General features: G+C 69.6%; 50 protein-coding genes and 2 pseudogenes. 22 read left to right on the top strand and 30 right to left on the bottom strand.

Features of this window, described 5'->3' with window-relative positions:
• Positions 1-634 precede the first annotated feature (634 nt).
• Both ABZ208_RS28225 and ABZ208_RS28220 read right to left on the bottom strand, forming a co-directional pair.
• Positions 635-3,058: an ATP-binding protein gene (locus ABZ208_RS28225; RefSeq protein ID WP_356912265.1), complete on the bottom strand. Its 2,424-nt coding sequence runs from the start codon at positions 3,056-3,058 to the stop codon at positions 635-637.
• Between the two features lie 553 nt (positions 3,059-3,611).
• On the bottom strand, positions 3,612-3,893 hold the full coding sequence (locus ABZ208_RS28220) for a Scr1 family TA system antitoxin-like transcriptional regulator (protein ID WP_356912264.1): 282 nt from the start codon (positions 3,891-3,893) through the stop codon (positions 3,612-3,614).
• Positions 3,894-4,035: 142 nt separating this feature from the next.
• Between ABZ208_RS28220 and ABZ208_RS28215 the strand changes: the two genes are divergently transcribed.
• Positions 4,036-4,593: a methyltransferase dimerization domain-containing protein gene (locus tag ABZ208_RS28215; protein ID WP_356912263.1), complete on the top strand. Its 558-nt coding sequence runs from the start codon at positions 4,036-4,038 to the stop codon at positions 4,591-4,593.
• Here ABZ208_RS28215 and ABZ208_RS28210 read toward each other — a convergent pair.
• Positions 4,500-4,877, bottom strand: a pseudogene (locus ABZ208_RS28210) (VOC family protein); the annotation flags it as partial. The gene ABZ208_RS28215 and the pseudogene ABZ208_RS28210 overlap by 94 nt on opposite strands.
• A gap of 154 nt (positions 4,878-5,031) precedes the next feature.
• On the opposite strand from ABZ208_RS28210, the gene ABZ208_RS28205 reads away from it, so the two are divergent.
• From ABZ208_RS28205 to ABZ208_RS28190, 4 genes are all read left to right on the top strand, one after another.
• A complete protein-coding gene (locus ABZ208_RS28205; RefSeq protein WP_356912262.1) occupies positions 5,032-5,496 on the top strand; it encodes a hypothetical protein in 465 nt (154 codons plus the stop codon).
• Between the two features lie 165 nt (positions 5,497-5,661).
• Positions 5,662-6,678: a methyltransferase gene (locus ABZ208_RS28200; protein WP_356912261.1), complete on the top strand. Its 1,017-nt coding sequence runs from the start codon at positions 5,662-5,664 to the stop codon at positions 6,676-6,678.
• Between the two features lie 102 nt (positions 6,679-6,780).
• The gene (locus ABZ208_RS28195) at positions 6,781-8,376 is read left to right on the top strand and encodes an FAD-dependent monooxygenase (RefSeq protein ID WP_356912260.1); all 1,596 of its coding nucleotides are present in this window, start codon (positions 6,781-6,783) and stop codon (positions 8,374-8,376) included.
• A 68-nt stretch (positions 8,377-8,444) separates the two neighbouring features.
• The gene (locus ABZ208_RS28190; protein WP_356912259.1) at positions 8,445-9,131 is read left to right on the top strand and encodes an SDR family oxidoreductase; all 687 of its coding nucleotides are present in this window, start codon (positions 8,445-8,447) and stop codon (positions 9,129-9,131) included.
• 84 nt (positions 9,132-9,215) lie between these two features.
• On the opposite strand, the gene ABZ208_RS28185 is transcribed toward ABZ208_RS28190, so the two are convergent.
• Positions 9,216-10,124: an oxidoreductase gene (locus tag ABZ208_RS28185; protein WP_356912258.1), complete on the bottom strand. Its 909-nt coding sequence runs from the start codon at positions 10,122-10,124 to the stop codon at positions 9,216-9,218.
• A 47-nt stretch (positions 10,125-10,171) separates the two neighbouring features.
• Here ABZ208_RS28185 and ABZ208_RS28180 point away from each other — a divergent pair, with 47 nt between their 5' ends.
• Both ABZ208_RS28180 and ABZ208_RS28175 read left to right on the top strand, forming a co-directional pair.
• Entirely contained in the window at positions 10,172-10,873 is a 702-nt protein-coding gene (locus ABZ208_RS28180) for a hypothetical protein (RefSeq protein WP_356912257.1), read from the top strand.
• Positions 10,870-11,178: a winged helix-turn-helix domain-containing protein gene (locus ABZ208_RS28175; RefSeq protein WP_356912256.1), complete on the top strand. Its 309-nt coding sequence runs from the start codon at positions 10,870-10,872 to the stop codon at positions 11,176-11,178. Before ABZ208_RS28180 ends, ABZ208_RS28175 begins: the two co-directional genes overlap by 4 nt.
• Before the next feature lie 75 nt (positions 11,179-11,253).
• Here the strand turns inward: ABZ208_RS28175 and accC are convergent, their stop codons facing one another.
• From accC to ABZ208_RS28120, 11 genes are all read right to left on the bottom strand, one after another.
• The gene (accC, locus tag ABZ208_RS28170; RefSeq protein ID WP_356912255.1) at positions 11,254-12,597 is read right to left on the bottom strand and encodes an acetyl-CoA carboxylase biotin carboxylase subunit; all 1,344 of its coding nucleotides are present in this window, start codon (positions 12,595-12,597) and stop codon (positions 11,254-11,256) included.
• Positions 12,598-12,599: 2 nt separating this feature from the next.
• The gene (locus ABZ208_RS28165) at positions 12,600-13,187 is read right to left on the bottom strand and encodes a biotin/lipoyl-containing protein (RefSeq protein WP_328393724.1); all 588 of its coding nucleotides are present in this window, start codon (positions 13,185-13,187) and stop codon (positions 12,600-12,602) included.
• On the bottom strand, positions 13,184-14,878 hold the full coding sequence (gene accD, locus ABZ208_RS28160) for an acetyl-CoA carboxylase, carboxyltransferase subunit beta (protein WP_356912254.1): 1,695 nt from the start codon (positions 14,876-14,878) through the stop codon (positions 13,184-13,186). The genes ABZ208_RS28165 and accD overlap by 4 nt, the downstream gene beginning before the upstream one ends.
• Before the next feature lie 295 nt (positions 14,879-15,173).
• The gene (locus tag ABZ208_RS28155; RefSeq protein WP_356912253.1) at positions 15,174-15,485 is read right to left on the bottom strand and encodes an antibiotic biosynthesis monooxygenase family protein; all 312 of its coding nucleotides are present in this window, start codon (positions 15,483-15,485) and stop codon (positions 15,174-15,176) included.
• The gene (locus tag ABZ208_RS28150; RefSeq protein ID WP_356912252.1) at positions 15,475-15,825 is read right to left on the bottom strand and encodes an antibiotic biosynthesis monooxygenase family protein; all 351 of its coding nucleotides are present in this window, start codon (positions 15,823-15,825) and stop codon (positions 15,475-15,477) included. Before ABZ208_RS28150 ends, ABZ208_RS28155 begins: the two co-directional genes overlap by 11 nt.
• Positions 15,825-16,577, bottom strand: coding sequence for an SDR family oxidoreductase (locus ABZ208_RS28145; RefSeq protein ID WP_356912251.1), 753 nt, complete (start codon positions 16,575-16,577; stop codon positions 15,825-15,827). Before ABZ208_RS28145 ends, ABZ208_RS28150 begins: the two co-directional genes overlap by 1 nt.
• 23 nt (positions 16,578-16,600) lie before the next feature.
• Entirely contained in the window at positions 16,601-17,062 is a 462-nt protein-coding gene (locus tag ABZ208_RS28140) for a DUF1772 domain-containing protein (protein WP_356912250.1), read from the bottom strand.
• A 14-nt stretch (positions 17,063-17,076) separates the two neighbouring features.
• Positions 17,077-17,544, bottom strand: a complete 468-nt coding sequence (locus ABZ208_RS28135) for an SRPBCC family protein (protein WP_356912249.1) — start codon at positions 17,542-17,544, stop codon at positions 17,077-17,079.
• Positions 17,545-17,594: 50 nt separating this feature from the next.
• Positions 17,595-18,854 (bottom strand): ketosynthase chain-length factor, encoded by a 1,260-nt coding sequence (locus tag ABZ208_RS28130; RefSeq protein WP_356912248.1) that lies wholly within the window; start codon positions 18,852-18,854, stop codon positions 17,595-17,597.
• A gap of 2 nt (positions 18,855-18,856) precedes the next feature.
• A complete protein-coding gene (locus ABZ208_RS28125; protein ID WP_356912247.1) occupies positions 18,857-20,134 on the bottom strand; it encodes a beta-ketoacyl-[acyl-carrier-protein] synthase family protein in 1,278 nt (425 codons plus the stop codon).
• Positions 20,131-20,565 carry a cupin domain-containing protein gene (locus ABZ208_RS28120; protein WP_356912246.1) on the bottom strand — a complete coding sequence of 145 codons (435 nt, stop codon included), beginning with the start codon at positions 20,563-20,565 and terminating at the stop codon, positions 20,131-20,133. The genes ABZ208_RS28125 and ABZ208_RS28120 overlap by 4 nt, the downstream gene beginning before the upstream one ends.
• A 183-nt stretch (positions 20,566-20,748) precedes the next feature.
• Between ABZ208_RS28120 and ABZ208_RS28115 the strand changes: the two genes are divergently transcribed.
• On the top strand, positions 20,749-21,135 hold the full coding sequence (locus ABZ208_RS28115; protein ID WP_328393744.1) for a SchA/CurD-like domain-containing protein: 387 nt from the start codon (positions 20,749-20,751) through the stop codon (positions 21,133-21,135).
• A gap of 11 nt (positions 21,136-21,146) precedes the next feature.
• Positions 21,147-22,565 carry a multicopper oxidase domain-containing protein gene (locus tag ABZ208_RS28110; RefSeq protein WP_356912245.1) on the top strand — a complete coding sequence of 473 codons (1,419 nt, stop codon included), beginning with the start codon at positions 21,147-21,149 and terminating at the stop codon, positions 22,563-22,565.
• 54 nt (positions 22,566-22,619) lie between these two features.
• Here ABZ208_RS28110 and ABZ208_RS28105 read toward each other — a convergent pair whose 3' ends face one another.
• From ABZ208_RS28105 to ABZ208_RS28060, 10 genes and pseudogenes are all read right to left on the bottom strand, one after another.
• A complete protein-coding gene (locus ABZ208_RS28105) occupies positions 22,620-23,075 on the bottom strand; it encodes a DUF1772 domain-containing protein (protein ID WP_356912244.1) in 456 nt (151 codons plus the stop codon).
• A 5-nt stretch (positions 23,076-23,080) separates the two neighbouring features.
• A complete protein-coding gene (locus ABZ208_RS28100) occupies positions 23,081-23,461 on the bottom strand; it encodes a SchA/CurD-like domain-containing protein (RefSeq protein ID WP_356912243.1) in 381 nt (126 codons plus the stop codon).
• The gene (locus ABZ208_RS28095) at positions 23,461-24,216 is read right to left on the bottom strand and encodes an SDR family oxidoreductase (RefSeq protein WP_356912242.1); all 756 of its coding nucleotides are present in this window, start codon (positions 24,214-24,216) and stop codon (positions 23,461-23,463) included. The genes ABZ208_RS28100 and ABZ208_RS28095 overlap by 1 nt, the downstream gene beginning before the upstream one ends.
• The gene (locus tag ABZ208_RS28090; protein WP_328405397.1) at positions 24,213-24,500 is read right to left on the bottom strand and encodes an acyl carrier protein; all 288 of its coding nucleotides are present in this window, start codon (positions 24,498-24,500) and stop codon (positions 24,213-24,215) included. The genes ABZ208_RS28095 and ABZ208_RS28090 overlap by 4 nt, the downstream gene beginning before the upstream one ends.
• Positions 24,470-24,808, bottom strand: coding sequence for a TcmI family type II polyketide cyclase (locus ABZ208_RS28085; protein ID WP_328405399.1), 339 nt, complete (start codon positions 24,806-24,808; stop codon positions 24,470-24,472). Before ABZ208_RS28085 ends, ABZ208_RS28090 begins: the two co-directional genes overlap by 31 nt.
• Positions 24,809-25,130: 322 nt before the next feature.
• Positions 25,131-25,751 (bottom strand): annotated as a pseudogene (locus tag ABZ208_RS28080) (beta-ketoacyl synthase N-terminal-like domain-containing protein); the annotation flags it as partial.
• A gap of 413 nt (positions 25,752-26,164) precedes the next feature.
• Positions 26,165-27,553 carry an AMP-binding protein gene (locus ABZ208_RS28075; RefSeq protein ID WP_356912241.1) on the bottom strand — a complete coding sequence of 463 codons (1,389 nt, stop codon included), beginning with the start codon at positions 27,551-27,553 and terminating at the stop codon, positions 26,165-26,167.
• Positions 27,550-29,253: a thiamine pyrophosphate-binding protein gene (locus ABZ208_RS28070; protein WP_356912240.1), complete on the bottom strand. Its 1,704-nt coding sequence runs from the start codon at positions 29,251-29,253 to the stop codon at positions 27,550-27,552. Before ABZ208_RS28070 ends, ABZ208_RS28075 begins: the two co-directional genes overlap by 4 nt.
• Positions 29,250-29,849 carry a hypothetical protein gene (locus ABZ208_RS28065; protein WP_356912239.1) on the bottom strand — a complete coding sequence of 200 codons (600 nt, stop codon included), beginning with the start codon at positions 29,847-29,849 and terminating at the stop codon, positions 29,250-29,252. Before ABZ208_RS28065 ends, ABZ208_RS28070 begins: the two co-directional genes overlap by 4 nt.
• Positions 29,846-31,099: an aldehyde dehydrogenase family protein gene (locus tag ABZ208_RS28060; RefSeq protein WP_356912238.1), complete on the bottom strand. Its 1,254-nt coding sequence runs from the start codon at positions 31,097-31,099 to the stop codon at positions 29,846-29,848. The genes ABZ208_RS28065 and ABZ208_RS28060 overlap by 4 nt, the downstream gene beginning before the upstream one ends.
• Positions 31,100-31,455: 356 nt before the next feature.
• Here ABZ208_RS28060 and ABZ208_RS28055 point away from each other — a divergent pair, with 356 nt between their 5' ends.
• The gene (locus ABZ208_RS28055; RefSeq protein ID WP_356912237.1) at positions 31,456-32,823 is read left to right on the top strand and encodes a hypothetical protein; all 1,368 of its coding nucleotides are present in this window, start codon (positions 31,456-31,458) and stop codon (positions 32,821-32,823) included.
• Positions 32,824-33,138: 315 nt separating this feature from the next.
• Here ABZ208_RS28055 and ABZ208_RS28050 read toward each other — a convergent pair whose 3' ends face one another.
• The 3 genes from ABZ208_RS28050 to ABZ208_RS28040 form a co-directional block, all read right to left on the bottom strand.
• Positions 33,139-33,993 carry an AfsR/SARP family transcriptional regulator gene (locus ABZ208_RS28050; protein WP_328393764.1) on the bottom strand — a complete coding sequence of 285 codons (855 nt, stop codon included), beginning with the start codon at positions 33,991-33,993 and terminating at the stop codon, positions 33,139-33,141.
• Between the two features lie 23 nt (positions 33,994-34,016).
• Positions 34,017-34,784, bottom strand: a complete 768-nt coding sequence (locus ABZ208_RS28045; RefSeq protein WP_356912236.1) for a thioesterase domain-containing protein — start codon at positions 34,782-34,784, stop codon at positions 34,017-34,019.
• Between the two features lie 118 nt (positions 34,785-34,902).
• Positions 34,903-35,745 (bottom strand): AfsR/SARP family transcriptional regulator, encoded by an 843-nt coding sequence (locus ABZ208_RS28040; protein WP_328393768.1) that lies wholly within the window; start codon positions 35,743-35,745, stop codon positions 34,903-34,905.
• 276 nt (positions 35,746-36,021) lie between these two features.
• On the opposite strand from ABZ208_RS28040, the gene ABZ208_RS28035 reads away from it, so the two are divergent.
• The 3 genes from ABZ208_RS28035 (at position 36,022) to ABZ208_RS28025 (ending at position 40,019) form a co-directional block, all read left to right on the top strand.
• A complete protein-coding gene (locus tag ABZ208_RS28035) occupies positions 36,022-36,378 on the top strand; it encodes a hypothetical protein (RefSeq protein ID WP_356912235.1) in 357 nt (118 codons plus the stop codon).
• 7 nt (positions 36,379-36,385) lie between these two features.
• Positions 36,386-38,647 (top strand): TOMM precursor leader peptide-binding protein, encoded by a 2,262-nt coding sequence (locus tag ABZ208_RS28030; RefSeq protein ID WP_356912234.1) that lies wholly within the window; start codon positions 36,386-36,388, stop codon positions 38,645-38,647.
• A 91-nt stretch (positions 38,648-38,738) separates the two neighbouring features.
• Positions 38,739-40,019 carry a histidine kinase gene (locus tag ABZ208_RS28025; protein WP_356912233.1) on the top strand — a complete coding sequence of 427 codons (1,281 nt, stop codon included), beginning with the start codon at positions 38,739-38,741 and terminating at the stop codon, positions 40,017-40,019.
• A gap of 66 nt (positions 40,020-40,085) precedes the next feature.
• Here the strand turns inward: ABZ208_RS28025 and ABZ208_RS28020 are convergent, their stop codons facing one another.
• Complete coding sequence (locus tag ABZ208_RS28020) at positions 40,086-40,691, bottom strand: response regulator transcription factor (RefSeq protein ID WP_328393776.1); 606 nt, start codon at positions 40,689-40,691, stop codon at positions 40,086-40,088.
• Positions 40,692-40,817: 126 nt separating this feature from the next.
• Here ABZ208_RS28020 and ABZ208_RS28015 point away from each other — a divergent pair, with 126 nt between their 5' ends.
• The 8 genes from ABZ208_RS28015 to ABZ208_RS27980 all read left to right on the top strand — a co-directional run bounded on the left by ABZ208_RS28015 (position 40,818) and on the right by ABZ208_RS27980 (position 53,195).
• Positions 40,818-42,017, top strand: a complete 1,200-nt coding sequence (locus tag ABZ208_RS28015) for a cytochrome P450 (RefSeq protein WP_356912232.1) — start codon at positions 40,818-40,820, stop codon at positions 42,015-42,017.
• A 113-nt stretch (positions 42,018-42,130) separates the two neighbouring features.
• Positions 42,131-42,562, top strand: a complete 432-nt coding sequence (locus ABZ208_RS28010; protein ID WP_356912231.1) for a hypothetical protein — start codon at positions 42,131-42,133, stop codon at positions 42,560-42,562.
• On the top strand, positions 42,562-43,212 hold the full coding sequence (locus ABZ208_RS28005; protein WP_356912230.1) for a hypothetical protein: 651 nt from the start codon (positions 42,562-42,564) through the stop codon (positions 43,210-43,212). Before ABZ208_RS28010 ends, ABZ208_RS28005 begins: the two co-directional genes overlap by 1 nt.
• Positions 43,213-43,215: 3 nt before the next feature.
• Positions 43,216-47,922 carry a putative T7SS-secreted protein gene (locus tag ABZ208_RS28000; RefSeq protein ID WP_356912229.1) on the top strand — a complete coding sequence of 1,569 codons (4,707 nt, stop codon included), beginning with the start codon at positions 43,216-43,218 and terminating at the stop codon, positions 47,920-47,922.
• Positions 47,923-47,927: 5 nt separating this feature from the next.
• Positions 47,928-48,323 carry an Imm7 family immunity protein gene (locus ABZ208_RS27995; protein WP_356912228.1) on the top strand — a complete coding sequence of 132 codons (396 nt, stop codon included), beginning with the start codon at positions 47,928-47,930 and terminating at the stop codon, positions 48,321-48,323.
• A gap of 353 nt (positions 48,324-48,676) precedes the next feature.
• Positions 48,677-49,504 (top strand): FAD binding domain-containing protein, encoded by an 828-nt coding sequence (locus ABZ208_RS27990; protein WP_356912227.1) that lies wholly within the window; start codon positions 48,677-48,679, stop codon positions 49,502-49,504.
• Positions 49,501-52,218 carry a molybdopterin cofactor-binding domain-containing protein gene (locus tag ABZ208_RS27985; protein WP_356912226.1) on the top strand — a complete coding sequence of 906 codons (2,718 nt, stop codon included), beginning with the start codon at positions 49,501-49,503 and terminating at the stop codon, positions 52,216-52,218. The genes ABZ208_RS27990 and ABZ208_RS27985 overlap by 4 nt, the downstream gene beginning before the upstream one ends.
• 5 nt (positions 52,219-52,223) lie before the next feature.
• On the top strand, positions 52,224-53,195 hold the full coding sequence (locus tag ABZ208_RS27980) for an antibiotic biosynthesis monooxygenase (RefSeq protein WP_356912225.1): 972 nt from the start codon (positions 52,224-52,226) through the stop codon (positions 53,193-53,195).
• A gap of 322 nt (positions 53,196-53,517) precedes the next feature.
• On the opposite strand, the gene ABZ208_RS27975 is transcribed toward ABZ208_RS27980, so the two are convergent.
• Positions 53,518-53,997 carry a hypothetical protein gene (locus tag ABZ208_RS27975; protein ID WP_356912224.1) on the bottom strand — a complete coding sequence of 160 codons (480 nt, stop codon included), beginning with the start codon at positions 53,995-53,997 and terminating at the stop codon, positions 53,518-53,520.
• A gap of 697 nt (positions 53,998-54,694) precedes the next feature.
• Between ABZ208_RS27975 and ABZ208_RS27970 the strand changes: the two genes are divergently transcribed.
• Positions 54,695-56,389, top strand: a complete 1,695-nt coding sequence (locus ABZ208_RS27970; protein ID WP_356912223.1) for a lysyl oxidase family protein — start codon at positions 54,695-54,697, stop codon at positions 56,387-56,389.
• The last annotated feature ends 174 nt before the right edge of the window (positions 56,390-56,563 follow it).

Here is a 56,563-nt window from a genome sequence, read left to right as displayed (position 1 = left end):
CCGCCGGGATCCCTCCACGGCACCCCTGATGAGTAGCCACTTCGACTTGAGAGGCAGTGGAGATGCGGCGGTGGCCACCGGTGCCACCGAGGGCCCGGGGCCTTCTCCGGCCGCTCCGGTACGGCGGTCCGGACGGACGCTGTACGTCCACTGCTGCCAGGTCAGGGCCACTGACCGCAGTTTCGTGAACGCTCTTCCGGGTGTTGGGGCCGCCGAGTTGGCAGGGCCCCCGATTCCTGACCGGCCAAGCAGCCGGCGCGTGCCTCAAGGGCCGTAGCCGTCTGCTCGCGCCAGTCCGCGTACGCGGCCCAGTCGGCTTCGCTCGGCTTCAGTTCAGGATGGGCCCGCAGGCCATCGACCGGCCTCTCAGCTTGGGCGGCTGCGACGGGTCGGGGCCGATTCCCGTGATGACCTGCATGCATGGCTGCTTCGAGGTCTCGGTGGGCGTCGGCGCTTTCACCGCGGGTCCCCGGCCTCATTGACATAGTCCTATGAATTCTCGTGCTCGTCAGTCCTGAATACGCATCTCTCGTGGGTCGTACACGGCGTTCACCACGAGGGCGACTGCGACAACTCATCGGCGGCCTCGTCGTCAAGGCCAGGCGCGTGCACGCCCTTCTGCAGCCGGAGTGATTCAATCGTGATTCGGCGTCTGACGCAGAGTCTCCACGATCATATTGGTCGCCCTGCGAAAGGCATCGACCCAGTCTGCGGGTTGATCCCCGACTGCAATTCGGACGTTGTCGCCTTCCAAGTTACCGTAGAATTGTTGGGCTACGCCCTTGTCGACGATGAGCAGGACAGGGATTCCGCATGCGCGCGCAGCTCCTTTCTCTTCGATTACCCAAGTGGAAGCGATTGACCCCCCATCGCCCGCTATCTTGTCGCGAGGCGTCAGGACTCCGACGAACATGGAAGAAGACCTGATCCGGCGAAGTATCTGCTCAGACAGCGATCCGGCGGCGTCCACCTGCCCATCGATGACCGATATCCCTCGGTCCTGAAGCAGATGCTTGAACGTTTGGACAAGTTGAGCTGTCGGCTCATCGTACCCATAGGCGAGAAATACCGTTCCGTCTTCCCTCTTCAATATCCCACTCCTGAGAAGTTCCGCTTCCTTTTCCCCTACTCGCTTCTGGGCCTCGGAGACCATTTGACGCAGTCGAGCCAACTCTGAATCCAGATCCGTCGAGCGCCGCAGGAAACTGAGCATCAGGCTGGACAGACTGGGCGCCATTTCAGCGATGACACGAGTGTTCGCGTCACCGAACACCAGGACCGACATGAAGTAGATTTGCTTGAGCGCCAATTTTATGTGCGAGTCAACACCGTGTTCTCTGGCATAGCGCAGGATTTCCTGCACCAGGATATTGTTGGCATTGATGCACAGGGTGTAAGGGCGATAGTTTCCCGGACTGGCTGCGCCCACGAGTAGCTGTATGACTTCCTCCCGCCCCTCGGGCGTGGACCAGTCCAACTCTCTGTCATGGCCGTCCTGCTCGCCAACCGGTACGATCACCCCAGCCAGCTCCGAGGGCTCGAATTTACTCAACCGAGCGTTGTAACCGAGTGCGCGGTAGGTCTCTGAGATGATCCTGGCGTCGTCAGCGTCGCACTCGAAGTTCAGGACATACTCAAGTCCTTCCTCTATGGGGACCAGCGCAAGAGACGAGTTGTCAGCCCCGTATTGCTGGAGAAAATCGCGCTCATAGAAGTTTCGCGCGTCGATGAAGTGGAGCCCGCGTTCATCGAAGAGCAGGCTTTCCTGCACCCCTGCACTTTCATGGCGTCGGAATCCCTGTGCGAAGTAGAAGAGAACCTTCTTGCCGCCCTCTTCGATACATTTCCCTTGCGTAATTGCAGTTGCAAGGGACATCCGTTCCCCGCCGATGCGGAATGGGATGATGTCTCGCACTGCCCGGTAGAAATCTCCCTCGCCATAGCGCGCATCCTCCACTGCGGATCGCATGATGTCTTCTGCGTGGATATCAAAAACACTGTTCCAGCGCTGCCGTATCCGGGATCTACGGTCTGATAGGTCACGTACCATGGCTTCAGTCAGCTTTCCCGCTACAACCTTCTTGACCGCCCTCCATGTCGTGTTCTTCATCACGTCGTCGCGGCCAAGCGTCAAATCAAGATCTGGGCACTCGATACCCCCGAGAACGAAGCGCGCCCATGAGGGAAGGCCATCCCTGATCTCGCCGACGTAGAGACCTGACGTATAAACCCGAGGCTCTTCACTCCAAAACTGCTGATCAGGGATGGCGAGGTATCCGGAGATACTCAGGTGCGGTACGGATTCTGAGCCGATGATAACCGGGCCATCGTGATCGATGTAGAAGTTCACCAGCGGCCTTCTGTTGAAATTCGAACGCAGATAGGCGTCGGCAAGACCTTGATTGTCTGTATCGCTCCAGGGTGGCAGTTCATGGTTTGCCGGTAGAGCCGAGCTGTTGATGTAGTAGGGCGTTCGAATGAACGGGCAATATTTCGCAAGCGCCTCGGTGATGGTCATGGTGTTGATCTTGTTGCGGAACTCCTCCTTAAGGACAAGCGTGACGGTCGTGCCTCGGGACAAAGGCTTCGGGCTCGGCCGCAGATCGTAGTAGCCGTCTCCTTTCGAGTGCCACAAGGACCCAGGCCCGCTTTCTTGCTGATGGCGAGTTTCAATGTGAACATCATCGGCGATGATAAATGTTGAAAGAAAGCCGATGCCGAACTGCCCGGCGATTCCTCGTGCCGGCTTGAAATGCTTCCTCTCCAACTCCTTTCGAAGCTCTGCCTTCGTGGACGAGGCGATGGTGCTCAATACCTCTTTGAGACACCTTTCATCCATCCCGATTCCACTGTCAGTGATTGATAACCTGTGATTCTTGGAGTCGACGGAAATGTCGATTCGTCCTTTTGGTGCACCCAGGAGACCTTCTGCGAGAATGCATGCATCGTTGGCGTTCTGCAGGAGTTCTCGCAGTGAAATGGTGGGATCGTTGTAGAGATTTAGACCTAGGCGGCGGGTCAGTTCGGGAATGTTCGTTTCGAAACCGTAACGCGCCATGCGTATTTTTCCTTGGTTATCGAGTCTCGAGTGGGCGTGGTCGGCGGAATTTATGTGCCCGTGAGGTTTAGCGCGGTGCCCTGACCCCCTGCCGCCTTAGGTATTTTGGCATGGTTTCCTGCGTGGCCACCAGGGCCATTCACCTGATCATCCAGAGCCTTCGCACGGTTCCAGCGATCTCGGATAGTGCACTAGTTCGAAACTTCAATCGTCAGAGATCATGCGGTACTTGGAAGTGCCGGTGTGCGTCTACGAAGGTCGACGCAGACTTCATGACCGAGTCAAGACGGGGCCCCGCTGGTGTCAGAGATCTTCGCTGGCGGCCGCGAGGCCTTCCCTGACCTGGCGGTGGACTCGTGCTCGGCGCGGCGGCAGGGAGCGTCGAAGCACGCGTGTTGAGCTGCGCGAAGATCGCAGTTCCACGACGCGCATGGGGGCGCGCGCGGCGTCGACTCCGTGGCAGCGATGGTCCTTCGTGCGGGCGGGTGTCTTCTACGGATCGGGGGCGAGGGCTCTCAACTGGTCAAAGACTTCTGGGGAGTTCCCGACATCGTCAACGACCTCTTGCGTCCGGGGTGTGCGCCGGGCGACAACGGCAGGAGCTGCACAGTGATGTGCAGCTGCTCGCCGGCGCCCGCGGACGGTCGTGCATCACCTCCGCCGGGCCGACCGTCCGGCGCAGCACCGCTTCGTCGAGGATCGCCCAGAGTCGGGCCGAATGCTCGCCGCCCGAACTGAGCGTGAGTGCCCAGGGTGTCGAGCACCTCTCGTACCCGTCGGTGCGGGCGACCTGGCGTGCGTCGGCGCCGGCGGCCTGCGGCTGTGTCCGTTCCACCTGCCGCTGCGCCTGTTCCTCGGTCGCGACCCGCGGCCTGCTTCCCCAGTCCCTCTTGAGGTGACCTCAACCCGGGAATCGGGATTCTCCGCCCAAGCGGCCTGGCGCCAGGCCATGCGCCGTGTTGGAAGGAGTCCTGCGCATGACGCAAACCAGCCCGGACGTCAGCACGTCGGCCGGAATCATCCGGCTGAGCAACGCGTTCTGCGACGCCAAGGCGCTGCTGACCGCTGTCGAACTGGACCTGTTCACGACGCTGCACAACAAGGGGACCTCCACCGAGGAGGAGATCCGCAAGGAACTCGGCCTGCACGGACGCGGGCTGAGCGACTGGCTGAACCTGCTGACGGCGCTCGGTCTGCTGGAGCGTGCCGACGGCGGCTACCGCAACGCCCAGGGCGCGGACCGGCGCGGGGCCGACGGCGGAGGCGGCCGCCTCGCGCCACGCCGTGGCCCCGGGCACCGCGAGACGGCTCACCCAGGCGGATCTACAAGAGCCAACTGGGTCGGCGACGGAGCTACCGACCGCCACGAGGCCCGGAGGGGCGGTAGCGGGCCGGGGGGCGGTGCTGGGGTTGCGGTACGGAGCAGTTACTGCCGGCCCGCGGCCGCGCGCTCGGCCGCGCTGCGCTCGACGCAGAACTCGTTGCCTTCCGGGTCCGCCAGAGTCGCCCAGCCCGTGCCGTCGGGGCGGCGGTGATCGGCCACCAGGGTGGCGCCCAGGGCCAGCAGCCGCTCGATCTCCTCGTCCCGGGTACGGTCCTGCGGCTGCAGATCCAGGTGCACACGGTTCTTGACGGAGGCCGCCTTGCGCTCGGGGACCGTCACGAACAGCAGCGTGGCTCCCGGCGATTCGATCAGCGCCTCCTCGTCGCCCGGGTGGTCGTCGTCGGCCAGCGGCGAATCGAGGGCCTCGGCCCAGAAGCTGCCCAGACCGTAGGCGTCGGCGCAGTCGATGGTTATGTGTCTCACCAGGGAAGCCATGCACGCCACTATGTCCGGGCAGCCCACCGGCTTTCAACTTTCGTCTCCTGGAGCACCGGTTCGGAAGACGCGTGCGTTCCGTTCAGTTCCCCTCGCTGCGTGAAATCCCGAGGCCAGGGGCAACGTGCGGCCGCCGGCCCGCGTCCTTCTGGGCGTGATCGAACTCGTCGACGACCCGTCCACCCCTGAAAGCCACGAAGAGACCGTGCGGCCCGGCCCTCTGTGGCGCCACGCCGTGTGGGTGGCCGGCATCACCGTCCTTGGCGTAGGCCTGGGTTGGGCCGGCGCTCTGTACCGTATAGGCCCCGAGCAGTACGGGCTGCCGTCCGCCGCTCCGGGGTCGGTGTGGCCGTATCTGGCCGCCTGGACCGCGACCGGCCTGGCCGCGGCAACCGCACTGCGGGCCGCCGCCGCGAGGGTCCCCGTCTACGCCCCGGGGCGGGTCGCAGGCGTGCTCACCCTCCTGGGTACCCGGCTCTCGCTGGGCTGGCGGCCGGAAGCGCCCCTGCTGGGCGCGATGGCCGCGGCCGTACTGACGGCGGCGGTCATATGGTGCGCCATCGCGCTGCGCCCTGCCTCCCCTGGCAACCGTGGCAGGGGAGTTACGTCCGGCGGGTGAGGCGGCGGATGTCGCCCCCGCATCCGGACCTCGAGCCGGGACGGGCCGGGCGACCCGCGGCCTGCTGCCCCAGTCCCTCTTGAGGTGACCTCAACCCGGGAACGGGATTCTCCGCCCAAGCGGCCTGGCGCCAGGCCATGCGCCGTGTTGGAAGGAGTCCTGCGCATGACGCAAACCAGCCCGGACGTCAGCACGTCGGCCGGAATCATCCGGCTGAGCAACGCGTTCTGCGACGCCAAGGCGCTGCTGACCGCTGTCGAACTGGACCTGTTCACGACGCTGCACAACAAGGGGACCTCCACCGAGGAGGAGATCCGCAAGGAACTCGGCCTGCACGGACGCGGGCTGAGCGACTGGCTGAACCTGCTGACGGCGCTCGGTCTGCTGGAGCGTGCCGACGGCGGCTACCGCAATGCCAAGGGCGCGGACACCTACCTCGTGCGCGGTGAGCGCACCTGGGTCGGCGGCTTCCTCGAGCGCTCCAACCGCAACCTGTACCCGGCGTGGGGCCGGCTCGGTGAGGCCCTGCGCACCGGTGAGCAGCAGTCCGGCAGTCACTTCGACGTGGTGGTCCAGAACCCGCACATCCTCAAGCAGTTCGTCCACATGATGGACGCCCTGACCCATGTCGTGGGCCCCGAGCTGGTGGGCAAGTTCGACTGGTCGAACTCCCAGTCCGTCCTGGACGTGGGCGGTGCGCGCGGCAATCTCTGCTCGATCATCGTGAAGAACCAGCCGCATCTGGAGGGGCATGTCTTCGACCTGCCTCCGATGGAGCCGCTCTTCGACGAGCACGTGGGGAGCTACGGGCTCACCGGCAAGGTCCACTTCCACGGCGGCAGCTTCTTCACCGACCCGCTGCCCGTGAAGGCGGACGTGGTGACCATGGGCCACGTGCTGCACGACTGGGACCGTACGCAGCGCGGTGAACTGGTGGCCAAGGCGTTCGACGCGGTCAACCCCGGCGGCGCACTGATCGTCTACGACCGGATGCTCGACGACGAGCCGGACCACGTCGAGAACCTGGTGATCAGCCTGGACATGCTGCTCGTGACCGACGGCGGTTCCGAGTACCCGACCTCCGAGCTCCTGGAGCACGCGAAGAACGCCGGCTTCGCCTCGACCGAGGTCAAGCCGCTCAGCGACTACGACACGGTCGTCATCTGCCGCAAGGCCGCGTGAGCGCGGCCGCGTTCGGCAGCCCGGCAGTGCGGTACCGAGGCACCACCGCATTGCGGCAGTACGGCGGTACGGCAGTCCCGATCCGAGGAAAGGAATCCGTCCATGAGCAAGACCACTGAGGAGGTCCCGGTCCTCGTCGTCGGAGGCGCCGTGACCGGGCTGTCGACCGCGGTCTTCCTCGGCTGGCACGGGATACGTTCGCTGGTCGTCGAACGGCACCCCGACACCCTCAGCCACCCCCGCTCGCGCGGTGTCAACCCGCGCACCGTCGAGCTGTACCGGCAGGTCGGGCTCGAGGACCGGATCTGGTCCGAGGCGAGCCTCGCCACGGACTTCAGCAAGCTGCTGATGATCCGTGCCGAGACGCTGGCGGGCCCGGAGATGTTCAGCGGGCCGACGGACCAGCCCGACCCGAGCGGTTCGGTCAGCCCGTGCGAGTGGGCCCCGATCGACCAGGACCGGCTCGAGCACCTGCTGCGCGAGCGGGCCGGGGAGCTCGGCGCCGAGCTGGCGTTCTCCACCGAGCTGGTCTCCTTCGAGCAGGACGGGGACGGCGTCACCGCCCTACTGAAGGACACCGGTACGGGCGTCGAGCGCACGGTCCGGGCGAAGTACCTCGTGGCCGCCGACGGCAGCCGCAGCCCGATCCGTACGAAGCTGGGCATCGAGTGCGACGGGCCCGGTGAGTTCGCCACCACCGTGTCGGTGCTCTTCGAGGCCGATCTGAGCAAGGCGGCGCGGGGCCGTCCGGTCGGGGTCTGCTACCTCGACAAGCCGGCACCCTCGACCATCCTGTTCGCGCACGACGGCCAGAAGCGGTGGATCTTCGCGACCGGGATGCCGCCCGGCGAGAGTCTGGACGACATGACCGAGGAGAAGGCGGTCGAGCTGGTGCGGGCGGCGATCGGCGAGCCCGACCTGGAGGTCGGGATCATCGCCCAGCTGCCTGCCGGCGGGGCGAAGTGGCTCAGCTTCGTCATCGGCGCACAGGTGGCCCGCAACTACCGCCGGGGCCGGGTCTTCCTGGTCGGGGACGCGGCCCATCTGGTGCCGCCCACCGGCGGGTTCGGGGCGAGCCTGGGCATCCAGGACGCGAGCAACCTGGCGTGGAAGCTCGCCGCTGTCATCGACGGCGAGGCCGGTGAGGAGCTGCTGGACACCTACCAGGCCGAGCGGCACCCGGTCGCCTGGATGACGCTCCAGCAGGCCCTCGGGATGATGCAGGAGCGCACCGGGGACGACGCCGAGGGCCAGGACGCGGCCGAGGCGTACGGCACCACGGTGTTCGGCTACCGCTACAGCGCGGGACCGCCGGTCGCGCCGCAGAACCTCAGCGGCGAGCCGGGGACCCGGGCGCCGCATCTGGAGCTGGACCGCTCCGGCACGAGCATCTCGGTGCTCGACCTGTACGGGCGCTCCGCGGTCGTGGTAACCGCCGAGGACGGACAGGCGTGGGTGGACGCGGCGAAGGCAGTCGCCGACGAGCTCGGCATCACCCTGGCGGCGCACCGTATCGGCGGCGCCGGGGCGGAGTTCACCGCGTCCGGCAGCGTGGCGAAGACGTACGGCATCGAGTCCGGCGGCGCGGTCCTGGTGCGTCCCGACGGGTTCGTGGCCTGGCGCTCGCCTGCCGGGTCCGCCGACCCGAAGGGTGAACTGGCCGCTGCGATTGGCCAGTTGCTGTCCCGTACCGACTGAGTGAGCTCAATGGGCCCGGCATCCCCGCCCCGGGGGTGCCGGGCCTTCGACCTATGGAGGCTTGTGTCATGGCAGTTGTTCCCCGCACCGCGCTCGTGACCGGCGGCAACCGCGGACTCGGTCTGGCGGTCGCGACGCTGCTGCACGCCCAGGGTCACCGGGTGGTGGTGGCCGCACGGGAGGAGGAGACGGCCCGCAAGACGGCCGAGATGCTGGGCGGGAGTGCACGGGGCGTCGGGCTGGACATCACCGACGCCGACTCCGTGGCACGTGCCGTGGAGTGCACCGGGCCGGTGGACGTTCTCGTCAACAACGCTGGTGTGCAACTCGACTGGGGCAAGGCACCTTCGGAGATCGGGCTGGAGCTGGTGGAGCAGACGCTGCAGGTCAATCTGCTGGGTTCCTGGCGGGTCGCGCAGGCCTACGTTCCGCGGATGGTCCGGGCCGGCTGGGGGCGCGTCGTCAATGTCTCCAGCGGCACGGGGACCTTCACCATCGGCATCGCGCCGCAGTGCCCCGCGTACTCGGTGTCCAAGGCCTCCCTGAACGCCCTGACGGTGATGCTGGCCAAGGAGACGGAGGGTTCGGGAGTGCTGGTCAACGCGGTCAATCCGGGACTTGTCCGCACCCGGATGCGCCCGGAGGCCGAGCAGTCCCCCGAGGCCGCGGCCGAGGCCGTCGTCCGCGCGGCGAATCTGCCCGACGACGGACCCTCCGGCGTTCTGTTCCGCCGCGATGCAGTCGTCGGCTGGTGAGCGGGTCCGGTGACGGGTGAGTGGTAGCGCGGCGCGATCAGCGCGGGCGTCCGGGCCGGCGGCCTCCGGACAGCGGGCCCAGCCTCAGGCTCCGCGCCGGTGGAGCAGGTCCAAGGCGGCCAGTTCGTCCTCGGAGAGGCGCAGTGCGCCTGCGGCCACGTTGGCGACGAGATGGTCCAGGTCGCCGGTACCGGGAATGGCCAGCACATGCGGCCCGCGGTGCAGCGTCCACGCCAGTCGCACCTGCGCAGCGCTCGCACCGTGCGCCTGTGCGACGGCGAGTACCTCGTCGCTCTCGGTGCCGCTCGCGCCCGCCTGGCGCCCTGTGCCGGCGATCGAGTAGAACGGCACGAACGCGACGCCCTGCTCACCGCAGGCACGCACGAACTCGTCGTGGTCGGGCCGCACTCCGATGCCGTACTGGTTCTGTACGCAGACCACCGGCGCGATGGCCCTGGCCTCGGCGAGGTGTTCCGGGGTGACGTTGGATATGCCCAGGTGGCGGATGAGCCCGGCGTCGCACAGTTCGGCCAGTGCGCCGAAGCGCTCGGCGATCGAATCCGTTCCGATGATGCGCAGGTTCACCACGTCGAGGTGGTCGCGGCCGAGCTGACGGAGGTTCTGCTCGACCTGGCCGCGCAGCTGGTCCGGGGTGGCGTGGGGCAGCCACTCGCCCGAGGGGGCGCGGCCCGGCCCGACCTTGGTGGTGATGACGAGATCGTCCGGGTACGGGGCCAGGGCCCGGTTGATCAGTTCGTTGGCGGATCGCAGGGGCGAGAAGTAGAACGCGGCGGTGTCGATGTGGTTCACGCCGAGCGCGACCGCGCGGCGCACCACGCCGAGCGCCCGGTCCCGGTCGCGCGGTACGGCGTCGGGCACCAACGCCTCGCCGGTCTGGGGCAGACGCATCGCGCCGAAGCCCATGCGGTTGATCTTCAGGTCACCGAGTTCCCAGGTGCCCGATGCGGCCGCGTTGATCGTCTCTGTGGTCATGCCCAGGATGATCTCCTCGCAGTACGGTGGCCGCCATTGATTCGGACATGGATGAATCCATGGAGGCGGTCGTGCTGGCGGAGTTGGCGTTTTCCACGAGTGATCTGGCGCAGATGCGGTTCGCCGTCTCACCCATGTGGGAGGTCGGGCCCAGCTTCCGGCTGCTGAGCTCAGGCTCCGTGCATCCCGTGCACCGGCCCTGGCTCGAGCAGGTACGGCCGCGGGTGGCGGCCGCCGGCCTGGACCGGGGCTGGCTGGCCGAGTTGGTCCCGCCCTCGGGTTACGTTCCCGACTTCCTCAATCCGGCGCCCGCCGGGCCGGCCCCCACACTGGCGCAGGAGCTGGCGAGGATCCTGACCTCTTCCCCCGCCCAGGTACGCCAGGACCTTGACCGTCTCAGGCACGAGCAGGGCCGTCTCGGTCCCCGGTCGCGGACGCTGTACGCCGAGCCACAGGCTCGCCTGGCCCGGGTGACGGAAGAGGTCGAGACCTACTGGGAGCTGGCGCTCGCTCCCTACTGGGCACGGATCCGAACCGTGCTCGACGCCGACGTCTTCCACCGGGCACGCCAGGTCGCCGAGCAGGGCACGGGCCACCTCTTCAACGATCTGCACCCGTCGGTGAGCTGGAACGACAACGCGCTCCGGCTGGCCCGACGGCAGCCGGCCCTGTCCCGCAGGACGGCGGGCGCGGGGCTGGTGCTGATTCCCTCGGCCTTCACCGGGCCGGGCCTGTTCACCCCCGGGTGACGCCGCCGGAGCCGCCGCAGCTGGCCTACCCGGCGCGCGGCGCCGGCTCGCTGTGGGAACCCCGGCGAACCACCGGAACCGCCGCCATCGCCGCCGTGCTCGGCCGCTCCCGGACCCTACTGCTGACCGAACTGGAGACCCCGGCCTCCACCACGGAACTGGCCCACCGTACGGGGCTCTCCCCGGCAGGGGTGTCCCAGAACCTCACCGCGCTGCGCGACGCGGGCCTGGTCAGCGCACACCGAGCGGGCCGCTCGGTGCTCTACGCCCGCACCTCGATCGCTGATTCCCTCCTCGCCGAGTGATCTGCGCAGCGACCGGCTCGGCCGCGGCCGGTCCCACAAGACGATCGGCCAGTCCGTCCGGTGCCGTGATTCACCTCAGGGGCGCGCGTCCAGGAACGATGTGTCGTGCTTGCCGTTACGGAAGGCGGGGTCGGCGATGACCTCGCGCAGCAGCGGAATCGTGGTGTGCACGCCGGGCCCGGAGATCCGGAACTCCGCCAGTGCCCGGTCCATCCGGTCCAGTGCCGCCTCCCGCTCGGGCGCCCAGGTGATGACCTTGGCAAGCAGGGAGTCGTACTGCGAGGGCACCCGCCAGCCGGCGTAACCGTGGGTGTCGACGCGGACGAACGGGCCGCCGGGCGGCACGAATTCCTCCAGCGTGCCCGGGCACGGTGCGAAGTTGCGCGCCGGGTCCTCGGCGTTGACCCGGCATTCGACGGCCGCGCCGCGCGGTACGAGGTCCTCCTGGGCGTAGCCGAGGGCCTGCCCGGCGGCGACCCGGATCTGCTCGCGCACCAGGTCGACGCCGAAGACTGCCTCGGTGACCGGATGCTCCACCTGGATGCGGCAGTTCATCTCCATGAAGGAGAACCCCTCGTCGTGGACGAGGAATTCGAAGGTGCCGGCTCCGGTGTAGCCGACGGCGCGGGCGCCGCGTACCGCGGCCCGGGCCATCGCGGCGGTGAGTTCCTTGTGCAGCCCGGGTCCGGGGCTCTCCTCGATGAGTTTCTGGTGGCGGCGCTGCACGGAGCAGTCGCGCTCGCCGAGGTGCAGGACGCTGCCCTGGCCGTCGGCGAGTACCTGTACCTCGATATGGCGGGCGCTGTCGCAGAAGCGCTCCAGATAGACCCGGTTGTCGCCGAAGACGGCCTGTGCGGTGGCCCTGGTCTGGCGGTAGGCGGGCAGCAGGTCGCTCTGCTGCCGTACGACTGTCATGCCGCGGCCACCCCCGCCCGCCGCGGCCTTGATGATGAGCGGGAAGCCGATGCGCGCGGCAAGGTCGGTGGCCTCGGCGGCGCTGTCGACGGTGCCGGGGCTGCCGGGAAGCACAGGCAGCCCGGCGTCGGTCATCAGCTCCCGGGCGACGGCCTTGTCACCGAGCCGGGAGAGCACCTCGGGCCTCGGGCCGATGAACACCAGTCCGTTGTCGGCGCAGATCTCGGCGAAGTCGGGGTCCTCGGAGAGGAATCCGTAGCCGGGATGCACCGCGTCGGCCCCGGTGCGCATGGCCGCCTCGATGATCGCGGGCGCGGAGAGGTAGCTCTTGCGCGGCATGCCGGGGCCGATCTGTACGGCGGTGTCGGCGGCCCGCACATGCGCGCTGTCCTTGTCGACGGTGGAGTGCACGGCGACGGTGCGGATGCCCATCTCCTTGCAGGTCCTGATCACGCGCAGCGCGATCTCGCCGCGGTTGGCCACCAGGATGGTGTCGAAGGTCACGGTCACCCCTCCCCCGCGCGGCCCGCCGGGCCCTCGGGGTCGAGGAGCACCAGCGCCTGCCCGTACTCGACGGCGGCGCCGTCTGCGACCAGGATGTCGACGACGGTGCCGGCCCGGGTGGCCTCCAGCGGGTTCATCAGCTTCATCGCCTCGACGATGCCGAGCTGCTGGCCGACCTCGACGCGGTCGCCGGGACGGACGAAGGGCGGGGCGCCGGGGGACGGAGCGAGATAGAACGTGCCGACCAGGGGCGCGCATTCGTGGTAGCCCTCGACCGTCTCCTCGACGGGCGGGGCGGCGGTGGGCCCCTCACCCTGGGGGGCCTGCCCCTCCTCCCACTCGACCTCGATGCTGGCGGCGCCCAGACTCACGCGCACCCTCCTGGGGTGGTTGGAGCCGACTCGCACGACGTCCGCGATGCTGCGGCAGATGTCGGTGAGGGCCAGGGCGCTGGTGTCGTAGTCCAGACCGCTGAGCGGGTCGTCGGTCCGGGGATTGCGGAGGCTCTCCTTGGTCACTTCGCTCATGGGTATCTCTCCGTAGTACCTGCCGTTGCCGATGCCGTGACCACCTGCGAAATAGCTGGTCACGTCCGTGTCCCCGGGTCGGGGGCCAGACCGAAGGCGCGGAAGCGCCGGCGCCGTCCGGCCGGTGAGGTGGTGCGGCCGCGCAGCTCGCGCAGCGCCACGACAGTGGCGCGGCGTACGGTGTCACTCATCGCCGTGGTGTCGGTGTGGCCGCCGCCCTCGGGCTCGGGGATGACTCCGTCGACCACTCCGAGACGTAGCAGCGAGGCGGCGTCCAGGGCGAGTTCGTCGGCGGCCACGGCGGCCTCGGCGGCGTTCTTCCACAGGATGGCCGCGCAGCCTTCGGGACTGATCACCGAGTAGGTGGCGTTGGCGCACATCAGCACCCGGTCGGCGACGCCGAGGGCGAGTGCTCCGCCGCTGCCGCCTTCGCCGGTCACCACAGCCACCACCGGCACGGGCAGTGATCCCATCAGCCGCAGGTTCTCGGCGATGGCGACCGACTGGCCCTTCTCCTCGGCGGTGAGGCCCGGGTAGGCGCCGGGGGTGTCGATGAGGGTCACCACGGGGATGCCGAGCTTGGCGGCAAGCCGCATCAGCCGTGCGGCCTTGCGGTAGCCGGCCGGGGAGGGCATGCCGAAGTTGCGGCTGACCAACTCGGCGGTGGTGTGGCCTTTCTGATGACCGATCACCATTACGGGAAGTCCGTCGAGGCGGCCGACGCCGCCGACGATCGCGGAGCACTCCTCACCGGCCCGGTCGCCGTGCAGTTCGACGAAGCCGTCGAGCCAGTAGCCGATGTGTTCGAGTGCGGTGGGCCGGCCGGCCTCACGTGCCAACTGGACGCAGTCCCAGGCGGGCAGCTGGTCGAGGAGCTGGCTGTCCCGGACGACGGGGTCCTCCTCGCCGGCGCCCCAGTCCGGACCGGGTTCCTCCGCGACGGCGAGCAGTCTGCTGAGCCGGGCACGCAGTTCGGTACGCGACCACACGTCGTCCACCAGACCGTGCTCCAGCAGGAATTCGGCGGTCTGGAAACCGTCGGGCAGTTTCTGGCGGATGGTCTGCTCGATGACGCGCGGTCCGGCGAAGCCCATACGGGCGCCCGGTTCGGCCACCACCACATCGGACAGGGTCGCGAACGACGCGGCGACGCCCCCGTAGGTGGGGTCGGTGACCAGGGTGACGGTGAGCAGACCCGCCTCGTCGAGTTCGGCCAGGGCGTTGCTCGTCTTGGCCATCTGCATCAGCGAGAGCGCCCCCTCCTGCATGCGTGCTCCGCCGGAGGCGGTGACGATCAGCAGGGGTACGCGGTCGTGCAGCGCGGTCTCGGCGGCCGTGGTGATCGCCTCGCCGGCCGCCACGCCGAGGCTGCCGCCGAAGAACCGGAAGTCCATGACGGCGGCGACCAGCGGCCGCCCCTCGATCCGTCCGCGGACCACCAGTACGGCGTCCTGCTGTCCGGTGCGGGCCCTGGCCTGCTGAAGGCGGTCCGCGTACGGGTGCTGGTCGACGAAGTCCAGCGGGTTGACCTGGGTGGCCGGCACCGGCACCGCCTGGGGGGTGCCGGTGTCGAAGAGCTGCTCGATACGGCTGGGCGCGTCAAGTCGGGCGTGCGCACCGCACTCCGGGCAGACCCGCAGCAGACGCGCGTAGCGTTTGCCGTAGACCAGGGAGCGGCAGCCGGAGCAGGAGACCCAGGCTGCCTGCTCGTCGGCCGCGGTGGTGCGGCCAACGGGTTGAACCGTGATGGTCATGAACGGGGCCTCTCTTCCGGATCGGGCCGGAGCGGTGAACAGGATGCGATCGCGGGGCGGACGAGAGGCCCGGGGCGTGTCTTCTGGATCAGGCCGGATCAGCGAGCGGGGTCCGGTGCTGGGGCACCGCCCGTGCCCGGAGGGCCACGGGGGACGTCGCAAAGCGGAGGAGACGGGCATGGCGTGAGCCGTGCCGGCCGACGACCAGGCGGCGTGGGGGCACCTCCCCCGCCGAAGGCTGTGGGTGACCAGGGCACGAGAGCCCGGCAAGATCCGAAAGACACGCCCCGGGCCGTCAGTAGGCCGCCTCCACCTCGTAGATGCCGAACGGCACGGCGAGCCGGGTGTCGCGGTACGGACGCAAAGGGGCAGTGTCCTCGCGGTGCCCGGCGCCCTCTTCCCAGCGCCGGAACGCGGCCAGATCGCTCCAGCGGCTCACGACGACGAGCGCGGTGGGGTCGTGCGGGGAGCGCAGCAGCTCGTTGCCGAGCATCCCCGGTACGCCCGCCAGGCGCTTGCTGACCTCGTGGTACGCGGCGCGTACCGCGGCCAGCTGCTCGTCGTCGTGGGCCGCCTGGTGGACCAGGACCCGTACCTCATGCGGCATGTGTGGCGGCCTTGCCCTCGATGTGGGCGATGACCTGCATCGTGTTGAACGAGCCCTTGCCACGGTAGGGGTGGAGCCGTTCACGGTGGGCAAGATGGGCCTCGCTGGACTCGAACTCGCGGAAGCCCACTTCGTCGGTCCAGTCGCTGACGATGAAGTAGACGCTCTCCTCGTCGTTGTCCTTGGACAGCCACTGGCCCAGACAGGCCGGGTGGCCCGTGACCGCCTCGGTGCTGCCGCGCCAGGCCTTCTCGAAGTCGGCCTCCAGGCCGGGGTTGATCTCCATGCGGAGCAGTACCCGGAAGGCGCCCTCGGATCGTGAGTGCTTGCCGTTGGTCATCAGGAGATCCCTCCGTCGACGCCGATGGTGGACCCGGTGACGTACCGGGAGAGGTCGCTGGCCAGCCAGAGGATCGCTCCCGCGACCTCTTCGGGGGTGCCGAGCCGGCCGAGCGCGGTCTTGGCGCTGTAGCGCTCGATCATCAGCTGCTGCTGGTCCGCGGGCATCTTGCGCAGGTTCTCGGTCTCGATGACGCCGAGGGCGACCACGTTGAAGCGGATGCCCTTGGCGCCGAACTCCTTGGCCAGCGAACGGTTCAGGCCGACGAGCGCGGCCTTGGTGGTGGTGTAGTGGGAGCGCAGCGGGATGCCCGCCTCGACCGCCTTGGAGCCGATACTGACCACCGAGGAACCCCTGCGCAGCAGCGGCAGGGCGTTCTGGATCACCAGATGGGTTCCGGTGATGTTGGTGTCGATGATGCGCCGCCACTCGTCGAACGGCAGGTCCGCGTAAGGGATGTGGCTGATGGCGCCCGCGTTGTTCACCACGAGGTCGAGCCGGGCGAACTGCTCCTTGGCCTGGGCCAGGAGGGCTGCGACATCGTCCGGGTCGGAGACGTCGGCCCGCATGACATGGTGGTTGCCGCCTGTCTCCTTGAGTTCCTTCTCCAGCGAGGTGACCGCGTCGCCGGAGTTCTGGTAGCAGGTCAGGACATCGACGCTGGCCTCGGCCAGCGCTTTGACGATCCCCCGGCCGACCCCTCGGGTGCCACCGGTGACCAGGGCTTTCTTGCCCTTGAGACCGAGATCCATGAATTCCTCCGCAAGAGTGTCAGTCAGAGCAGCAGTGCGAGGGCGGCGCAGTTGACCAGCAACGCGAGCAGGGTGAGCACGCTGCGCCGGTGGTTCCACGCGCCCCAGTTCCAGCGCGGGTCGTTGGCCTCGAAGTCGTCGGGCAGGTTGTCCGGATCGAGGGTCTGCACCCATTTGTTGACCGGGACGTTCTTGGTCAGTGAGATGGTGACGGTGGCCGCGGCGAGCACGGCGCCCACGATGAACAGGGCGCGTACGGCCGCCTCCGGCGCGATCACCGCCAGGACGGCGTCGCCGATCAGCGTCCCGAGCAGGCACAGCGGCATCGCCGGGTCGTAGCGTGTGGCGAAGAAGGCGTGTGCGTGTACGTAGCGGTCGGCGGGCAGGGCCGCGAGCAGCGGCCAGCCGCCGAGCTGGGTGCCGAACAGCACGCCGGCGGCCAGGCCGTTGACGAGGACCACCACGGGGACCAGATAGGCGATCACCGTAGGAAACCTCCTCAGCCTGCCGTGGCGCGGCGGGCCGCTTCGGCCTCGACCTTCTGCTTGATCAGGTTCATCTGGATGCCCGTGTTGCGGTTGAGGTGCTCGGTCATTCCGGCGTCGCTGGCCGGGGCCTCCGGCTTCATGTGGAAGTCCTGCACCCAGCGCATCCGTACGCCGCCGGCCTCCTGGGTGTACTCCCAGAACAGCCGCATGAACTCGAACGGGCCGGTCTCCACGCGGTGGGCGTGGACGGTGCGGCTCTCCGGGTCGGGGATGCGGCGGGAGACCCAGCTCCACACATTGCCGTCCTCGTCGGGGTGCATGGTCAGCCGGAAGGTGATCTCCCGGCCCTCCTCCTCGAGGATCTCCACGGAGGCGTACTCGCTGAAGAGCTGCGGCCAGGACTTGAGATCGTTGGTCATGTCCCAGACCAGGTCCATCGGCGCTTCGATCACGATGCTGTTGTCGGTGTGTCCCGCCATGACGGCCTCCTGCCGTGAGTCGGTTGGCGCGGTTGTCGGCCGGCCCGGGTTCAGCCCGCCCGGCCGAGGACGAGCGCCGCGTTGAAGCCGCCGTGTCCGCGGGCGACGACGAGCGCGGTACGCAGCTCCTGGTGGCGCGGTTCGCCGAGCACGAGGTCGATCTCGTGCCCAGGGGCCGGTGCGGTGGGGCCCACGGTGTGCGGGATCACCTGATCGCGCAGCGCGAGCAGGGCTGTTGCGACATCCAGGGGCGCACCGCCGCCGTACAGCCGGCCGGTCAGCGTCTTGGGAGCGGTGACCGGTACGCCGCGCGGTCCGAAGATCGCGGCGAGCGCCTCGGCCTCGGTCAGATCGGCCGAGGGCACGCCGAGCGCGTCGGCGAACACCACGTCGACGGCGTCCGGTCGGATTCCGGCGTCGGCCAGTGCGGCCGCGATGGTGCGGCGCAGCGCCGGGGGCCGGTCGGAGGCAATGGTGTCGGGCCCGGCGGCGGAGGGCGGCGGAGGGTCGAAGCCCGCCGCGTAGCCGAGGACCTGGCCGTAGATCTTCTGGGCGCCGCGGGCCTCGGCGGCCTCGGCGCTCTCGACGATCAGCATCGCGCCGCCCTCGCCGGGCAGATAGCCCGACGCCTCGCTGTCGAAGGGCAGATAGGCGCGGGCCGGGTCCTGCACGGTCGACAGGTTGCCGGTGGACAGCTGGGCGGTCAGCCCGTACGGGCACAGGGACGCGTCGGTGCCGCCGGTCACGACGAGCCTCGATCCGGTACGGATCAGGCGGCGTGCCTGGCCGATGGCGTCGAGGCCGCCGGCCTGCTCGGTGCAGATCACGCCGCAGGGGCCGCGCAGCCCGTGCCGTATGGAGACCTGGCCGGTGGTGGCGGCGTAGAACCAGGCGATGGACTGGTAGGCGCCGACCCACTCGGGGTTGTGCTGGTAGAGGTTCTCCATCTCGTGCTGGCCGAACTCGGTCCCTCCGGAGGAGCTGGAGGTCACCACGGCCAGCTCGTACTCGGGCAGTTCGGCCGGGTTGACGTCGGCGTCGTTGATGGCGGCCTCGGCCGCGGACAGGCCCAGATGGGTCCAGCGGTCGGTCTGCTGGATGAGCCGGCTGGGCACCTGTTCCTTGGCCACGAAGCCCGGCACCTCGCCCGCCAGGCGGACCGGGTACGCGGACGGGTCGAAGCGGCTGATCCGTCCGATCGCCGGCTGCCCGCCGAGTACGGCGGACCAGTGGGCCTCGGCGGTGAGGCCGGTGGGCGCGACGACGCCGAGTCCGGTGATGACGGGGGCCTTGGCCGTTGCTGTGGTCACCGTCAGCTCCTTGTGTTCCGGGCCGCGCCGTGGCGGGCCAGCAGCATGGCGCTCTGGAACCCGCCGAATCCGCTGCCGACGCTGAGGACGACGTCCATCCGGTGCTCCCGGGCGGTCAGCGGGACGTAGTCCAGGTCGCACTCCGGGTCGGAGGTGCGCAGATTGGCGGTGGGCGGCACGACCTGGCGGTCCAGCGCGAGGGCACATGCCGCGACCTCGATGGAGCCGATGGCGCCGAGCGAGTGGCCGACCATCGACTTGATCGAGCTGACGGGGACCTTGTACGCGTGGCCGCCGAGGGTGCGCTTGAACGCGGCGGTCTCGTGCCGGTCGTTCTGCTTGGTGCCCGAGCCGTGGGCGTTGATGTAGTCCACGGAGCTCGCGTCGAGACGGGCCCGGTCCAGTGCCACCTTGATCGCCTCGGCCATCTCGCGGCCGTTGGCCTTGAGGCCGGTCATGTGGAAGGCGTTGCTGCGGCCGGCGAAGCCGACGAGCTCGCCGTAGATGTGGGCGCCGCGGGCCTCGGCGGCCGACTTCTCCTCCAGGACCATCACGGCGGAGCCCTCGGCGAGGACGAAGCCGTCACGGTCCTGGTCGAACGGCCGGGAGGCGTGCTCCGGGTCGTCGTTGTTGGGCGAGGTGGCCTTGATGGCGTCGAAGCAGGCGGAGGTGATCGGGGAGAGCGGGGCGTCGGTCGCTCCGGTGAGCACGACGTCCGCGGTGCCCTCCTCGATCAGCTGGGCGCCGTGCCCGATCGAGTCGAGTCCGCTGGTGCAGCCGGTGGAGATCAGGGCGACGGGTCCTTCGGCGCCCACCTCCCAGGCGACCTCGACGGCCAGGGTGCTGGGCACCATGTAGCCGTACAGGTGCGGCACTCCGTAGGTGTGGTCCACCAGCCAGTGCTTGCCGGCGTCGCTGAGCAGGACGTACTCCTCCTCGAGCCCCATGGTGCAGCCGACCGCACTGCCGATGCTGACGCCGATGCGCTCGGGCGGGGTGTTCGCAAAATCGACTCCGCTGTCCGCCACGGCCTCGCGGGCCGAGACGACGGCGAACTGGGCCGCGCGGTCCATCCGCCGTATCTGGCGTGCGTTCAGCCCCGCGGCTGCCGGGTCGAAGTCGGCCTCGGCCGCCACCTGGGAGCGGAAGGCGCTGGGGTCGAACAGCGAGATCCGGCGGGTGGCGGTGCGGCCGGCGGTGAGCAGGTCCCAGAAGGCCTCCCTGCCCACTCCGCCCGGCGCGACGACGCCTATACCGGTGATGACCGCTCTGCGGCTCACCGGGCACCGCCCACCTGGGGGTTGGACTCCTCGGGCCGCTGGACCTTCTCGGTGTCCACATGCCCGAGCTCGGGCTTGGGTGCGAGCGGCGAGAGATGGAAGGCACCCTTCGCGGTCTCGCTGCCGGTGTTGACGAGCCGGTGCCGTACCCCGATGGGCACGAGCAGCGAGTCGCCCGGCCCGAGCGTGATGGGCTGGCCGTCCATGGTCATCTCCAGCTGGCCGGAAATGACGTGCAGGAACTCCTCGGAATATGGGTGGTAGTGCTCGGTGACGAAGTCGCCCGGCTCCAGGGTCAGTACACCGCCGAAACCGGAAGTGCACCCCACTGTCCTGGGGCTGAGCGTCGTCCGGATGTCGCCGCCGCGCCGGGTGTTGGCCTCGACGTCGTCAGCGTGCACCCGCACGGTGCGCGTGATCTCGGTGGTCACTGCCCGCCTCCTCAACGACCTGGTCCGTCCAGTGGCTCGAACCGTCCCAGCCGTACCTAAAGACCGGCTCGAAGAAGCGTTGATGTTCCAGCGGAGCGGGACGGGTGTACCGGCGCTCGAGCACCTGGCGAGCGCGGTGCCGTGCGATGGCCGGGCAGGAGTCCACCCGATCAGGGAGCAGCCATGCCCTTCGCCGCCATCACGTACGACATCAAGGCCGGCTACGAGAAGGAGATCACCGAGATCTTCACCGGCTTCCGCAGGGTGGGCTCGCCCGTCGTCAAGGACGACGGGGGCGAGGAGAGCGCCCGCATTCTGTCCACCGCGGTCTTCATCCGCGACGACACGATGGTCCGGGTCATCGAGTACGAGGGGGATCTGCGCGCCATCGCGCGGCACATGGCGGTCCAGCCGGGCGTGCGCGAGGTCGAGGAGAGGCTCGCCCCCTATCTGACCAGGCCGCGTGCGACGGACACCGTCGAAGGCTTCGTCGCCACGTTCGAGCGGTCGCTGCTGACCTGTATGGCGCAGATGTCCGTGCGTGACGCGCCTCGCCCGTCCACGAGCTGAGGGAGATGTACGTGCTGAACCGCAGAAGTCTGCTCAAGGCGGGTGCGGCGGCCGGTGTGCTGGCCGCCGTACCCGCCGCTCTTGTCCTCGGCACGCCGCCCAGGCGCGCCGCGGCGGCCACCACCCCGTTCACGGTGCCGCTCAGGGTGCCGAGGCCGCTGCGGCCGACGCGGCTGGCCGACCACGATCTGTACCGGCTGACGTCGCGGGACGCCGATGTGGCGATCCTGCCCGGGACGACGTCCCGGGTCCGGACCCTGGGCGGGGCGCTGAGCCCGCTGATCGTGGCGCGGCGCGGCCGGCCGGTGATCATCGAGCAGGCCAATGCGCTCGATGTCCCGTTCTCGATGCACCTGCACGGCGGGCATGTCCCGGCGCACTCGGACGGCCACCCCGACAACGAGGTGGCTCCCGGCCGCTCACGGCTGTTCCGCTACCCGAACAACCAGCCCGCCTCCACGATGTGGGTGCACGACCACTCGCACCACGCGCACGCGGAGAACATCTACCGGGGCGCCGCGGCCACCTATGTGCTCACCGACCCCGCCGAGGACGCGCTGCCGCTGCCGAAGGGGCAGTACGACGTCACGCTGCAGCTGCGCGACGCGAAGATCGAGGACGACGGCACGCTCGTGTACGACCTGCACGGCTTCCAGGACCGGCCGACGTTCCTGGTGAACGGCTCGCCCAGGCCCTACTTCGAGGTCGCGGCCCGCAAGTACCGCTTCCGGCTGCTCAACACCTCCAACGAGCGGGCCTTCGTGCTGCGGCTCGGCGAGGGCGAGGAGTTCACGCACATCGCCACCGACGGCGGGCTGCTGCCCGCTCCGGTGCCGAGCCGGATCCTGCAGGTGTGGCCGGCCGAACGGCAGGAGATCGTCATCGACTTCTCCCGGTACCCGGTCGGTTCGAAGGTCGTGCTGTCGACGATGATGACGTTCCCTGGTGAGGCGCCGGAGGTGATGCGCTTCGACGTGGTGCGTACGGCGGCCGACCCGAGCAGCGTGCCCGCGACGCTGCGGCCGGTTGCGGACCTGGGGACACCGGTGGTGGAGCGGACGTTCGCCATGTCCTTCGACCCGCGCAGCCAGCAGCATCTGATCAACGGCAAGCCGTTCGACGTGAACCGGATCGACTTCCGGCCGAAGCTCGGCGTCACGGAGATCTGGACGATCGAGAACAAGGACGTGGACTTCACCATCCCGCACTCGCTCCACCCGCACCTGGAGCACTTCCAGGTGGTCGACCGCAACGGCAGTCCGGCCGGTCCGGGCGAGGCGGGGTGGAAGGACACCATCACGGTGATGCCCGGCGAGAGCGCCCGGATAAAGATCAGGTTCACCGACCACACCGGGAAGTTCATGTTCCACTGCCATCTGATGGGTCATCTGACGATGGGAATGATGGGCCAGATGGAGATGGTGCGCTGACCTCGCCGTACCACGCCTCGCCTGCACAGCGAACCGCCGCGGCGGTCACCGTGATCAGATCACGGTGACCGCCGCGGCGTTGAGCACGAGAGCGATGAGGGCGAGCAGGGTGCGCAGCAGGTGCCAGCGCCGCCACAGCGGGCGCGGGTCCTGCCAATCGGCCGGCAGGTCGTCGGGGTTGTCGACGGCCTTCACCCGGCGGTTGATCGGCACGTTGCACAGATGCGAGACGGCGGAGACCCCCAGCAGCAGCACCGCAGCGGCGGCGAACAGCAGCTGTGCCGTGCCGTCGTCGGCGACCACGGCCAGCCAGCCGGCCAGCAGCGTCGAGGTCAGGACGACGACGGGCATGGTCGGGTCCCAGTTGCGGCCCAGCAGCTTGTGCGCGTACACGTAGGTGGAGGTCTCCATGGCGAAGAGCGCGGGCAGCACACTCAGCGCCACGGCGAACAGCACCCCCGCGGTGACCCCGCTGCCGAGGAGAACAGCTGTCCCCAGCACCTCGGTCATGGCACTCAGGTCCCGGCCGGGTGGGTGTCGACGGTGAGCTGGGCGATGGAGCGCATCGTGGCGTTGCGGAAGTACGCCGCGAAGCCGGCCGGTGAGCTGGTGTCGCGCTCCTCGGCCAGGTACGGCTGGAGCTTCTCCTCCAGGATGTGCACGCCCTTCTGGGTGGCCATGTGGCGGCCGACGGCGGCGAAATCGCCCTCGTAGTGGATGACGCGCACCATCACGTCGTCCTTGATGAACACGCCGGTGCCGAGCAGGCGTCCGGCGGCCCCGCCGTCGTCGCCCTTGAAGTCGGGGGTGTCGACGCGGGTGAAGTTCGCGAAGATCTCGGCGATCTCGTCCTCGTGCCCGGGCTTGACCCGGTAGGTGATCGCTGCGTACGGCATCAGATTCCTCCATCGACGGTGATCGTGGCGCCGGAGACGTAGCGGGACGCGTCCCCCGCCAGGAAGAGCACGGTTCCGGCCACGTCCTCGGGACGGCCGAGACGGCCCAGCGCGGTCATCGCGGCGATCCGCTCCCTCAGCTGGGGCGGCAGATCTCCGCCGGTCTCGGGCTCGGTGACGCCCGGAGCCACTGTGTTGACACGGATTCCGCGCGGCCCGAGCTCCTTGCACAGCGCCCGTGAGAAGCCGACGAGTGCTGCCTTGGAGGCGGAGTAGTGGGCGCTGAAGGGCCGGCCGCGCAGGGCGACCGACGAGCCGATGTTGACGATGGAAGCGCCCTCGGCCAGAAGTTCGAGCACGGCCTGGGTGACCAGATAGGCGGAGGTCACATTGTGGTCGAACAGGCGCTGCCACTCGGCCGCGTCCAGGTCGCCGAACTTGGCGTGACCGTCGACTCCGACGTTGTTCACCAGTACCTCGAGCCCCCCGAGCTGGTCGCGGCAGGCCTTGGCCAGCGTGCGGGCGCCCTCGGCGGTGGTGACGTCGGCGCGTACGGTCAGATGTCCCTCGCCGAGAGCGTTCAGCTCCCGGGCGAGGGATGCGGCGGCCTCGCCGTCCCTGCTGTGACCGGCCACCACCTGGGCTCCGGCGCGGGCGAAGGCCAGTGCCGCCGCCCGGCCGATCCCGCGGGTGCCCCCGGTCACGAGCACCCGCTTCCCGGCGAGGCCCGAGACGCCGGCGTCTTCCGTGCTCATGCCGCCTCGGGCAGGCTTGCGTTGATCATCTTCAGCAGCAGCCGGGGCGTCTCGGCCTCGACGACCGCGTCGTCGGAGAGCTCGACGCCCCGCTCCCGCTTGATGACACCGGTGACCTGCAGCAGTGCCAGGGAGTCGTAGCCGAGATCGATGAACGGCACGTCGAGCACCGCATCGCTGTCGAGGTCGATGCCCTCGGACTCACCGGCGCATTCGCGGAGCTTGTCGGCAAGCTCCGGCAGGGTGAACTGGCTCACTGGATCCGCCCTCCGTCCTTGGTCCATATGTAGAAGGCCTGCGCCATGGCGTCCTTGGGCTCGCGCCAGTTGGGGTCGTACGGCGAGACGCACTTGGCGAGGCGGGTGTTGATGTCGTCGTAAAGGGGGTGACTGCGGGCCTGGTACAGCCTCGGGCTGATGTCCTCGTCGGCCTCGACGAGATGGAAGTAGAGATCGTGGAAGGTGAACAGCGACCGCCTCGTCACACCGATCATGTGGGGCAGCTCGCTCGAGTCGGACTCCTCGAAGATCTTGGCGATGTCGCCGGCCTTGCCCGGCTCCATCCGAGCCACTATGAGCGTCCGGTGTGCCACCGTCGGCCTCCTTCGTGGAAAGTGCTGGACAGCCCGGTGATTGACGGGCTTCGAGCACCGTGGCAGGCGGCGGTGGAGCGCCGCTCGACCGGCCGTCCAACGTCCTTGGGGCGGCCGGGAATTCGCCCGGACCCCGGTGCGGCGCGGGTGGGCCGCGCCCGCGCCGCCCGTGCGGTGCGGTCAGTACGAGAGCGGAGTTGTTGCCGGCGAACCCGAAACTGTTGACCAGAGCGGTGCGCGGCGCTCCGGGCAGGTGCCGGGCCGCGGTCAGTACGCGCAGGCGACGGCCGCTCGGTTCCGGGGAGGTGAGTCCGGGGGTGCCCGGGGCGATGCCGGTGTGCAGGAATCCGAGGGCGGCGGCCAGCCCCGGAGCGGACGAGGCGTGCATCAGATGTCCGATGCCGCCCTTGTGGCCGCTGACCGGGACGGCGTGCCAGCCGCGACGGGCGCCGACCACGTCCAGGGCGGCGAGTTCGGCGGTGTCGCCCTGGATCGTTCCGGAAGCGTGGGCGTGGATGTAGCCGACGGTGTCGAGCCCGGCGTCCTCGAGGGCGGCGGTGACGCACTCCGCGATGGCGTCCTCGTCGGACGCGGCCGGGCTGCGGCCGCCCACCCTGGCGGCGGTGCCGGCCAGGCCGGCCAGCGGACGCGCCCCGCGCCGGGAGGCGCAATCGGCGCGCTCCAGCAGCAGGGCGCCCGCGCCCTCGCCGAGGCTGGTGCCGTCGCGTTCGGTGTCGAAGGGGCGGGCGCCGGTCGGGCTGAGCGCGCCCGTGACCGCCATGCCCGCGTACTCGTAGGAGTTGAGCACGAAGCTGCCGACGACGAGTGCGGCGGTGCCGCAGCGGGAGCGCAGCCAGGTGCGGGCGTAGTCGAGGGCGAAGGAGAGGGAGGCACAGGCCTGGGAGAGATGGACGGTCTCGGTGTGCGGACCGTTGCCGGGCATGTCGTCGGCCGAGGGGCCGGCGAGCTCGAGGCGTCCCCAGCGAGGTCCGGGCGTCGCACGGTACGCAGGATCGGGGGCCAGGGGTGTCTGACCTGCTGTCACCAGTAAGGTGCTGGTGCCGAGTTCACAAAGGCCGGCCTGGTTCAGCGCCTGAGCGGCGGCGGCGCGGGCGAGACGGCCGCGCCGCGTCGCGGGGTCGGTGTCGCGCACCGGACGTGCGTCGGCGACCGCGGCGGTCACGGCGCACCGGAAGCCGTCCGCGGCGAGCGCCGGGTGCGGGCGCAGGGCCCTGGAGCCGGCGAGCAGCCCGCTCCAGTAGGCACCGGTGCCGCTGCCGTAGGCGGTGATCAGGCCCATGCCGGTGATCACGGTGTCGGGTGCGGTGTGCCGGACGCGTCGGTCCGGCGGCCTCGTCATGGGCACCGACCTCCCGATGCGGCGGCGAGCCGGCGCAGCTGCTGCCGGTCGGCCTTGCCGCCGGGCAGCCTCGGCAGCGTACCGATCCGGATGACACGTGGCCGCAGCAGCGGCGGCAGGCTCCGGTGGCAGCGGGTCCGCAGGGCTCGTTCGCTGGGCGGGCGCCCGGGGTCGGCGGGCTCGACGAACGCGAACACCGCGTCCCCGTGGGCCTGTTGGGTGGGAACTCCCACCACGACGGCGTCGGCGACGGCATCGTCGGCCCGCAGCACGTCCTCGACGACAGCCGGTGCGTGGTTCTCCCCGAGCACGATGATGATGTCCTTGAGGCGGCCGAGCACACTGAGGAATCCGTCGGCGTCCAGCGATCCGGTGTCGCCGGTACGCAGCCAGCCGTCGTCGGACAGCGCCTCGGCCGTGGCGTCGGGGCGGCCGAGGTATCCGGTCATCAGCCCGGGGCCGCTGACCTGGATCTCGCCGGTGCCGTCAGCGATCCGGACGGCGGTGCCGGGCAGCACGGTGCCGACCGTTCCGGCACGCAGGTGCCCGTCCGAGGACAGGGCGACATTGGGTCCGGCCTCGGTGAGCCCGTAACCGTCGTGCACGGGTGCGCCGACGACCCACTGGAAGTGCGCGGCGACGGGGGTGGGAAGTACCGCACCACCGCAGCCCCGGACCTTCAACGACCGCAGCCCGTCGCGCAGTCGGGGGTCGGACTCGGCGGCCCTGGCGAGCAGGGCGTAGAGGAAGGGGACGCCGTCGAGGGACGTCGTACGACGGCCGGCGACATCGGCGGCGACCGCTTCGGGGCGCAGCGCGGTGTGCAGGTTCAGCTCGCCGCCGAGCCTGCGCCAGATGCCGAACACACTGTGTCCGTAGGCGTGGTTGAGCGGCAGGGGAAGCAGGAGTGCGTCGTCGCCGTCGATGCCGAGGTGCTGCGCGGTGGCGTGGGCCTGATAGTCGAGGGCGGCACGGGTGAGGACGACCGCCTTGGCGGGTCCGGAGCTGCCGGAGGTCCAGAACAGGGCGCCGGTGCCCGGGGCGGGCGGCGCTGCGCGGGGTGTGCGCGTCGCGGTGACGAGCGGGGCGAGCTCTCCCCCGCGTGTCGTCGCGGCGGGCGAGGCCACGGCACCGACCTCGGCGGGCCAGTGCTGCTCGGCGCCCTGGTGTCCGCGGAGGAAGAGGGGTGCTCCCACCTGTTCGGCGGCAAGGGCGGTGACGAGCACGGCGGGCCCGGTCGTCGCATCCACGCCGACGGCGAGAGGCGGGTCGGCGGGGCCGAGTTCACGGGCCACGGCCCTGGCGGTCCGTTCGACCGCGGTACGCAGGGCGGTGGCGGCGATGGGCTCGCCGTCGATGACGAGGCGGCGGGGAACGGGGTTCATCTCTCGTCTCCCATGTCGTGGCCGGAGGCCAGGAACAGCCGGCGGATGCCCGGCGGTACGTCGTCCTCGGGCACCTTGACGCGGACCAGGGCGATCCGGCCCGCTTCGGCGCACCTGCGGGCGCGGAGCAGCGCGAGCGGGATGGCGGCGACGGAGTCCGGGATTTCGGCGCTGCCGCCGAGGGCGCGGACCACGTCGTCGACCGGCAGCGGCCGGGCGAACCGGGTGAGGCCCGTGGGCGCGCCGGCTTCGCGGCGCAGCAACCGGGGCCAGCCGTAGCCCTGGTTGTCGAGGACGAGCAGGACGAGACCGATGCCGAGTTCCGCGGCGGTGGGCAGCGCATCCAGGCCCATTTCGGCGGCGCCGTCTCCGCACACCACGACAGTGGGACGGTCCTTGGCGGCGAGGGCGACCCCGGGCGCCGCGGCGAGCCCGAAGCCGAGCATCGTCTGTTCGCCCGGCACGACGGTGCGCCCGCGCGGCCCGACGCGATGGACGGGCCAGTGGTAGGACCAGATGTCGTTCGCGCCGTTGTCGTGGACGGTGACGGCGTCGGGGAACACCTCGGCGAGTGCGGCGAGCGCGGCACGGGCGGGTGAACCGGCCAGGTCGCCGTCGGCCGTCCAGCCGAGCCATGCCCTGCGGCGGGCCAGCAGCGCGCTCCGCAGCCAGGCGGCACGCTGCTCGGTGCGCTCCCCCAGCAGAGCGGTGAGGGGGGCCAGGGACAGGGCGGCGTCGCCGAGCAGTGCGGCCGCGGGTTCGGCCACCCCCGCGCCGAACGCCTCCGGGTCGCTGTCGAGCTGCACGAGGCGGAGGGAGTCCAGGGTGTCCCAGCCCAGGCGGGCGGTCTCCTCCAGCCGGGTGCCCACGGCGAGCAGGGTGTCGGCGCCGCACTGGACGGTCTCCAGCGGCGGTGTGGCGTACAGGCCGACGCTGCCGCACACCAGGGGATGGTCCTCGGGAACGCTGCCGCGGCCGGCTGCCGTGGTCATCACGGGGGCGCCCCAGCGCTCGGCGAGCGCCAGCGCGGCGGGGCCCGCGCCGGCCGCGCGAGCACCGCCACCGAGAAGGAGCAGCGGTCGTTCGGCGCCGGCAAGGAGTGCGGCGGCGCGCCGCAGTGCGTCGTGGTCGGGTACGGACCGCAGCCGGCAGACGGGCCCGCCGTACGACGGGGGCCGGGCGCCGTCCGGGCCGGGAGTGTCGACGGCCTCGTGGGCGACCTCGACAACGCTCACTCCGGGCCGCCCGTTCAGCGCCATGTGGACGGCCCTGCGCAGCGCCCAGGCCAGCGACCCCGCGTCCGGGACCCGGAGGTAGGTGCGGGTGAACGCGGCTGCCAGGGCGGCCTGGTCGACGTCCTGGAAGCCGCCGCGGCCGATGCCCGCGGCGGGGATACGGGTGGTCACCACGACCACGGGGGCGCACACCGAGTCGGCCTCGACCAGCGCCGTGACGGCGTCGCCGAACGGCGGGCCCGCGCCGAGGGCCAGTACGGCGGGTCGGCCGGTGACCTGGGCGTGGCCGGTCGCCATGCACGCTGCGGTGCGGTGGGCGCGCACCCCGACGGCACGCAGCTCGGGGTGGATGTCCGCGGCGTCCAGGAGTCCGGGTTCGTCGGTGGGCAGTGCGAAGACGGTCTCGCAGCCCGCTTCGGCGAGCGCGTCGGCGGCGCGCCGCCAGGTGGCGGGGACGCCGCTCATGTCCGTACCTCCCAACGGTCCGCGCCGGTTGCGGCGCGCAGCAGCGCGCTGCCGAAGGTGCCGCGCAACTGGTCCGGGTCCCCGGGGTGCATGTCCGTGGTGACGGGGTGCACCGCGCTCTCGGCGCCGCCCGGTGCGAGCAGCCCCGCGACAACCAGGACGCTGTCCTCGCCCGCCGGCCGGCCGTGGACCACCTCGCAGACGACCGCGGCGGGAGCGGTGCCCGAGTCGACCGCGGCGGTGGCCCAGCGCAGTGCGGCCGGGCCCGCTCCGCCCGGGGTCACCAGCGCGTAGCTCGGGCCCGGCCACCGGTGCTCCACGGTGAACCTGCCGAGCAGCAGCGAGGGTTCCAGCGCCAGCGACACCGAGGGCCGCAGTCTTCGGGTGGTGTCCTCGCACCTGGCGACGAACTCGGTGACGGCGAGCAGGCAGTGGTCGGTCGCCGACAGGACGAGGGGCGTGTGGCACGGCACCGGGCCGATCCCGGCCATCAGCGCCTCGAGGACCCGGGTGACCAGGTGCACGGTGCCGGGGCCGGGCCGTCCCGCCCCGGCGACGAGCGGCCTCGCGAACGGCGGGCGGACGCCCACGCTCACCGCAGCGGCCCGGTGATGACGGACCGGCGCAGGCCTGCCTCCATGGACAGCAGCAGGGGCCGGCCGATCAGCCGGCCGTCGCGCCGGATGCTGCTGGCGTGCACCCCGTATCCGCCGAAGGGCTGGTTGCCGTTCTCGGCGTCCAAGGGGGTGGCATTGCGGATGATGACGCCCGTGCCGAGCGTCTCGCCGGTGAGCCGGGGCTCGCCGAGCGCGGAGACGTACATGCCGCGCTCGAGTTCCTCCGGGCTGCGGGCCCATTCGCGGAGCATCTCGGGGTCCTCGTACGGCACGATGCAGAAGACGGGCGAGAACAGCTCGGGCGGGTGGAAACCGGTGCCCTCGGGCAGGACCAGCAGCGACGGTTCGACCAGCAGCCGATCCAGGTCCGTCCCGCCTCCGCAGACGACGTGGTCGGCGTTCTCCGCGAGGAACTCAGCGGCTCCTTCCGCCGCGCCTTCGTAGACGAGCGGGGTCAGCACGGTGTCGGACCAGCTGCGCGCACCGACGGTGAGGACGGAGAGCTCGGCGCGCAGCTGCTCGACGACGGCGTCGAGGCGCAGCCGGTGGACGAAGACGACGTCCGGACACAGGCAGTCCTGGCCGCAGTTGTAGAGCCGGGCCCGCAGGACGGCCCGGCAGGCGGCCGCCGGGTCGGTACGGGGACCGATGACCAGCGGGTTGGGGCCCGATCCCATCAGGAGGAACATCGGCCGCTCGCCGATGTCGTTCATCACCTCGCGCGCATTGGCCGGCCGGCCGGTGAACACGACCGCGTCGGACCCGGCGCAGACCGGCTTGAACTGCCGCTGCGAGACGTCGATCATCTTGATCTTCTGCGCCATGTCCGGGTCGAGGCGCCTGCTGATCTGCCTGTGCACGGCGTACGCCGTGTCACGCACGCGGGCGGAGGGACGGATGATCACCTCGTCGCAGAAGAGCGCGGGGATCAGTCCGTACAGGGTGTACGAGTAGAGGATGTTGTTCGACGGCAGGAAGACCGAGAGCCGGGACAGCTGAGGCGGGCAGTTGCGCGCCAGCTCCCAGGGAGCACCGGTCAACGCCCCCACCGAGCGCAGCAGTTCGTCGCGCGCGCTGCTGTGGGTGGCGATCCGGGTGAGCAGCGGCAGCAGTTCGTCGCGTCCGCTCAGCAGGGCGCTCGCCGACCGCATGGCCTTCCCGTGCGCGGCTTCGAGGTTGGGCCAGGTACGGGTGAAGGACTCCAGAACGGGCATGGACGGGTGGCTCATCGAACTGTCTCCTCGCGGCACGGGGGCGTCTGCGGGCGGGGGTGACCCGTGGCAGGCGGAAACGGTTGTGGGTTGTAGCCGGACCGCCTCCAGCCGCTCTCGAGACCGTCCGACTAGCTTTCCTGCGGCCCTCTATGGATGTACCAGCACGCTCGATTCCCGCTCGCGTCGTCCAGGACCGCGAGCGGCTCCAGTCGTTCTCGAGAGCAAACGGCTAACGTTCAGCGGCCGTTCACATCGTGCAAGGGGACGTGTCCGATGGGACGGGACGAGTCCGAGGGGTGGCTCACGGGGGGAACCGATACGGCTCGCTGCCCTCTTCCCCGCCGCGTGGCGGAGTCAGGAGTCCACCGGAGATGAGCCGCACCGAGATCACCGTCCATCCGTGGTTCCTCGAGGAAGGGCGGCCCGAGCCCGCCGCGCTGCGCACGGTGTCCCCGGCCGAGGTGGGTGCTCTGCTGCGGCAGGAAGCCGCAGGGCTGGATGTGTCGCTGCCCGGGCCGTGGCATCCCGCACAGCCGTTCGTGCTGCCGCGCCGCTCCTACGACGAGTTGTTCGGCATCGCCCGTACGCTGCTGGCACTGGTGCGCCGCGCGGTGATGGCTCTCGACGGGAGCTGGCCCGGGCGGATCGAGGCGCTCGGCGCCGACCCGTTCGACTATCCGCTGCTGTCCGGGCAGGACAACACCGAGACCGAGTTCTGCTCGATGATGGCCCGGCCGGACATGGTGATCGGCTCGGACGGCCCGCAGCTGCTCGGCTTCCAGGTCAGCGGCACCTTCGACGGGCCGAAGGCGACGCAGGCACTGACCGCGGTATGGCAGCGCACCCACCCCGGAGCCTTCTGCGGAAACGATCCTCTTCTCACCCGGGTGCGGGCGTTCGAGGACATCTGCTCGAGCCGCCGGCTGCCGAGAGCGGTCGCCGTGGTCGGCAGCTTCGGGGATCTGCACGACGAGGCGGACATCCGGTCGCTGGACAGGGACCTGGAACAGTTCCGCCGCCGTGGCTTCACCGCCGACTTCCTCGAACCCGACCAGCTGCCTGATGCGCTGGGCCGGCCGGGCCGGCTGCGCTATCCGCTCGGACTGCGCAGCTTCTCCCCCTCCGAGTGGGACGAGCGGGGACTGAGTCTGCGGCCGGTCCATGACGCGCAGCGTGCCGGTCTGTTGCTGCTGCCGCCGCAGAGCAGCGGGCTGCTCGCCAATGGCAAGGCCCTGGCCCTCGTCTCCGAGGGGCGCCCGTGGATGACCCGCGCCGAGCGGATGCTGGCCGACCGGCATCTTCCCTGGACCCGTATCACCCTGCCGGGGCGCACCGACTGGCACGGCGAGGACTGCGAACTGGATGTACTGCTGCGCTCGCACCGGGAGCGGTTCGTCCTCAAGAAGGCCATCGGTATGACGGGAGGCGACATCCTCGTCGGCAGGCACACCGACCCCACCGACTGGCAGCACGCCGTGGCCCGCGCCCTGGCCGGCGGCGACAGCATCGTGCAGGAGTACGTCGACCCTGCCACCTGCCCCGTCGAACTCACCGACGGCACGACCACCCGTACCGCGCTGGTCGCGCCCGTACTCTCGCCCATGCTCTTCGGCGACCGGCCCGGCGGCTGCTGGGCGCGGTTCCTGAGCGGCGACGAGACCTCCGACGACGCCTCGCGGGGAGTGATCGGCGTGCGCGGTGCCGGCGCGTCCGAGAACGCGGTGCTGACCTGGGCGTAGCGGGGCAGGCCGAGGCGCACGGGGCCGGCGCGGTCGTGGGCCCCGCGCGCGACGTCCCGGGGCGGTGCACCCGCCTCCGTCACGCGCCCGACGGCACCGCCGGCGGGCATCGCGTTCCGTACGCAACACCACGGCGCGGCCGCGTGCGACGCATCCGTACGGGCGCGACGACACGCCTGAGAGTGGGAACCGCTCCCTCCACGGCGTCGACGCATCCGTACGCGCGCGACGTCACGGCCGTGGCGGCGGGGCCCACCGGCGGCAGCCGGGCCGGGAGGGTGCCTGGACCGGTCGTCGCCGTCGGCCGTCGTGCGTTCAGCGCAGCCGTAGGGACCGCTCCACGCCGCCGCCCACGCCCGCACCGGCGCGGGCGGCACCGGTCTGGATCTCCAGTTCGGACGCCGATTCGAGCATCGCGCGCTGCAGATGCTGCAGCCGCGGCGACGGGTCGAGTCCGAGCTCCTGCGAGAGCACACCGCGCAGCCGCTGGTACACCTCGAGCGCGTTGCCCCGCCGTCCCGACCGGTACAGCGCCAGCATCAGCTGGCCCTGCGTGTCTTCGTGCATCGGGTGCTGGGCGGCGAGCCCGGACAGTTCGCCCACCAGCTCATGGTGACGGCCCAGCCGCAGATCGGCCTCGATGCGCTGGTTGAGTATGCTGAGGCGGGACTCCTCGAGCCTGGTCGCCTCGATCTCCAGCAGCGGGCCGCACTGGACGTCGACGAGCGCGGGCCCACGCCACAGAGCGAGGGCCCTGCGGAACGAGTCCGATGCGATGGTGCAGTTGCCACTCTCCAGGGCTCGGTGCCCCGAGCCGGCGAGACGTTCGTACTCGCAGACGTCGACAACGCCGCCCTGGGTGTCGAGCAGATACCCGCCCGACTCGGTGACCAGGATGCTCTTGGCGCCGTTCGGCAGCTCGGGCCTGCGGTCCGCGCCGAGTGATGCGGCGATGAGATTGCGCAGCTGCAGGATGTAGGTCTGCAAGGTGGTCTGGACGCTGCGCGGCGGGGCTTCGCCCCACAGCTCCTCCACCAGCGAGCCCACCGAGACCACTTGGTCCGGGTGCATGGCGAGCAGGGCGAGGACCTTGCGTGGTTTGACGGCGGTGGGGACGACAGAGACCCCTGACTGGACGACCCGGCAGGGCCCCAACACGCTGATGTCCATGTCCGCTACTCCCTTCGAGGCGTTCAGGCTCTGGCGATCGGACGGTGCGCTACCACACGGCGCAGTTCTGCCGCGAGCAGGGTGGGCAGTTCGGCATCGCGGACGAAGAAGTGGCCGCCAGGGACCGTGCGCAGGCTGAAGCGGGCACTGGTGTACCGGCTCCAGCCGCCGACGGCCTCGGCGGTTGCGATCTTGTCCTCGGTTCCGGCGAAGGCGTTCAGCGGTACGGGCAGCGGATCGCCGTCCTGCGCCCGCAGGCTGCGCGCCAGCCGGAGGTCGTCGCGCATGGTCGAGAGCAGGATGCCCAGCCATTTGGGCCGCTCGAAGAGATACGGCGGCAGCGTGCCGTACTTGGCGAGTGCGGCCAGCAGCCGGTCGTCGGACAGATCGGGCTGCTCGACGAGCGGGGTGGGCAGATGGGGCGCGGCGCAAGCGCCGACACCGACCAGGTCCGGCGGGCGGTGCCCGCCGCGTACCCGGTGCTGGGCGAACCGGTGGGCGACCAGTGCGCCCAGGCTGTGCCCGTAGAACGCGTGCGGCACATCCAGCAACGGGCTCAGATGGGTGTCGAGTTCGGCGAGCAGCTCGGCGGCGTCCGTGATGCGCGGTTCACGCAGCCGGGTCTCCCGCCCAGGAAGCCGTACCGGAAGCACCTGGATCTGCGACGGGAATCGGGGCCGCCAACGCGCGAAGGTGAGGGCGCCCGCGCCCGCGTGGTGGAAGCACAACAGTCGGAACGCGGGCTCGGGCAACTCCGGTATGCCGGGCGACACTGCGAGATACTGGTTCACGCCCCCTCCTCACACCGCACCGGTTTCTCGACTACGCGGGCCCCGATCCTCACGACCACCGCTTTAAGGCCGCTTGACCGGAGCTGGAGCGAGGTGGAGCGGATGAGCTGGCAGGACGTCAGACGGTGAGTACGCCGTCACCGTCCATACGCCCGCGGCCGCTCCACTCATCAATGGCTTCCTCACCACGGAGGATGGCCTGGTGAAGCCGCTGGGTCCGGGGAGAGGGCTCGAGCCCCAGCTCCTCGACCAGGGTCTCCCTCAGTCGCTTGTAGGCGACCAGCGCATCGGACGAGCGCCCGTCGGCGCAGTAGGCGAGCATCTGCAGGGCGCGCAGGCTCTCGTGCATCGGGTGCCGTTCGCACAGTGCGCACAGTTCCCCCAGCACCTCACGGTGCCGGCCCAGCTGCAGATCGGCCCCGATGCGACGTTCCAGCGCGCCGAGCCTGCTCTCCTGAAGTCGCGTCACCTCGATGCCGATGTGCCGTCCGTGCGGTACGTCGGCGAGCGCGGGCCCCCGCCACAGCTCGATGGCCGCGGTGAGGTTCCTCGACGCCCTGGCCATGTCGCCGAGCTCGAACGCGGTGTGCCCCGCGCCGGCCAGCCGGTCGAACTCGAGCGCGTCGACATCGGCCGGCTCGACGTCCAGCAGATAGCCGCCGTGCCGGGTCACCAGCACGTTCTTGTCCCAGACACCGGTCGACTCGGGGATGGCGGAGCGCAGTCGGCGGCGCAGCTGCAGGATGTAGGTCTGCAGCGTGGTGGGCGCGCTGCGCGGCGGGCCGGCGCCCCAGAGCTCCTCCATCAGCACCGGTACCGGCACGATGTGCTGGGCGTTGAGCGCGAGCAGCGCCAGGATCTGCCGTGGTTTGGAGGCGCTGGGAAGTACGGACACTCCCGCGGCCTCGCCGCGCAGAGTTCCCAGAACCTCCACGCGCACTCTGCGCCCCCAGTTCGGCATGTCCTTTTCCCTCACCCCGTCGGACGGCTTCTCCGTGGCGGAAAGCCGGTTCAGGGCAGGCTGTCATGCGGGACATCCGCAGGAACAGTGAGCAGTTCACATGCCTCATATGGAGATCACCTGGAACGGGCCTATGAAATCTTCACATCCAGGGAGGTGATGCCCCCACTGTTCGATTCCAGTCACGCCGCACAAACTGCTCTCGTATGCGCAGCCGAACATCCGCACAGGCCAACGCCTTCCCGGCACCGTTCAGTTGACGATGGGAGCAAGAAGATGTCTGGTTACGCGTCCAGCGGAACCGCAGTTCAAGTGGCCCGCACCAGCTCGGTCGAGCATGACTGGCGATTCGCGGAACTCGTCGCGCGGACCTGTCTGCAGCCGGAACTGGCCCTGCGTTATGCGCTGGAGCCCCGTAATGTTCTCGCCGAATTCGGCATTCCGGTCGCACCCGGAAGTGTCATCCCGGCACTGCCGGCGGACACCGACACCGAAGTGACGATCATCAATCTGTCCACCGAATCCGGCGACGGCTCCGGCGTTCACGGGGTGCAGCCCTGCTTCTGCGCCACCCGGCAGGACCTCGTTCCCGCGCCTGCAGCACAGGGCGCCGCCGGCCGCGGCCGTATGTGAGCCGCTGGTGAATTCCCTCGGGCAGCGGATCGGGTTCAGGAGACACCTCACGACCGCCGTAGTACCGGGCGAGGCGACCTATCTGGTCTCCGAGCAGGGTGTCACCGCGATCGAGGGCGAGGCCATCGCGGTCCTCGCGCCCCTACTGGACGGCAGCAGGGATCTGCCCGCTCTCGTGCGGGACACCCAGGGCATGCTGTCCGTGCGAGAACTCGGACTACTCCTGGGAAAGCTGAAGCAGGCCAATCTGATCACCGGCAGCTCGGCGCCGCTCGAGTGTGACCCGGCCTCCCAGGACGCCGCGGCCTTCTGGGAGGCCGGAGGTCTCGAGGCGGCACGTGCGAGATCCGCGCTGTCCGAGGGCATGGTCCGGCTCGTGGACCTCCGCGCCCTCGGCGCGCCGGCCGCCCGGGACGCCTTCCACGCCGCCGGGGTCGCGATCAGCGACCCCGGCGGCTGTGGTCCGGCGGGCCTCACGGTCGTCCTGTGCGACGACTATCTCCTGCCTCAGCTCAAGGACATCGACGCAGCTCAGCGCCGCAGCGGCCGCCCGTGGATGCTGGCGAAACCTCATGGCGTGGAACCATGGGTCGGGCCGGTGTTCCAGCCCGGCGAAGGGGCCTGCTGGCACTGCATGGCGCACCGGCTGAGCCATCACCGCCGGCCCGAGCAGCATGTCGGCGCGGCCCTCGGGCTGCCCGTGCCACCCGCGCCGCCACGTGCGGCGATCGCGGCGAGCCGCTCGCTGGCCTTCCAGACGATCGCCATCGAGGCGGCGAAGTGGATCGCCGGGTACCGAAGTACCAACCAGTCGGCGATCCGGGTGCTGGACACTCTGGAGCTCGGCATCCAGGCCCATCAGGTCGCCAGGCGCCCCCAGTGCCCGCAGTGCGGCGACCCCCGGCTGGTCGGGGATCGGGTCCAGCGGCCGATCGTCCTGACCTCGCGCCCCAAGAAGACCCTGAGCGGCAACGGTCACCGTGCGCTCACGCCCGAGCAGGTCCTGGAGCGTTACGAGCACCTGGTGGGCCGGGTCACCGGTGTGGTCACCGGGCTGCAGCGTGCGCCCGGCGGACCCGACTTCCTCAACTCGTACTACTCGGGCCCCAATCCGGCGCTGCCCAGCGGTTCGCTCGCGGCCTTCCGCTCCGGGCTGCGCTGCCAGAGTGGCGGCAAGGGCGTCACCGCGCTCGATGCCAAGGTCGGCGCGCTCTGCGAGGCGGTGGAACGCTACTCCGCGACACTCCACGGCGACGAACCCCGCATCCGGGGAAGGTTCGCCGAACTGGCCGACAGCGCGGTCCATCCCAACGAGTGCCAGCTCTACCACGAGCGCCAGTATCCGGAGCGGCGGCGGTGGAACGCCGTACAGCCGCCGTTCCAGTACATCTGCGATCCGTTCGACGAGGAGGCCGACATCGACTGGACGCCGGTCTGGTCGCTCACGCGGGGCAGGCACCGGCTGCTGCCGACGCGGATGCTGTACTTCTCCGCCCCGCCGGCGAGCGGACCGTGCTTCGCCCTCGCCGACTCCAACGGCAATGCCGCGGGCAGCAGTCTCGAGGACGCCGTGCTGCAGGGCTTCTTCGAGATCGTGGAACGTGACGCGGTGGCCGTGTGGTGGTACAACCGCACCAGCCAGCCCGCGGTCGACATCGACTCGTTCACCGACCCGTGGATCGACGAGATGCGGGCCCAGTACGCCATGCTGAACCGGGAGTTCTGGGTGCTCGACCTCACCTCCGACCTCGGCATCCCTGCGATGGTGGCCGTCTCCCGGCGGATCGACAAGCCGGAGGAGGACATCATGTTCGGCTTCGGCTGCCACTTCGACCCCGGCATCGCGCTGCGCAGGGCACTCACGGAGCTCAACCAGCTTCTTGCTTCGGTGCTGCAGCCGCCTGCGGACGACCCCGTGCTCGCGGACTGGTGCGCACGCCGCACCGTCGAGAACCAGCCATACCTGGCACCCGACCCGCTGGTTCCCGCCAAGCGCCGAACCGACTACCCCTACACCCTGCGGTCCGATCTCCTCGACGACGTCCACGCCGCGGAGCAACTGCTGCGCGCCCGCGGCCTGGAGCTCCTGGTTCTCGACCAGACCCGGCCCGACCTGGGCCTTCCCGCGGTCAAGGTCATGGTGCCGGGAATGCGGCACTTCTGGGCACGGTTCGGGGCGGGACGGCTCTACGACGTACCGGTGCAGCTCGGCCGACGCGCCTCACCCATCGCCTACGAAGAGCTCAACCCCATACCACTGTTTGTCTAGTGTTCGCCCGGTAATGACCGTCGCATCCAGGCCGCGCTCCCCTAGGATCCATGCACGCGCAGTAGTGCGTCGGGGGTCAATCGGGGGTCGCATGTCTGACGTGGAACACGCCCAGGAGACACAACACGCGGAGACACAGCACGTGCTCGGCCCGGACCACCGAGCACCGCTCATGGACCGGCGCGGCTCGAACGACGCGGGCCTGGCACCCAAGATCGCCCAGGCGATTCTGCTGGTGGCGCTGGGCAGCGTGCTGGCCGCCGCGACACTCCATCTGCTGGCCGTCCGGCAGAACCTGCTGCAGCTCGCCGTGGGTACGGCCGCTCTCCTGGGCATGTTCGCCTCCCAGGTGGTGCTGTCGGCGCCCCGGCGGGTGCGGCTGGAGCGCCGGCACCAGTACGTCATCCTGGCGGTCCAGGTGATGCTCACGTATCCGCCGATTCTGCTGCTCGGCACCGCCTGGGTAGGACTGACCGGCTTTCTGGCCGGATCGCTGCTGCTGACGCTGCGCGCGCCGTGGTCATGGCTGGTCTCGGTGCTCGCGGTGGTGAGCACCATGGGCCTGACCACGGCATGGAGCGAGATGGCGCTGCTCGACATCGCCTACGTCGGCGTCTCCACGGTGATGATCGCAAGCCTCGTGTACGGCCTGACCGCGCTCACCGAGATGGTGCTGCGGCTGCGCAGCGCTCAGCAGGAGATCGCCCGGCTCGCCGTGGAGCAGGAGCGGCTGCGGTTCGCCCGCGATCTGCACGACCTGCTGGGGTACAGCCTCTCGGCGATCACCCTGCGCAGCGAGCTGACGCTGCGGCTGGTGGACCAGCACCCGGCGAGGGCACGGGAGGAGCTGGCCACGGTGCTGGACATCTCCCGCCAGGCGCTCGCCGACACCCGGCAGGTGGCCCGCAGCTACCGGCACATGTCGTTCTCCACCGAACTGGCTTCGGCCTGCTCGGTGTTCGGAGCCGCCGGCATCGACGTCGAGGTCGACTGCGGCCTGAGTGAAGTGCCCGACGCGGTCGGCACCGTACTGGCGACCGTGCTGCGCGAGGGAATCACCAACGTGCTGCGGCACAGCGTCGTGCAGCGCTGCCGTATCGCCGTCAGGAAGAGCGGTGAGGACACGGTGGTCCTCACGGTCGTCAACGACGGAGTGGCGGGCGACGGCGACCGGCCGTCCTCCCACGACGGCGGCAGCGGCATCGGCAATCTGTCCGCCAGGGTGTGCGCGGTGGGCGGCAGACTGAGCGCCGGCATCAAGGAGGACGGCTGCTTCCATCTGATGGCGGAGGTGCCCCTCCACTGCCGGGACAGCCGGTGGATGCTCAGGCCGCCGAAGGTCAGGACGGCGTCGCGCCCGAGTGTGGTGTGAGGGTGCGACCTCGGCGGGCCGGCTCGGTGTCCGGCCCGGGGCTGGTGAGACGTCACGGCGGAAAGGTCAGAGCCAGCCCTGTTCCCGGGCGATCCGGATGGCGTCCACCCGGTTGCGCGCGCCGAGTTTGGTGACGACCGTCGTCAGGTAGTTCCGTACGGTACCCACCGTCAGATACAGCCGGCCCGCGATGTCGGGGGCCTCGGCGCCGTCAGCGGCCATCCGCAGCACCTCGGTCTCCCTGGCGGTGAGCGGATTCTCGCGTGCCGCCCATGCGTCCAGGGCCAGTTGCGGGTCGATCACCCGCTCCCCCACGGACACCCGTCTTATCGCGTCGGCGAGCTGGGTCGGCGGCGCGTCCTTGAGGATGAAGCCCGAGACCTGCGCCTCCAGCGCGCGGCGCAGATTCCCGGGGCGGCCGAGGCCGGTGAGGATCAGGGTGCGGCAGGAGGGCTGCTTCGCGTGCACCTCCGCCGCCGCGGCCAGTCCGTCGATGCCCGGCAGGTCGATGTCGAGCACGGCCACGTGCGGGTCGCACCGGAGCACGGCGGGCAGGATGTCCCGGCCGGAGCCGACCTCGGCGACGACTCGTATGTCAGGTTCCAGATTGAGCAGAGCCACTAACGCACCCCGCACCATGTGCATGTCCTCGGCAAGGACCACTTTGATCATGTTCAAGGGTTCACGCAGCACTCGGCCTCCCCCGACCCGCCGTCAGCGAGCCCCGACAATACCTCTCCGAGTCGCTCTGAACACCCGCTCGAGCACATCCCGAGCAGCGGGTATGACGGTGTGGTCATGCCTCACCACTCCTCTGGGCGCAGTTATCCGCCCGTTCGTCGCTCGGCGACCGATCTGCCGGAGGAGTACGCGCAGTTACGCGCCGGCGCTCCGGTGGCGGAGGTCGTCATGCCCAGCGGCGACCACGCATTCCTCATGAGCCGGTACGACGATGTGCGTACGGTGCTCTGCGACGCCCGGTGCAGCAGGGCGGCGACGGTGCTGCCGGAGTCCCCGAAGCTGACGGCCGTCCCGTTCGACGCGGGCGGCCTGTTCACGATGGACCCGCCGGAGCACACCCGGCTGCGCTCGCTCGTCGCGGGCGCGTTCACCGCCCGCCGGGTCGAACTGCTGCGCCCCCGGATCCGTGAGCTGGCCGACGAGCTGCTCGGGCTGATGGCCGAGGGCGGCGGCCCGGCGGACTTCAACGAGGCCTTCGCCTTTCCCTTTCCGGTCGCCGTGATCTGCGAGCTGCTGGGGGTGCCGTTCGCCGACCGGGAGATGTTCCGCGGCTGGTCGGACGCGATCCTCTCGCTGACCGCGCACACCGCGCAGGAGATGCTGGAGCACAAGCTGGCACTGGTCGGCTATCTGCAGGGGCTGGCGGCCGAGAAGCGGCGGACTCCCGGCGACGATCTGCTCAGTGCGCTCGTAGGGGTTCATGACGACGAGGGCCCGCTGACCGAGCACGAACTGATCACGATGGCGATGACGCTGCTGATCGCCGGCCATGAGACGACGGTGGGCGTACTGGGCACCTCGGTGTTCACGCTGCTGCGCCACGACGGCGGGATGGGCCTCGTGCCGTCCGGCAAGGAGGAACTGGCCGCTCTTGTCGAGGAGTTGCTGCGGGTCAATCCGATCGGGGACGGCGGCCCGCTGCGGGTCACGACGGCGGACATCGAGGTGGCGGGCACGAACGTTCCGGCGGGCAGCGCGGTGATCGGCGCGATCTGCTCGGCCAACCGGGACGAGTCCCGCTTCCCGGACCCGGACCGCTTCGACCCGTCCCGGCGCGGCACTGCCCATCTGGCCTTCGGATTCGGCCCGCACTACTGCCTGGGCGCGCCGCTGGCTCGGGCGGAGCTCCAGATCGCCCTTACGGCGCTGGCCCGCTGCTTCCCGTCCCTGCGCCTGGCGGTGCCGGCGGCGGACGTGAAGATGCACACGGGGCTGCTGGTGAACAGGCTGGAGTCGCTGCCGGTGGAGTGGGCCTGAGGCTGCCCGGACCGGATCGCCACAACATCCCCTCCATTCCCTGGCCAGTTGCCTGAACAGTGTCCTAGGGTGCTGGCGCGAGCTATGCAGTCGCAACGCGAGGGGGATCCGGCGTGGACACAGTCACGGGGGCCGAGCTCGAGGAGCGCATTGCCGAGCAGAGGACGGGAGCCGGTGATCCGCGGGCGCTGGTGGGCGAGTTGAGACGCGCCCTGCTCCTGGTGCCTTTCGATGCCGGTGGGTTGTGGACTGCGGAACTCGGCGGCGTGCGCTGGATCTGCGGGTTCACGAATGAGGACGCGCTGGCCCGGTTCGCGCGGGCGCGGGACACCGGCGACGGGTCGTCCAGCGGCCGGTCGTGGGAATTCGCCGAGTTGCGCGGGGCGCGGCTGCTCGACGAGATCGTTCCGGCGATGGGCGTGCCGGCCGGGATTGCCGTCAATGTCGCCGATCCGGACGGGGCGATGCTGTTTCCGCCGGTCGTGGGCATCGTGCCCGATGCGGTCGCCGTCGATGCCGGCGAGGCACGCGGGGGGCGGGACTGATGGGGGACGGCGGCGCGAAGGACCTGGGGGTCGACAAGGACAGCGTCCGGCGGATCACCGAAGGACTGAGGGCCGCGGTGTCCGAGTTGCGGGAAGTCGGCACCAGCACCGGTTCGGTGCTGGGAAAGGGGTTCTCGGACATGGCGATGACCGGCATGGAAGCCGGTCACCACGGTCTGTCGGTGGACTTCGAGGACTGCTGCGAACGCTGGGAGTGGGGCGTACGTGCCCTGATCCAGGACGCCAACACCATCGCGGCGAAGCTGGGTCTGGCCGCCGGACTGATCTGGGAGGAGGACCAGTACGTCCAGGGCACTTTCAAGATCGCGGTGAACGCCGCCGTCGGCAACCCGCACGCCTCCGAGGACGAGATCGTCAAACAGAACTGGGGCGACGTGTTCACCCCGGACTACCTGGACCCGGACTGGAGCCCGGAATCGTTCGAGCGGGCCGGGGACGAGGCCGCCCAGACCTGGAAGGACACCGGCCGGGCGCTGATGACCGAAGGGACGGGCGGTCAGCGGACGAGCGCGCTCAACGACCTCTTCGGCGTCGACCAGGACGACTTCGACCGGGCGGTGGACGACACATTCGGTCCGTCGCCCGAGGAAAGGGCCAGGCAACAGCAGCAGGGCGACGGGGGCAACTGATCCATGGGAATCGGCGATTTCATCAGCGACGTCACTCCGGATGTGGTCGAGGACGCGGTCGAGGACGGCGTCGAGTGGGCCGGCAACCGCGTCGAGGACGCCGGGAACTGGACCGCCGACCGTTTGGAGGACGTCGGCTGGGACTCCGGTGCCGACTGGGTGCGCGAGCAGTCCCGTTCGCTGGCCAACCGGATGGGTGCCGAGGTCGACGAGATGGACCTCGGGCAGACCGAGGACAAGACCAAGCTGATCTACGGCAGCCCGTCGAAGATCCGCTCGACCGCCTCCCATCTCAAGGACTTCCAGAAGGCGTTCAACAATGTCGGCCTGGGCCTCGAGGGTCTGGACTCGGACACGCTCAAGGGGAAGGCGGCGGACGCGTTCCGGGCGACGGTGAAGATCGAGCCGCCGAAGTGGTTCAAGGGCGCGGACGCGTGCGAGAAGGCGGCGGGAGCGCTGGCGGCGTTCGCCGGAACCGTGGAGTGGGCGCAGAACCAGGCGCAGAGCGCGATCGAGAAGTGGAAGGCCGGCACCAAGGCGTCCGAGGAGGCATGGGACGCGCACAAGTCGAAGCTCGACAGCTACAACAAGGCTGCGGATCGGTACAACGCGCAGGCACCCGACCAGCGCGACCCGTCCACCCTGCCGCCGAAGCCGGGCGAATTCTCCGATCCGGGCAAGGGCCGTATGGAGGAGGCACAGCAGATCCTCGCCGAGGCCCGCAAGCAGCGCAACACGGCGGCCGAGACGGCGCGCAGCGCGGTGCAGGCCGCCCGGGACGCGGCCCCGCCCAAGCCGTCGTACGCGGAACAGGCGCTGGACGGCCTGAACGAAGTGCAGGTCATGAACACCCACTTCGGCGCAGGCATCGTCAAGGGCACCGCCGGACTGCTGACCTTCGTGCGCAGCGTCAACCCGCTCGACCTGTACAACATCACCCACCCCGCCGAGTACGGTCTGGCCCTGAACAACATGGCCGCCGGGCTGGTCCAGGTCGCCAACGACCCGTGGGGCGCGGGCAAGCAGATGCTCGACAACTTCATGAAGGATCCCGCCGAGGGCTTCGGCCGACTCGTCCCCGACGCGCTGCTGACCGCCGCCACCGCAGGCGCGGGGGCCGGGGTCAAGGCGGCCCGCCTTGCCGACGAACTCTCCGACGCGGCAAAGGCGGCCCGGCGGGCGGACAACGCCGCGGATGCCAGCCGCAAGCTCCCGGACAAGTGCTGCGGGCGCGAGCCGGTGGACTTCGCTACAGGGCGCATGCTGCTGGCGGAGACCGATGTGTTCCTGCCGGGTTCGCTCCCGCTGGAGTTCCGACGGGACCACGAGTCGTCGTACCGGGCGGGCCGCTGGTTCGGCCCCAGCTGGTCCTCCACCATCGACCAGCGGCTGACGGTCGATCCGCTCGGCGTGGTCTTCCACGGCGAGGACAATCTCCTGCTGGCCTTCCCCCACCCGGCGCCCGGCCTTCCGGTGCTCGCGGAGGCGGGCCCGCGCTGGCCGCTCGAGAGGAACGCGGACGGCAGTTACACGCTCACCGACCCGGACACGGGGCACATCCGGCACTTCCTGGCCCCGTCCGGCGCCGAGCCGGGCGGCAACGGCATCGCGCCGCTGGCAGAGCTCGCGGACCGGGGCGGCCGTACGATCAGCGTCGACTACGGCGAGGGGGGAGAGCCGCTCGCACTCACCCACTCCGGCGGATACCGGCTGGCGTTCACCACCGAGGACGGCCGGATCACCTCGCTGCGGCTGATCGACGTCGAGCAGGGCGCCACCGAGGGCACCGGCAGGGACCCGGAGGGCACCGAGCTGGTCCGCTACGGATACCAGGACGGCCATCTCACCCACGTCACCCGGTCCTCCGGCCGGCCGCTGCGCTTCGAGTACGACTCCGAGGGCCGGATCACGGCCTGGACCGACACCAACGACTCCCGCTTCACCTTCGTCTACGACGACCAGGACCGCTGTGTCACCCAGACGGGTACGGAGGGCCATCTGCGGTCCGACTTCCGCTACTCGGACCAGGACCCCGAAACGGGACTGTGCACCACCTCCGTGACCGACTCTCTCGGACAGGTCTGGCGCTACACGGTCAACGGCCGCCTCCAAGTGATCGCGGAGACCGACCCCACCGGCGCGACCGTCCGCACCACCCACGACCGCTGCAACCGCATCCTGACGCGCACCGACCCCCTGGGTGCTGTCACGGTGTTCGACTACGACGACGACGGCCGGCTCACCGCCGTCACCCGCCCCGACGGCAGCGGGATGCGTGCCACATACAACGACCTGGGGCTGCCCGTCGGGCTGACACGCGAGGGCGGGGCCCGCTGGCAGCAGGAGTTCGACGAGCGCGGGAACCGCCTCGCCGTCACCGATCCGGCCGGTCGCACCACCCGCTGCACCCATGACTCCCGGGGTCACCTCGCCTCGGTCACCGACGCCCTGGGCGCGGTCACGCGACTGCGCCACAACGCGGCCGGTCTGCTCGTCGAGCGCGAGGACCCCGCCGGCGGGATCACCCGGTACCGCAGGGACGCCTTCGGCCGTATCACCGAACTCGTCCTGCCGGACGGCGCCACGACCGGCTTCGAGTGGACCGTCGAGGGCAGGCTCGCGTGCCGTAACGGACCCGGCGGGGCGAGGGAGACCTGGACGTACGACGGCGAGGGCAACTGCACGGCCCACACCGACCCCGTGGGCCGGGTCACCCGTTTCGAGTACACGCATTTCGATCTGCTCGCGGCCCGCACCGACCCGGACGGCGCCCGCTACGAGTTCGTCCACGACACCGAGCTGCGGCTGAAGCGGGTGACCGATCCGCAGGGCCTGAACTGGTCGTACGCCTACGACGGCGCCGGGAGGCTGACCGGCGAGACCGACTTCGACGGGCGCACCACCGGCTACGAGGTCGACCCCATGGGCCGCGTGTCCGCCAGGATCACCCCGCTCGGCGAGACCATCCGGTACGAGCGGGACGTCCTCGGGCGGGTGATCAGCAAGGACGCCGCGGGTCACCTCACGACGTACTCCTACGATCCGGCCGGACGTCTGCTCCAGGCCTCGGGTCCGGACAGCGAACTGATCTACCAGTACGACCGTGAGGGCCGGGTCAAGACCGAACTCGTCGACGGGCGAGCCATCACCTACGCCTACGACGGGGCCGGCCGCCGCGCCCGGCGTATGACGCCGGGCGGGCAGGTGACCTCGTACGTGTACGACGCAGCGGGCCGCCCCGCCCGGCTGTCGGCCGGGGGCCGCGAAGTGGACTTCACCCGCGACGAGTCGGGCCGTGAACTGGTCCGCCGCTTCGGTGAGACGCTCGCCCTCACATCGGTACGGGACGGGTCGGGACGCGTCACCGAGCAGGAGATCACGGCAGGCGGGCACAGCCTCAGCCGCCGGAGCTACACCTATCGCGAGGACGGCCACCTCATCGGCGTCGACGACGCGCTCGGCGGGCGGCGCCGCTTCGATCTCGACCCCGTCGGCCGGGTCACCGCCGTCACGGCCGCCGGCTGGACGGAGTCGTACGCCTATGACCGGAGCGGCAACCAGACCACGGCGGCCTGGCCCGACCGGCATGCCGGCTCGGACGCCCGGGGCGATCGCGCGTACACGGGCACCCACGTCGTGCGTGCCGGTGCCTACCGCTACGAGCACGACGCCGCCGGGCGTCTGATCCGGCGCACCAAGGTCCGGCTGTCCAAGAAGCCCGACACCTGGCGCTACTCCTACGACGCGGAGGACCGGCTCACCGAGGTCATCACGCCCGACGGCACCCTCTGGCGCTACCGCTACGACCCGCTGGGTCGCCGTACTCGCAAGGAGCGTATGGCCCCCGACGGCGAAAGCGTCCTGGAGCGTACCGACTTCACCTGGGACGGGACAATCCTGGCGGAGCAGACCACTGCACCGGCCGGGGCCCCGCACCTGGTCACACTGACCTGGGACCACCAGGGGCTCACCCCCATCGCCCAGACGGAACGGCTCACGGACTCCGCCACGCAGCGCGAGATCGACACGCGGTTCTTCGCCATCGCCACCGATCTCATCGGCACTCCGACCGAACTCGTCGACGACCGGGGCGACATAGCGTGGCGCAGCCGCACCACCTTGTGGGGCACCACCACGTGGAACGCCGACGCCTCCGCGTATACACCACTGCGCTTCCCGGGCCAGTACTACGATCCCGAGACGGGTCTCCACTACAACCACCATCGCTACTACGACCCGCAGACCGCCCGCTACACCACGCCTGACCCCTTGGGCCTGGCCCCGGCCCCCAACCCGGCCGCCTATGTCCACAACCCCCACACCTGGAGCGACCCCCTCGGCCTCGCGCCGTACGAGAACAACGGCGGACTCGGCCAACTGGTCAAGGTCAACAAGCCCGACCCCGCCGCCGACGCCCTGGCCGAACGCCTCGGCGGCGAGTCCCGGGTCAAGTTCGAGAACGACCCGAAGGGGCGGGAGATCGACGCGATCAGCGACGAGTACGTCGCGCAGTCGAAGCCGGAGGGGATGCAGATGGGAAGCGCCCTTCGGAACCAGGCCAAGGCGACATTCGAGTACGCGCTACAATCCGGTCGCACCCCGTACTTCCATTTCGACGGCGAACCCGGTCCCGGCGTCATCGACAAACTGAAGGAATACGGCCGGCGTTACGGGATCGAGCCCGTGATCGACACGACCCCGCTGGAATGAGGGCGATGTACGAGTTCCATGGCTGGTTCGGAATCGCCGAATCACCTGAAGAGGCGGACGCCGGGAGCCTGGACGCGGGCATCGACGAGCTGCGGGCGCGCATCGCGGAGATCGACTGGTCGACCGGTGAGGTCGTACTGAACGTCCACAACGGCGAGTTCTTCGTACTGGCCAACGGCCTGATGAACCGCCGCCGCGACGAGGCCGAAGAGCTGGACGCCCTCCTGCACCACATCGCCACCCGTTTCCCGGGCTCCTGGGGCCTGCTCTACGAGCGTTCCCCCGACATGGACACTCCCCCGGGGCAGGGTGCGTTCCGCGTCCGCGTGATGGCCCGGGGCGAGATCCAGGTCCGCCTGGACCCGTTCCTCTCACCCGTCCGGCCGGTCATCGAGGACTGACCCGGCGCTGACCCGCGGCTGCCGTCGCCCGGCCGTCGAGCCGCCTGCGACGCATGGCTGGGGGCGTCGACCGAGCCCTGTGGCGAGGCCGGCCCGTTCTGCATATGCTTGACGGGAGTCCCTGCGCCCGCCGGTCCTCCGCGAGCAGTTCGACCGCAGCCGCCAAAACTCAATTTCTGTCGCTCGAGGTCGTGCCGCTCCCATGTGCGCATCGTGACCCGCCGGCATTCGGCGAGTGCATCGAGCCGAATGTCCGCAGTCGAAATGACGGACGCGAGTGGCGCCACGCGCTGGTTGATCGCGTTCGGTAGGCGGTCGTCGCACGATTGTCGTCGTGAGGGGGATCATTTCCCATGGACCTCAACACCATCACCGAAGTCATTCGACGACCGTCCGATCGGCCCGGTGCGGACTGGCGCGAAGGCGATGCCTGGCTCGCAGGCGGAACGTGGCTTTTTTCCGCGGAGCAGCCGAGCCTGCGGCGCCTGATCGACCTGACAGCGTTGGGCTGGGATCCCCTCGTCCCGAGCGACACGGGCCTTGAAATCGGCGCAACGTGCACCATCCGCGAGCTGTACGCCTTTACGCCGCCTGGCGATTGGATCGCGGGAACTCTCTTCGCGGAAAGCTGCCAGGCGTTCCTGTCCTCGTTCAAGGTCTGGAACGCGGCGACTGTCGGCGGCAACATCTGCATGTCGTTGCCTGCGGGCCCGATGATCACGCTGACGGTCGCACTTGAGGCAGAGTACGAACTGTGGGCTCCGGACGGGTCCGCGCGCATCGTCGATGCCCTCGACTTCGTGACCGGCGACAACCTGAACATCCTTGCTCCCGGGGAAGTCCTGCGACGCATCGACATTCCGGTGCGCGCCCTGAGGAAACGCGCCGCGCACCGACGCTTCACACTGACCCGCCTCGGCCGTTCGACGGTATTCCTCATCGGTACTCGAACGCCAGGAGAGAACGACCTGCTGCTCACCGTCACAGCCGGCACCACACGGCCTGTGCGCATTGCCTTCGCCACCATGCCCGATGCCCGGACCCTGCAGCAGAGCATCGAGGCCGTCCCCGCCGACGTCTGGTTCGCCGATCCCAACGGGACCCCCGGCCACCGTCGTGATCTGACAAGGCACTTCGCCGAAGAGATACGTCGCGAACTCACGGCGGGGGGCGTGGCATGACGTACATCGTGAACGGCAAGAGCTTCGACGAAGAACCGGACCCCGGCCAGTGCCTGCGCACCTTCCTCCGCTCACTCGGCCACTTCGGCGTCAAAAAGGGGTGCGACGCAGGCGATTGCGGCGCATGCACGGTGTGGTTGGACGGCAATCCGGTGCACAGCTGCATCACCCCTGCTTTCCGTGCGGACGGCTCTGAGGTGACCACGATCGAGGGCATGGGATCACCCGGCAACCTGCATCCGATGCAGCGACAGTTCCGCGACGCCCCGGGGTTCCAGTGCGGTTTCTGCACCGCAGGGATGATCATGACGTCGGCTGCGTTCACCGAGGCCCAGAAAGAGGACCTGCCACGGGCGTTGAAGGGCAACCTCTGCCGTTGCACCGGCTATCGGGGGATCGAGGATGCCGTGAAGGGCGTCACCGGCGTGGAGACAGCCGCGCCTGGAAAGGCTGTCGGGGCGAGCGTGGTACCGCCGGCAGCCGAGGACGTGGTCACCGGTCGCGCCGAGTTCACGATGGACACCCATATCGACGGCATGCTGCACCTCAAGGTTCTGCACTCGCCACACGCGCACGCCCGGATCGTCTCGATCGACGAGACCGCTGCACTCGCGGTTCCCGGCGTGCACCGCGTCTATACCTGGGAGGATGTGCCGCGCAGGCGTTTCACCACGGCGATCCACACCGACCACCTGGTCGATCCGGACGACACCTTCATCCTCGACGACACGGTCCGCTTCGTCGGCCAACGCGTCGTTGCGGTCCTGGCCGACACGGTCGGGGCGGCAGAAGAGGGCTGTCGCAGGGTCGCCGTGGAATACGAGGTGCTGCCGGCCGTGTTCCACCCCGAAGAGGCAATGGCCGAGGACGCGCCACAACTGCACAGCGCGGACAATCCGTTCATCCGCGATGCCGCCCGCAACATCCTGCTCGAGCTCCATTCGCACATCGGCGACATCGACGCAGGGTTCGCCGAAGCCGACGTGATCCACGAAGGCACGTATTTCTCACCGCGAGTGCAGCACGCGCATCTCGAAACCCACGGCTCGATCGCCTGGATGGAGAACGGCCGTCTCAACGTCCGTACCAGTTCACAGTCGCCGTCGATCGCGAAAGTCAAGCTCGCACATCTCTTCGCGCTGCGCCCGGATCAGCTCCGCGTGTTCTGCAAACGCGTCGGCGGCGGCTTCGGCGGCAAGCAGGAAGTGATCTCGGAGGATCTGGTCGCGCTCGCCACCCTGGACACCGGGCGGCCCGTCTGCTTCGAGTACACCCGCGAGGAGGAGTTCACCACGGCTTCTCCACGGCACCCGATGACGCTGACGGTCAAGCTCGGCGCGAAGGCGGACGGAACGCTCACGGCCTTCCAGGTCCGCAATGTGTCGAACACGGGCGCCTACGGCAACCACGGCGGCGAAACGCTCTACGCAGGCGGCTCTGCGGTCATGATCTACCGCTGCCCCAACAAGAAGTACGACGCCTTCTCCGTCTATACGAACACCGTACCGAGCGGGGCACTGCGGGGTTACGGGATGACGCAACCGGCGTTCGCAGTGGAATCGGCGATGAACGAACTGGCCCTCGCCCTGCACATCGATCCGCTCGAACTGCGACGACGCAACATCGTGCGGCCGGGCGATCCACTCGTCGCCATGCATGAGGGCCCCGACGATGTGACGTTCACCGAGGACGGGCTCGCGAAGTGCATCGATCTGGTGGACGATGCCTTGGCCCGCACGGCCGATGAGCCGTCCCCCGGCCCCGGTTGGCTCGTCGGGACCGGCGTCGCGAGTTCGTTGCACGAGACCGCGCCCCCGACCGAACACATCTCGGAGGCCTGGGTCACGCTGGGCGACGACCTCGTGTACGAGGTGGCTGTCGGAACGGTCGAATTCGGCGAGGGTACGTCGACCGCGCATGTCCAGATCGCGGCCAACCAGCTGGGCACGACGCCGTCGCGGATTCGCCTGGTGCAGTCCGACACCGACCGCACGGGATTCGACACCGGCGCTTTTGCGAGTGCAGGCCTTTTCGTGGCGGGCAATGCGGTACTTCGGGCGGCCAATGCTGTGCGCGACCGCATCCTGGAATCTGCCGCCGCGCACACAGGTGTCCATCCCGTGATGTGTTCGATGGACGACGAGGATGTCGTCTGCGGCGACCAGCGCGTGTCGTTGGCCGAACTCGTCGCACTGGCCCGAGCACGCGGCATTCGGTTCACCGCCGCCCGCAAGGCCTACGGCTCACCCCGAAGCGTCGTCTCCAATACGCAGGGGTTCCGGATCGCCGTCCATCGGGTGACGGGTGAGATCCGTGTCCTTTACAGCGTTCAGGCGACCGACGCTGCCGTGGTCATCAACCCCGCGCAGGTCCGGGGACAGGTGGAAGGCGGTGTGGCCCAGGGGATCGGCTTCACGCTGACCGAGAATCACCACGTCGACGCGACCGGCGTCATGGTCAACCCCAACTTCCGCAACTACCGCATCCCCACCTACGCCGATGTCCCCCGAACCGACGTGCTCCTGGTGTCCTCGGCGGATTCCGTTGGACCCATGCGGTCGAAGGGGATGGCGGAGTGCTGTATCAACCCGGTGGCCCCCGCGTTGGCGAATGCGCTCCACGACGCCACGGGCGTCCCCTACCGGGCGCTGCCCCTGACTCCGGAACGCATCTACAGCCGGCTCAACGAGAACCAGTTGGCACCGAGGGCCTGAGCAAGATGACCACCGAAAAGCTCGAAGGCGCCGGGGCGACCGTCATCATCGGACTGAAGGTGCTGCCCGGACTGGAGCAGGAGTACGAAACGTGGCAGAGGAAGGTCAATGCCGCTGCCGCTGGCTATGCCGGGCACCTCGGCGCCGAGATCTCCCCGCCGACACCCGTGCAACCCGACTGGGTCGTCGTGTACCGATTCGACTCGATAGCCCATCTGCAAGCCTGGATGAACAGCGCAACCAGGCAGAGTCTTCTCGACATCGGCAGCAAGTACTTTGACGGTCCCGCAACCCAGCAGGTTGTCAGCGGCGGCACACAGCCAACGGATCCGCTGGTGACCGTTGTGGTCACCCACCGCGTACACCCGGACCACGTCGACGACTTTCTCGACTGGCAGCACCACATGAGCCAGGAGGAGAGCAAATTCGAAGGCTTTCGCGGAACCGAGATGTTCCGCCCGCTCGAGGGACTTCAGGACGAATGGACCACGCTGTACCGGTTCGACAACGCCGAACACCTCGATGCCTGGCTGACGTCGACCGAGCGGCAGGAACTTCTCGCTGAAGGCGCGAAGTTCAACGACTTCAAACTGCGCACGGTGGACAACTCGTTCGGCAGCTGGTTCGCCTTCGAGGAGAACGGCAAGCAAGCGCCGCCGCCCTCGGAGACCAAGACATCCGTCGCGGTCTGGGTCGGCCTGTACCCCACCGTTGTGCTGCTGACGCTCGCCCTGTCGCCTCTGCACTTGCCGCTCTGGCTCGGGCTGCTCGTGGGCAACCTGCTCTCGAGCTTCATCATGAGCTTCTTCACGATGCCCTATTACGTGAACCCGCTGCTCAAGCGGTGGCTGCGGCCGCCACCGGACGAACCGGCGGCCAGGACCCACCTCGGCGGCCTCGGCATCGTCGCCGCGGTGACCGTGTTCTGGGCCGTTGTCTTCTACGCCGTCACCACCCAGATCTGGACGCTGCCCTGACGTGGCGACCCGCCCTGCCGCTCCCCTTGCCGACTTGGTAAAGGTGCAACTGGCCTTCGGCGATGCGCAGACCAGGACAGGGGCACAGAGACAGCCATGCAGGGCGGCCGGGATCCCGGCGAGCCTAGTGCTGTGACCGCACAGGTTCGCCGGGGTGGTCGTCGTGGCGGTCGGATGTGTGGTGACGCCTGATCCGACCGCATCCGCTGGGGCGGACGCCTCCTCAAAACCGCAGCCTGACAGCCTGTTTCTGAGCCTTCGGCGCGGCGATCACGGGCCTGTGACGAGTGCCAGGCCGACGGCCTGCGCTGGTGCCTGGTGGTCATTCGATCCCGAGGGGTCCGATGCCCAGATCCTCACGCATGCGGTTGCGCATCTCAGCCATGGCCGTGCGGCGCTGTTGGATGAAGGCCGTGTCCTCGGCCGAGCCGACTGCCACCCCGCGGGCATAGGCGTCGCGCATCCGACGCAGGCTGTGAAACGCCTCGTTCCCGGCCGCAACAACGAGCGGCGGGCCCACGAGCCAGAGCTGCTCGCCGGCCGTGTGCAATCCGGTCCCGCGGAAGGCTTCGCGCACGGCCGCATCACGCGCTGACTCGGACATGTGATCGCCCAGGGCGACAGCCCGTATCTCTTCCCCCGCGTCTTTGAGGGCGGAGGCGTATTCGGTGTACACGGCGCGCCGCACTTCCAGAGCGTGTCGTGCTTCCTCGCGCCGCCACCTGCTGCGATCGGCGATCAGGGTGGCAGCGATGCCGATAGCGGCACCTGTCAGCGTGGAGAGCAGAGGCATCCAGTCCATGCCGCATGCTGTCTCAACCACTGCTGCGACACCAGTGGCCCTCACGTTCCGGCATGGTGATCACGGGCCTCTTGCCGAGTGCCAGGCCGACGGGCCGCACTGGTGGCTGGTGGCGCTCGGACCACGACGGGCATGCCCGTGATCGTCGACCTGTCCGTGGACAGCCGCTCACCTATGGACACAACGCCGCCCGGGACCTCCTTTACCGAAACGTCCTGGCGAAACGGTGACTTCTGCGCCAGGGGCCACGCGCACTGACCTGCCGCGTCGACGTTGAAAAGCGGGCACCACCCAACCCGGCGAACCTATGCGGTCACAGCACCAGGTCCGCAGGAGCTGAGAGGCGGCCCTGTCGGTCGTCGTGCCACGCATCCTGCCCATCACCTCTGACAGCGCTCCGGTACGGGACCGCTCTGCGGAGATCACGGCGGCGACGCACGGCCACGCATTACCACATCCGAAGGCCCCACAGGGTGGAAACGGCATGACGACGGCCTGATTCGACACCCTTCCACCGGCTTTCGGTCATTGATCCGTGAGCTGCGAGCGCACAGACAACCCAGGCTGCCGCCGCCACCTCTCACACGATGGAAGACGGTTTCGCGCTCAGTGCCCGCCACGAACCCGGGCCGGCATGAGCGGCGTTCCGTACGCCGCTGTTCCACCACCGTCCCATCGGGCACTCGCAGAACGAGGAATGATGACCACATCCCACCGGGCCAGACCGTGGCGTCCGGCGCTCGCTGTCGCCGCCGCCATCGCCGTGACCGCCGGCGTCGTGGCTGCCGCTCCCGACGCCAAGAAGCCGCAGTCCACGCCGAAGCTCAGCCTGATCGCCGCCTCGACGTCGGTGACCCTGACCTCGTGGAAGGAAGACCCCGGCGTCTACCTGGACCTCGGTACGTATCTGACCGCCGAGAACGCGCCCTTCGAGTTCAAGGTGACCCGCAAGTCCTACAAGGACCCGGTCGTCGCCCAGCAGGTCATCCGCGAGGGCAAGACGGTCCGGACCAAGACGCTGCCCAAGGGCCTGGTGAAGGACTTCTCGGGGCTGCCGGACTTCGTCGAGGTCACCATCACCGACGCGGCCGGCAAGAAGGTGCTGAGCAAGTCGGAGGCGTTCTGTCCGAACAACGCCTCCGGCCGGATCCGCCCCGACGCGCCGGCGCAGTCGAAGTACCCGCAGAGCTGTCCCGTGAACCCGTTCACCCTCGGTTCGGTGTGGGGTGTCGAGAACGGCTGGGCGTCCAACACCTACGCGGGCTACTACTCCGCCCCGGTCAAGCTGAAGGCCGGTAAGTACACCGCCAAGGTGTCCGTGGCCAAGCGCTACCGGGACCTGTTCGGCATCGCGGACAAGCCCCAGACGGTCAAGGTGACCGTGCGCGAGCAGAGCATGGAGGGCCCTGGCGGATCGGGTGCTGCCGCGAAGCACGGTGCCCACGCGGCCGGGCACTCCGGTCACGGTGCGATGCGCATGCCCGCGCCCGCCGCCGCGACGAGCGGGGCGGGACCGTCGTACAACGTGGGCCACGGGCCCTACACCCCGGCGCCGCCCGCCCTGCCGTGGGCACTGAAGAAGGCCGGGCTCAGGGCCGCAGACCTGGGCGACAGGTCGGGACAGACGGACGGCTCCCGCAAGGCTCCCGCGGAGAAGGCCAACGCGAAGCGGCCGACCGGCAGGGCGACCGTACCGGACGTGCCCAAGCCCGACCTCCGGTCGCTGCCCGCCTACGGCATCACCATCAGTGACGGCGGCAACGACGTTCCGGGCAAGGACTACCTGGCCTTCAGCGCCAACGTGTGGAACGCCGGCCCCGCGAAGCTGGTGGTGGACGGCTTCCGCTCGCCCGGCAAGAAGCTGATGGACGCCTACCAGTACTTCTACGACGCCAAGGGCAAGCAGGTCGGCTACACGCCGACCGGCACCATGGAGTGGGACCCGCGTCCGGGACACGAGCACTGGCACTTCACCGACTTCGCCAGCTACCGGCTGCTCAAGGCCGACAAGAAGGAAGCGGTGCGCAGCGGCAAGGAGGCCTTCTGCCTGGCCAACACCGACGCCGTCGACTACACCGTGAAGAACGCCAACTGGAGCCCGGACAACACGGACCTGTCCACCGCCTGCGGCCAGGAGAACTCGATCTCCGTCCGGGAAGTGCTCGACGTCGGCTCCGGCGACACCTACAGCCAGGACCTGCCCGGCCAGTCCTTCGACATCACCAGCCTGCCGAACGGCACCTACTACATCCAGGTGCTGGCCAACCCCGAGAAGCGGCTCAAGGAGACCAACCTCAACAACAACAGCGCGCTGCGCAAGGTCGTCCTGGGCGGCCGGCCGGGCGCTCGCACGGTGACCGTGCCTGCGCACGACCTGGTCAACGCCAACTGACCAGCGCATAGCCCTGTCCCTCCGCTGTCAGGCGGACGCGGCTGAGGCTCTCGCCACGGGCTCAGGCGTGGGGGGCGGGGGCGGGCGGCCGGGGGGGGCGGGCGGGGGGGGGGGGGGGGCGGGGGCCCCCCCCCCCCCCGCGCCCCCCCGCGGGCCCGCCGGCCCCGGGGCGCT

The organism is Streptomyces sp. NPDC006208 (assembly GCF_040613775.1).
GTDB lineage: Bacteria > Actinomycetota > Actinomycetes > Streptomycetales > Streptomycetaceae > Streptomyces.
This window is presented reverse-complemented; position numbering and strand designations above follow the sequence as displayed.

Coding starts and splice junctions, on each gene's coding strand:
- ABZ208_RS28225 (WP_356912265.1), bottom strand. CDS start 3,058: ATGGCGCGTTACGGTTTCGAAACGAACATTCCCGAACTGACCCGCCGC.
- ABZ208_RS28215 (WP_356912263.1), top strand. CDS start 4,036: ATGACGCAAACCAGCCCGGACGTCAGCACGTCGGCCGGAATCATCCGG.
- ABZ208_RS28200 (WP_356912261.1), top strand. CDS start 5,662: ATGACGCAAACCAGCCCGGACGTCAGCACGTCGGCCGGAATCATCCGG.
- ABZ208_RS28195 (WP_356912260.1), top strand. CDS start 6,781: ATGAGCAAGACCACTGAGGAGGTCCCGGTCCTCGTCGTCGGAGGCGCC.
- ABZ208_RS28190 (WP_356912259.1), top strand. CDS start 8,445: ATGGCAGTTGTTCCCCGCACCGCGCTCGTGACCGGCGGCAACCGCGGA.
- ABZ208_RS28185 (WP_356912258.1), bottom strand. CDS start 10,124: ATGACCACAGAGACGATCAACGCGGCCGCATCGGGCACCTGGGAACTC.
- ABZ208_RS28180 (WP_356912257.1), top strand. CDS start 10,172: ATGGATGAATCCATGGAGGCGGTCGTGCTGGCGGAGTTGGCGTTTTCC.
- accD (WP_356912254.1), bottom strand. CDS start 14,878: ATGACCATCACGGTTCAACCCGTTGGCCGCACCACCGCGGCCGACGAG.
- ABZ208_RS28155 (WP_356912253.1), bottom strand. CDS start 15,485: ATGCCGCATGAGGTACGGGTCCTGGTCCACCAGGCGGCCCACGACGAC.
- ABZ208_RS28150 (WP_356912252.1), bottom strand. CDS start 15,825: ATGACCAACGGCAAGCACTCACGATCCGAGGGCGCCTTCCGGGTACTG.
- ABZ208_RS28145 (WP_356912251.1), bottom strand. CDS start 16,577: ATGGATCTCGGTCTCAAGGGCAAGAAAGCCCTGGTCACCGGTGGCACC.
- ABZ208_RS28135 (WP_356912249.1), bottom strand. CDS start 17,544: ATGGCGGGACACACCGACAACAGCATCGTGATCGAAGCGCCGATGGAC.
- ABZ208_RS28115 (WP_328393744.1), top strand. CDS start 20,749: ATGCCCTTCGCCGCCATCACGTACGACATCAAGGCCGGCTACGAGAAG.
- ABZ208_RS28105 (WP_356912244.1), bottom strand. CDS start 23,075: ATGACCGAGGTGCTGGGGACAGCTGTTCTCCTCGGCAGCGGGGTCACC.
- ABZ208_RS28100 (WP_356912243.1), bottom strand. CDS start 23,461: ATGCCGTACGCAGCGATCACCTACCGGGTCAAGCCCGGGCACGAGGAC.
- ABZ208_RS28095 (WP_356912242.1), bottom strand. CDS start 24,216: ATGAGCACGGAAGACGCCGGCGTCTCGGGCCTCGCCGGGAAGCGGGTG.
- ABZ208_RS28090 (WP_328405397.1), bottom strand. CDS start 24,500: ATGGACCAAGGACGGAGGGCGGATCCAGTGAGCCAGTTCACCCTGCCG.
- ABZ208_RS28075 (WP_356912241.1), bottom strand. CDS start 27,553: ATGAACCCCGTTCCCCGCCGCCTCGTCATCGACGGCGAGCCCATCGCC.
- ABZ208_RS28070 (WP_356912240.1), bottom strand. CDS start 29,253: ATGAGCGGCGTCCCCGCCACCTGGCGGCGCGCCGCCGACGCGCTCGCC.
- ABZ208_RS28060 (WP_356912238.1), bottom strand. CDS start 31,099: ATGAGCCACCCGTCCATGCCCGTTCTGGAGTCCTTCACCCGTACCTGG.
- ABZ208_RS28055 (WP_356912237.1), top strand. CDS start 31,456: ATGAGCCGCACCGAGATCACCGTCCATCCGTGGTTCCTCGAGGAAGGG.
- ABZ208_RS28050 (WP_328393764.1), bottom strand. CDS start 33,993: ATGGACATCAGCGTGTTGGGGCCCTGCCGGGTCGTCCAGTCAGGGGTC.
- ABZ208_RS28040 (WP_328393768.1), bottom strand. CDS start 35,745: ATGCCGAACTGGGGGCGCAGAGTGCGCGTGGAGGTTCTGGGAACTCTG.
- ABZ208_RS28035 (WP_356912235.1), top strand. CDS start 36,022: ATGTCTGGTTACGCGTCCAGCGGAACCGCAGTTCAAGTGGCCCGCACC.
- ABZ208_RS28025 (WP_356912233.1), top strand. CDS start 38,739: ATGTCTGACGTGGAACACGCCCAGGAGACACAACACGCGGAGACACAG.
- ABZ208_RS28020 (WP_328393776.1), bottom strand. CDS start 40,691: ATGATCAAAGTGGTCCTTGCCGAGGACATGCACATGGTGCGGGGTGCG.
- ABZ208_RS28015 (WP_356912232.1), top strand. CDS start 40,818: ATGCCTCACCACTCCTCTGGGCGCAGTTATCCGCCCGTTCGTCGCTCG.
- ABZ208_RS28005 (WP_356912230.1), top strand. CDS start 42,562: ATGGGGGACGGCGGCGCGAAGGACCTGGGGGTCGACAAGGACAGCGTC.
- ABZ208_RS28000 (WP_356912229.1), top strand. CDS start 43,216: ATGGGAATCGGCGATTTCATCAGCGACGTCACTCCGGATGTGGTCGAG.
- ABZ208_RS27995 (WP_356912228.1), top strand. CDS start 47,928: ATGTACGAGTTCCATGGCTGGTTCGGAATCGCCGAATCACCTGAAGAG.
- ABZ208_RS27990 (WP_356912227.1), top strand. CDS start 48,677: ATGGACCTCAACACCATCACCGAAGTCATTCGACGACCGTCCGATCGG.
- ABZ208_RS27985 (WP_356912226.1), top strand. CDS start 49,501: ATGACGTACATCGTGAACGGCAAGAGCTTCGACGAAGAACCGGACCCC.
- ABZ208_RS27980 (WP_356912225.1), top strand. CDS start 52,224: ATGACCACCGAAAAGCTCGAAGGCGCCGGGGCGACCGTCATCATCGGA.
- ABZ208_RS27975 (WP_356912224.1), bottom strand. CDS start 53,997: ATGGACTGGATGCCTCTGCTCTCCACGCTGACAGGTGCCGCTATCGGC.
- ABZ208_RS27970 (WP_356912223.1), top strand. CDS start 54,695: ATGATGACCACATCCCACCGGGCCAGACCGTGGCGTCCGGCGCTCGCT.